Source organism: Sphingobium sp. TomTYG75 (genome assembly GCF_054771635.1).
The window spans coordinates 941,545-999,215 of record NZ_BSRE01000002.1; the positions used below are offsets into that span (position 1 = coordinate 941,545).

Here is a 57,671-nt window from a genome sequence, read left to right on the forward strand (position 1 = left end):
CGCCCGCCACAGTGTCTGTTCCGCATCGCGGAAAGGCGGGTATCTCTTGCCTGTCATCCTCCTTAGCGACGGTCGAACGGCTAACAGCGGGGGGCGAGTGGCGATACCACCGAAATTCCGCATGATTTAGAACAGAGCGTGATTGGAAATGGGCAAGGACGGCGCCATGATCTGGGCACAAAATTACGACCCTTTCGGCAATGGCTTGCTGTCGGCTCTGGTCGCGGCCGTCCCCGTCGTCGTGCTGTTGGGGGCGATCGGCCTTTTTCATGTGCGGGCGCATATCGCCGCCCTGATGGGGTTGGGGGCGGGCCTTGCAGTCGCGGTGCTGGCATTCGGCATGCCTCCGGGCCTGGCGGTGCGCGCAGCCGGTTTCGGGGCGGCCTACGGACTGCTGCCGATCGGCTGGATCGTGCTCAACATCATCTTCCTATACCAGCTGACGGAAACGACCGGGCAGTTCCACATCCTGCGCGGCGCGATCACGTCGATCACCGCGGACAGCCGGTTGCAGCTGCTGCTGATCGCCTTCTGCTTCGGTGCCTTCTTCGAAGGAGCTGCGGGGTTCGGGACGCCGGTCGCGGTCACGGGCGCGATGCTGATCGGCCTTGGCTTTACACGGTTGCAGGCGTCCGGCCTGTCGCTGATCGCCAACACCGCGCCCGTCGCCTTCGGCGCACTCGGTACGCCGCTAGTCACGCTGTCGGGAGTGACCGGACTGCCGCTGCTCGAGCTTTCGGCGATGGTGGGGCGGCAGATGACGCCGTTCGCCATCATCGTGCCCTTTTGGCTGCTGGTCGCCTATTGCGGGTGGCGGCGGACGATGGAGGTGCTGCCCGCCGTGTTGGTCGCAGGCGTCAGTTTCGCGCTGGTGCAGCTTCTCATCTCCAACCTTCATGGCCCTTGGCTGACCTCCATCGGTGCGGCGCTCGCGTCGATCGCCGCGCTCATCGCTTTTCTGCGGATATGGCAGCCCGCGCGGATCATGCATGTCAACGAGGCGAAGCTTGCGCCGGGTGACGAGCGGGACATGGCCGCGACCGTTGATGCCGCCCATGCACAGCCCCTGCATGATCCCGCTGCCGTCCGGCGTGCCTGGATGCCGTGGATCATCCTGACGGCGTGTGTCTTCCTGTGGGGCCTTCCCTTCATGAAGCAGGGGCTGGACGCCATCTTCGCGCTGCGCCTGCCCTTTGCCGGTCTGGATGGGGTGATCCAACGCCTGCCTCCTGTCGTCACCGCGCCGGAGTTTGAAAAGGCGGTCTATAATCTCAACCTGCTGTCGGCGACGGGTACGGCGATATTGGTGGCCGCCCTTGCCTCCGCGCTGCTGTTGCGGGTCCCTCTGCGCACGGTCGGTCTCGTCTATCTGCGCACGTGGAAGCTGGTACTGCCATCGCTGCTCACCATCGCGGCGATGTTGGGGCTTGGCTATCTCACCCGTTATGGCGGCATAGACGCGTCCATGGGCCTAGCCTTCGCGGCGACGGGGGTACTCTATCCTTTCTTCGGCACCATGCTGGGGTGGCTGGGCGTTGCCGTCACCGGATCGGATACGGCCTCCAATGTCCTGTTCGGCGGATTGCAGAAGATCACCGCCGAACAGTTGAACCTGTCGCCCGTGCTGATGGCGAGTGCGAACAGCGCGGGCGGGGTCATGGGCAAGATGATCGACGCGCAGAGCATCGTCGTCGCCTCCACCGCGACGCAGTGGTTCGGTCAGGAAGGCCGCATATTGCGCCATGTCTTCGTTCACAGCCTGGTGCTGGGTTCCCTGATTGGCCTGTTCGTGATGTTGCAAGCTTATGTCTATCCCTTCACCCTTCTGGTTCCCTGAGGTGGCGTCTATTATGCAGACGGCCGCCGCCCGCGCTCTGCTGGAAAGCATCTATCTTGAGGCGCTGCAGTCGGTGCGCGGCGAGAGGCTGGTCGCATCGCTTGGCGTTCCAGAGGGTGACCATTGGTCCATATGCCACCAGGGCAAAACCATAGACTGGCCACTGGCTTCAGATGGTCGCATCGTCGTGATCGGTGCGGGAAAGGCCGTGGGCTCGCTCGCGAAGGGGCTAGAAACGCTGCTGGGAGAACGGATTTCGGACGGCTGCATCATCGTCAAGCACGGTCATGATGAGCTGCTCACGCGCATCCGGCAGCTTCAGGCGGGGCATCCGATTCCTGACGCGCAGGGGATGGAAGCCACCGCCGAAATGCTACGCACGGTCGAAGGGCTGACCGAGCGTGACAGCGTGATCGTGTTGCTGACCGGCGGCGCGTCCGCGTTGATGGTTGCTCCGGTTGATGGCGTTACGCTAGAGGAGAAGGCGGCGACAACGGAAATGCTGCTGCGTTCGGGAGCATCGATCGAGGAGATCAACGCCGTGCGCAAGCGCCTGTCGCGGGTGAAGGGCGGCGGGCTTCTGGACCATATCGGCCCCGCATCGGTGCTGACCTTGCTGATATCCGACGTGCCGAGCGGCGACCTCTGCATGATCGGATCGGGGCCGACTCTTGCGGGCGGGGAAGGACAGGAGGACCCGGTCGCTATTCTCGCGCGATATGGGCTGCAAGATACTGTGCCCGCATCGATCCGGCGTGCGCTTGCCAAGGGCGTGCATCCCGTACCCCAAACGGTGGGACGGCGCGAGACACTGCTGCTGGCCGACAGCGCCACGCTGGTGGATGCTGTGCATCGCATTGCGGCGCGGGAGGGGGTGGCCGTGCGAGATATGGATACGGCGATGGCGGGCAACACTCATGACGCGGCGCTGGCGATGGCCGCTGCCCTGCGCGTAGTACCGTCGCAGGATCGCCCCATGCTGTTGGTGTCGGCTGGGGAAACCACACTTCAGGTGACGGGCGACGGGCTGGGCGGACGTAACCAGGAATTTGCCCTGGTCGCGGCCATGGCGCTGGCTGGGCAGGACAATGCCGTCCTGCTTGCCGCTGGCACCGATGGCACCGACGGGCCAACCGATGCGGCGGGGGCTTTTGCCGATGGCGCGCTTCACGAGCGTGCGCGGGCGGTGGGGATCGACCCGGCGGAGATGCTGGCGCGCAATGACAGCTACCGATTGTTGGACGCGACGGGTGACCTGTTCCGCACCGGACCCACCGGCACCAATGTCATGGACCTGGTGCTGGGCCTCGCCTTCTGACCGGGCGCGAATTGAAAAGAGAGGAAGAGACATGGTCAAGCTGGCCGCCAATCTGTCGATGATGTTCCAGGACCTGCCCTTTCTCGACCGCTTCGATGCGGCGGCGGAGGCCGGCTTTTCCGGCGTCGAGTTCATGTTTCCCTATGATCATGGCGCGGGAGAGGTGGCTGAACGGGCGCGGCGATGCCGGCTGGAGGTCGTGCTGTTCAACCTGCCCGCTGGCGATTGGGCTGGCGGAGAGCGCGGCATCGCGGCGCTGTCCGATCGCGTGGAGGAGTTTCGCGCGGGCGTCGCTAAAGGGCTGGACTATGCCAAAGCGCTGGGCTGCCCGCGCCTTCACCTGATGGCAGGGAAGGCACCCGCGAGCGCGGAGTGCCGGACTGCATTGGTGGACAATATCGCTTACACAGCCGATCTGGCGGCGGCCGATGGCATCGAGATATTGATCGAACCGATCAACACGCGCGTCGATATACCCGGCTATTTCTATGGCACGACAGACGCGGCGCTGTCAGTGATCGACGAGGCGGGTCGCACAAATGTCCGCCTACAATATGACATCTATCATATGCAGATCATGGAAGGCGACCTTGCCCGCACGATCGAACGGCTGTTGCCCCGCATCGGCCATATGCAGCTGGCCGACAATCCGGGCCGTGCCGAACCCGGCACCGGCGAGATCAATTATCCCTGGCTGCTGAGCCACATCGACGCGCTGGGCTATGGCGGGTGGATCGGATGCGAATACCGCCCTGCGGGTGACACGAAGGCGGGCCTTGGCTGGGCGCGCGATTATCTGAAATCCGGGAGAGCGTGACATGAAGATTGGTTTCATTGGCCTCGGCATCATGGGCCGTCCCATGGCCGGGCATCTACAGGCGGCGGGCCATGCGATCTACAGTTACGCCAACCGCACGCCGATGCCGAATGAGTTGCGCGAAGGCGGTGCAGTTGCCTGCGCCACGCCTGCGGATGTGGCGGCAGAGGCCGAATGCCTGATCCTGATGCTGCCCGACACGCCGGACGTCGAACGCGTGCTGTTCGGCGCGGACGGCGTGGCGCAGCGGTTGAAGCCCGGCACGACCGTCATCGACATGAGTTCCATCGACCCGATCGCGACCCGTGACTTTGCGGAGCGGATCGATGCGCTGGGCTGCGCCTATGTCGACGCGCCGGTTTCCGGCGGTGAGGTGGGGGCGAAGAATGCGGCGCTTACCATCATGTGCGGGGGCAAGGCGGATGTGTTCGAAAAGGTCCGGCCGCTGCTGGAACTGATGGGCAAGAGCATCACGCTGGTGGGTGACGTTGGCGCGGGGCAGGTGACCAAGGTCGCCAACCAGATCATCGTCGCGCTGAATATCGAAGCCGTTTCCGAAGCGCTAGTCTTCGCATCGAAGGCGGGCGCGGACCCCGCGCGGGTGCGCGAAGCGTTGATGGGCGGTTTTGCCGCGTCGCGCGTTCTGGAGGTGCATGGCCAGCGGATGATCGACCGAACCTTCGACCCCGGCTTTCGCATCCGCCTCCACCAGAAGGATTTGAATCTGGCGCTTTCAGGTGCGCGTTCACTGGGAGTTGTGCTGCCCGCAACGGCAAATGCGCAGCAACTTTTCAACAGTTGCGTAGCGCACGGCGATGCGGAAAAGGATCACAGCGCTATGGTGACGGCGCTCGAACGAGCTGCTAACCACATGGTGAGTGGTTACTCAATTAACGACGTTTCCGACGCCAACAGCTTTTCTGAAGGATGCTCATGACCAACAATCGTCTCAAAGACCGCCGTATCATCGTGTTCGGCAGCGCGACCGGCATCGGCGCTGCCACTGTGAAGCGCCTGGCCGAGGAGGGCGCGCGTGTCTGCGCCGCCGACATCAACATTGAGGGCGCGACGCAGGTGGCGCAGGAAGCGGGCGGCGAAACCTTTGCGGTCCATGTCGATATTTCCGACGAGGCATCGGTGCAGAAGGCGACAGAGGAGGCGGTGAACCGCTTTGGCGGCCTCGACGGGGCGCATATCAATGCGGCAGACCTGCGCGTTATCATGGAGGATAGCGACGCGCTGGCCATCGACCTTTCCACATTTGACCGCACGATCGCGGTGAACCTGCGCGGCCACCTGCTGTGCACCCGCGCGGTCGTGCCGCACCTCGTTAAGAGCGGTAAGGGCGCGATTGTCTACACCAGCTCCGGCTCGGCGCATGGTGGTGAACCGACGCGGCCCTGCTATGCCATGGCGAAGGCGGGCGTGAATGCGCTGGCGCGCCACGTCGGTGCGCGCTGGGGCAAGGAAGGCATCACCGCCAATGTGCTCGCGCCCGGTTTCACCGTGACCGGCGAGATGAAGGCGGCGATGGAAGCGAACGCCGAGGAAGCCACCAAGTGGGCCGACTATTTCATGGCGCGCACCCCGCACACCCGGCTGGGCCAATCCGAAGACCATGCTGGCGTCGTCGCAATGCTGTTGTCTGAGGATGGCCGTTGGATCAACGGTGCAATCTATGACGTCAATGGCGGATCGATGATGCGCGCTTGACGACACTGATTGTGGCGCTCGCTTCTGCACCGGCGGGCGCCGCAGCGCTTGTTCAAAAGAGCGCGATCACGCGCGCGGGCATGCCGGTGGCGTTTTCCAGCGGCGCGACGCCTGCGAACAGCAACCCGCCCGCAGCAGGTGCGCGGTCGAGATTGGCCAGCCCCTCCAACGCCCAGCGTCCGCTGCGCAGCCATGCCTGATGAACGGGGAAGGCGGGCATCGCCTCACCCGCATCGATCGACATGGTATCGACGCCGATGCCGCGCACGTCCCGCTTCATCAGAATGTCCATAACAGCACCATCGAAGCCGGGGCTTTTGCGCCGTTCGGCGGGGGTGAGGCTTGCATAGCTTGAAAAGGCGTTCAGCGGATCCCAGCCCGACAGCATGGCAACGCAGGAACCGGACGGTATGCGGCCGTGGCGGCGTTCCCATGCGATGACATCCCGCGATTCCACCCAAGCGTCGCGATCAGTTTTGACCTTGTCCCTTATGTCGATCACGACGAGCGGAACGATCAACTGGCTGACGGGTATGTCGCCGACCGATGCTCCATCAGGCGCGAAATGGCGGGGGGCGTCGAGATGCGTGCCGGTATGTTCGACGATCGAGATGCGGTTAAGCGCCATTCCCGCCTTCGTTCCCGATCCTTCCACCGCCTCCATGGTCAGGCGGCCGGGGGTGAAGGCGAAGGCCCGCGTCAGCCTGTGCGTGAGGTCGAGGATGTGCAGTTCGCGTCCGTGCAGGGAAAGGCTGGTCTGATCGGGGGTTATGGCAGCAGCATCAGCGTTGGAGGCTGCGCCCAAGACAAGAGCCCCCATCGCGCTCAGGGCGAGCATGTCGCGGCGGTCGATCATGGCAGCTTATTCCTTTTCTTGGTCGAAAGCGACCTGAGTTACATGGGACCATGCCAACGGGACTCAGGTTCTCAGGAAGTCACGACCCTAGGCGAAATCAATCGCTACGACTTCGTGGAAGTCTATGTACGGCACATCGACTTCCACCCAGCCGTTCGTCGTCCCGTGTGGCATAGCCATCCCTGCCGTCAGCAGCCGGGCCTGCGCAGCGCGTTTGCCTCGTGGCAGGTGCATGCGGACCCGGTAGGGACCGGTCCTGATTGCCTCGCGATAGCTGCCCCGCATTGTCATGGGGTTGTTGAGATTGACCAGATGCGCGGTCATCGATTTGTCCTGGCGCCAGCAAGCGATGTCCAGCAGGCCGGGGCCTTCGATCTGTAGCGGATGCGCCTCCTGATGGGTCCAGTCGAGCATTGTGCGTAGCAGTGTCAGGTGATCGCCATGACCAAGCTCTGCAAAGGTGCGATCGATGTCCATGGGCAGATAGGCGACGCGGCCACGGCCGACTTGACGGCAGATCGCCATCGGCAGGTTGGTCTCCGTCTTGTCGGTGAACACCCGCTCCATCGGAAGGTCGGGATAGCTGGGCACCAATGTCAATGCGACGTCTGCTTGATCGCGCGCAGTGACAGGCTGGCGGTAAAGTGGGCCGATGGTGCGGTTAATGTCGCTTAGCCCCGCTATGGCCGGGTGGGCATGACGCAAGGTGAGATAAGCATTCTTGAGCGGTCCTTCGGCCTTTCCGGCGGCGGAGCAACCAAACAGGTCCGCAAGGCCGAAGTCCGCCCGCTGCCGTCCGTCCCCATCATAGAGTGAGGTCTGATAGGTGGCGATCACGTTGCCACCCCGCTTCACAAACGCGCGTATCTGATCGCATTGCGCGTCCGACAGCACCGCGGCATTGGCGAGAATGATGGTGCGGAAGCGCGAAAGGCTGGCTTCGTCCAGAAAATCCTCGTCGATCAGGTCGAAGGGCACGCGCGATTCAAGCGCAGCCTGGTAAAAGCCGCGCGAATGACCCTCCAGCTGCCCGCGCTGATTCCAGCCGCCCAGATAGGCAGTCGTCCTGGGCGAATGAACGATCGCGACGCGCGCCAGATTGCCGCTGTTGCGCAGATAGGCCTCGTTGGCATGGTGCCACCCATAAATTTGCCGGACCACCTCCATCCAGCGGCGGTCTAGCGGCTTGGCATTGAACTTAGTGATCCACGGCCGCGCGCCTTGGGCGATCGCGCCTGCTGCCCAGATGCGGATTTCGGCCGGGCTCTGTACCGAATCCTTCCAGCGATAGGTTTCTTCCACTCCCACGGAGATGATGTGGCCGACCGGCTTGTCCTTCATGAAGGCGCGCAGTTCGCGGGTGTAGCGGCCCGCACCCCAGACCTCGGGACCCGTGCCCCAGCTCGAATCGTCGGACGAGCGTGCTTGGCGATCGCAAAAGGCGAGCGGAAGTCGCTTCGACAGGGCGGGGCCGTTCAGATCGACCAGTCCCCGGCGGTCACCGCCTGGGATAAAGAAGGCCTGGGGCCGGTGCTTGCGCGCAGCCGCGTTCCAAAGGTCCATGAGGACGAAGAGCCGATCTTCAACCCAGGCCGCATATCGCCGCCCTTCTGGTTTGGAAGGGTCGGGATCGGCCGGAATTTCCTGCCCCGATGCGACGCGGTAGAGCGTCCGGCAGCTTTGGCAATAGCAAGTGCCGCTGCCGTTCCAGCGGTTGCCGAAGAAGCCATCGACCGGATAGCGCTGGGCGACTTCCTCGATCACCTTGGGCATCAGCTCGAAATTATAGGGGCCATAGGCGCAGGTCAGGGTCAGATCCGGGGCGCTGCCGTGCCGTTTGATCTGGCCGTCCGGGCCGGTCAACGCCCATTCGGGATGGGCAGCGGCGGCGGCCGCGTTCATTGCGTGCGGATCGATACGGGCGAGCACGCGCATGCCCAGCTTCTTGCACGCAGCGACCATGTCGCCGAACGGGTTCACGCCCTTGCCGATGCCCTGCGCCATGCCATGATAGGGAATGGCCGTTGGGTAGAAGGCGATGCCTCCCCCAGCGCTCAGGCAGACGCCATCGGCGTGAATCTGCTGGAAATATTCGATCCAGAAGGCCTGATCGTAACGGCCCGGATCATCTTCGGTAAAGGCAAGCTGGAACCAACGCATAGGTTCGCTCGCCCAGTCCGGCGCGCCGCTTTGTCCGATTTTGCGGGCAAAGGCGGGCTCAATACTGGACAGCAGCGCACCGGCCCCCAACGTCAATGCCGTGCGGCGATCGAGCGGCAAGATGTCGGGCATGATCCTCTCCTTTGCTTGGCCCAATCCTTAGCCCAAGGCCGTCGATCCACAATCGATCATCCCATGATGTGGGACGGCGATGCCGACCTGATGTTTCCCGGATGCGAATGATGGATAAGGGCCGATAGAAGCCCGACGCAAAGCATATCGACAAAGGCGAGCAAACAGGTCATACCAGTTTCTCTAAGGCTGGCGTTCGCGCGACGACAGCTCAGCAGGGCGAGGAACAGGTTGTGACCGATAGTCAGCAAGAGCCGGAGGACGGTCTGCTTGGGCGAGTCCAGTCGCTGGTGCGGGCATTCGGCATTCTCGATGAATTGGCCAAGAGCGACCATATGACGCTCAGCGAACTGTCCCGTGTCGTGGGATTGCCGCGATCTACTACCCATCGCCTGCTGACGACCATGGAAGCGTTGCGCTATGTCGCTTTCGACCGGCGGAAAAATGGCTGGTCGGTCGGTGTCCAGGCCTTCACCGTGGGTGCGGTTTTCGCTCAGACGCGGGACTTGGGCCAGTTGGGCCACACGATCATGCGGTCACTGATGTCAGAAGTGCAGCATTGCGTGAACATCGCCGTGCCCGAGGGGGCGGGTGTCTGTTATGTCGGGCAGGCCGCGACCAACGGTTTTCGCCAGACTGCGGCGCGGCCGGGTGCTGTGCTGCCGCTGCATAGCACGGCGTCGGGCAAGGTGCTGATGGCGCAATGGTCCCGGCCGGAGTTCGATCGCTATCTGGACAGCACGCCGCTCAAGGCCCGCACAGCGCGTAGCATCATCGACGGGGACCGTCTGCGCAGCGAGTTGGCGCAGATCAGGGCGCGCGGATATGCGCTGGACGACGAAGAGCATAGCGACGGGCTGCGCTGCGTTGCGGCGGTGGTCAAGGACCGCTACGGGCTGCCCAAGGGGTCACTGTCGATTTCGGACCGGTCTTCTCATCTGACCCGCGCCCGGCTGGACGAGTTGGGGCCTGCGCTGATCAGCGCTGCGCAGCGGATGAGCGTGGAAATCGCGACGCAGAGTTTCTGATCAGCCTGATCTGTCTAAAGCCAGCCTTACCAGACATTTCGGATCACTTCTGCCGCTTCGGTGAACAGTAACGCCGTGGCGCACGCCTGCGCGGCTGCATGATAACGGACGAAGAAACACCGGCGTAACAGCGCGGGCGGCAGGAGAGGGTGATGAAGGATATGAGATCCCATGTGCGCGACAGGCGGGTCGCGGCGGGATTGCTGGTAGTGAGCAGCATGATGGCGATTGGCGCGTCCGCGCAGCAGCAGCAGAGCTTTTCCTTCGCGCTGACCAACATCTATGTCGCGGCTTACGAAGATGAAAAGGCGTGTCGCGCGCTGTCGCTCAGTTCGTCCGACCTGTTTCTGAAAAGCCTGCCGCGCGCCGAGCGCGCGGAATATGAGGCGCCCGACAAGGTGCAAGAGTTGCACAAACTGATGGGCCAGCGGCTGGGCTTCAAAATGGTGCCTACCGGCAAGCCTTCCGGTTCCAATGGCAGCATGGCTCAACTGAGCGAAGCGGAACAGGAAGCCTTGCGCCAGAAATATCATATACCCAAGGGGAAGGGCACAGCTGCCTTCCTGGGCACCCGTTTCGCCTATGACAGCTGCACCAATCCGGAAGACTTCCCCTTCATGGAAAAGGGGAATGAGGATTATCGGGGGCCAATCGTCTACGGCATCGATCTGGACGGCCGCGCGAGCAAGGACGATTATGTCAGCCCTGATAAGAAGCCGGGCGTCGATAACCAGCTGATCCGGGCGGTGGGATGCACTTTTTCCACGCGCGATTTCGGCACGCCCAAGGTAGCGGACGAGGTGATCACATCGATGTCGTCGCCCACGCTGGTCGAGGTCAGCGGCGTCGATGATCCGGTCAACGACGATGATGTGACGGTGCGCCTTTATGCCAGCGCCAATCCTTTGGAATTGTCGGGTGCGGGGAAGCCGCTGGCATGGGCCAGTCTGGATGTTGATCCGAATCGCCGCTTCATGGCGCAGGCCAAAGGAAAAATCCGCAACGGCGAACTGCTAACTGAACCGTTCGACTTACGGTTGCGGTTGCGTGAGCAGATCATCGACAGCTATCGCGAGGTCCGGCAGGCGCGCATTCAGGCGAAGATCAAGCCGGGCGAAGCCATAGAGGGTGGCATTTACGGCTATCACACTTTGGCGAGCATCGAGGACAATTATCATCAATCGACCCAGGTGGGCGCCAATCTGACGCGCATGTCGTGCCCCGCGCTGATCAAGGCGGTGCGGCGCTATGCCGATGCCTTCCCTGACCCGAAAACGGGGCGCAACACGGCCATTTCATCGGCATTGCGGTTCAAGGGCGTGCCCGTCTTCCTGATCAAACCGCAGCAAGTGGCGCAAGGAGTGCAGCGGTGAGCGGGCCGGTGATCTCATCCCGCGTCCTTCGCGCGCTGTCCGCAGTCACGGCGCTCTGTTCCATCGGCGCAATTCTGATGGCCGCCAGCGCCGGACAGGCGGATGCGCCAGCCCGGCAGCAGGCGCAGCAACCTCAGGTGCCCAAGTTCCGGCGGCTGACCGAGGCACAATATCGCGCGACTATCGCCGATATATTCGGGCCTGACATCAAGGTGAGCGGTCGGTTCGAACCGGACATGCGGGTCGGCGGTTTGCTGGCGGCGGGCACCAGCGCGGTGTCGCTGACCCCCGCGGGGGCGGAGCAATATGAGCAGATCGCGCGCGGCATCGCCGAACAGGTAGTCGATGCGAAACATCGTGACCGGCTGGTCGGGTGCGCGCCGTCAGCATCCGATCCGCAAGGCGCGGCCTGCGCGGCGGATTTCTTCAAACGGGTGGGCCTCAGGATTTACCGTCGGCCGCTGACTGACGGGGAGGTGAAGCTCGCCGTCGCCCAGACGCTGGCGGCGTCAGCCACGCTCAAGGATTTCCACGGCGGGCTGGCGATCATGCTGACGGCGATGCTGTCGGACCTGCCCTTCCTGTTCCAGACCGACCAGGAGGTGGCCGACCCCAGTGCGCCGGGCGGGCAGACGATCGATGCCTGGTCGCGCGCCAGCAAGCTCAGCTACTTCCTGTGGAACAGCACGCCAGACGAACAGCTGCTGCAGGCGGCGGCCGACGGTAGCCTGATGACGAAGGCGGGGCTTATCCGACAGGTCGATCGGCTGATGGCCTCTCCCCGGTTTGAAACCGGCGTGCGGTCCTTCTTCGACGATTTCCTCCAGTTGGAAGGGATGATGTCGCTGTCCAAGGACGGGATCATCTACCCGGCCTTCCGTTCTTTCGCCGCGCCCGCCGCGCGGGAACAGACGCTGCGCACCATCACGACACTGCTGGTGGAGGAAAATAGCGATTATCGCGACCTGTTCACCACCCGCCGGGTGGCGATGAACCGGCAGTTGAGCCCGCTCTATCGCATACCCTATGGCCCGCGCGACTGGTCGATGATCACCTTGCCGGATCAGGATCCGCGCGTCGGGCTGCTGACGCAGATCAGCTTTCTGGCGCTCCATTCCCATGAGGGGCGGTCCTCGCCCACGTTGCGCGGCAAAGCGCTGCGCGAAGTGCTGATGTGCGAACATGTGCCGACCCCGCCCGCCAATGTGAACTTCACAATCGTTCAGGACACGAGCAATCCCGCCTTCCGCACTACGCGCGAGCGATTGAAGGCGCATCTCGACGATGAGGAATGCGCGAGCTGCCATAAGCTGACTGACCCGATGGGCCTGACGCTCGACAGTTTCGACGGCGCTGGACAGTTTCGGCCTACGGAAAATGGCGTGCCGATCGACACGACGGGCATGCTGGACAAGGTGACGTTCACCGACAGCGCGGGTCTGGGCAAGGCGTTGCATGACAATCCAAAGGTGACGCAGTGCGTGGCGCAATCGGCGTGGCGTTACGCGGCGGGGCGGTCGCTGCTTCCGTCCGAAGAGCCTTTGACGACGCGCCTGCATGACGATTTTGCCCAGGCTGGATTTCGCATCCGGCCACTGTTCCGGCGGATCGTCATCGATCCCCAATTCTTTGCCGTCCGGGCGCCAGTGGCATCCCGGATCGCGGGCAAGCCATCGTCAGGAAGGAAAGGTTGATGACGCAGTTCGACAGGCGCGGCTTTTTGCTGCGTGGGATGCTCAGCGGCGGCGCGGTGGCCGTGGGCCTGCCGTTCCTCGACTATTTCCTGGACAATAATGGCGCGGCGGTGGCCGCGACCTATGGAGGCGGCCGCTTACCGGTGCGCTTTGGCACATGGTTCTGGGGCTGTGGGATGATCCCCGATCGCTGGAACCCCAAGACGGCTGGCGCCAATTACGACCTCCCGCCCGAACTCGCGCCGATCAAGCCGGTGCAGGACAAGGTTTCCGTGCTTTCAGGCTTCGGTGTCACCTTGGGCGGCAAGAGTAACCAGCCGCATATCTCGGGCAATGTGGGCCTTCGAACCGGGACGCCCAGCGACACATGGCAGCAGCTCGTTGGCCCGACATTCGACGTCAGCATTGCGGACGCGATCGGCGCGGGTACGCTGTTCCGCAGCCTGGAACTGAGTGCCGATGGCAATGCGCGCACCAGCTTTTCCTATCGCAGCGGGACGGAAATGAACCCCAGCGTCGCATCGCCCATGGAACTGTACCGCCGCATCTTCGGCGCTGATTTCCGCGATCCCAACGCGGCGGAATTTACCCCCGACCCCAAGGTGATGGCGCGTCGCAGCGTGTTGTCCGCTGTGACCGACGAGCGCCGCAGGATGCTGGGCAAGCTGGGAGCGGAGGACAAGGCGCGGGTCGATAGCTATTTCACCTCCATCCGTGAAGTCGAGAACAAGCTGGCGCTGCAACTGGAAAAGCCGCCCCGGGCCGAGGCGTGCATCGTGCCAGCGCAGCCTGCCGACCTGCCCGCCAGCACGGACGTCACCGCCCGCCAGCAGTCGCACAAGCTGATGGCGGAACTGCTGGCGATGGCCGTCGCGTGCAACCAGACAAAGGTATTCAACATGGTCTTTTCCACCGCCACTGCCGACCTGCGGCAGGCTGGATCGCCCACCGCCTATCATCAGGCTACGCATGAGGAACAGGTGGACCGCACGAAGGGCTACCAGCCAACGGTCGATGCCTTTTCCACGCAGAGCATGCAGGGATGGGCCGACTTCGTAACGGCAATGTCGGCGGTGAAGGAAGGGGACGGCACCTTGCTCGACAATATGCTGGTCGTCGCTCATTCCGAGGTCAGCTACGCGAAGAACCACGATGTGAACGGCATTCCCGTGATGCTGGCTGGACGGGCAGGCGGGAAGGTCAAGAGCGGCATCCATATCGCGGGCCAGGGCGACCCGATTTCGCGCGTCGGCCTCACCATGCAGCAGTTGATGGGGGTTCCCGTCGATGCCTGGGGCACGGAAGCCATGCGAACGTCGCGCAGCTTGTCGGAGATCATGGCATGAAGCGCGCCGCGATGATTGCGCTCTCCGCGCTGTTGGCAACAGTGCCCGCTTACGCGCAGACGCAAGGTCAGCCTACGATGTCAGGGTTCAGTTTCCTGTCGCTGGAGGTGGCCGACATGGCCCGCGCCCGATCCTTCTATGTCGACGCGCTCGGCATGAAGCCGGTCTTTACGATCAGCAAGCCGGCTGATCCTGCCGAAAAGATCGCATTCAATTTTTCCGGTGATCCCCGGTCCAGCGAACCGCTCTTGATCCTCATTCACTATGAAAAGCCAAACGCCACCCAGAACCGTTCGACGGGGGCCAAGGTGGGCATTCGGGTCAGTGACAGTCGGGCCGCCGCGCTGCGCGTGCAGAAGGCGGGTTTTCCTATCGTCAGGATCGCTGCGGCCGACGAGAAGGGGCCGGTGATCAACAGCGTCGTGCGCGATGCCGATGACGTAATCGTGGAACTTGTGCAATTGCGGGGTCAATAGGGCGTGTCTGAAGGCGTGGCGAGCAGTGGCGAGCTGTGTTCCACCTCTTCAGGAACGACCTTCTCTCGCCTATTGTCAGCATTGCATGAGACATTTATGGCCGATTCGAACGGTCAGGTGGCGGACTGTGCGCAGACAAGTTCGCCCGATTCTGCTTAAAATGCGGATTTTTTGATCGATCGCCGTCGGGGAATCGCGCCAAAGCTATTCCCTGCCGTCCGCCGCGCGTGTAATGGCGCGCTCGCAAGATCGCACGGAATGGAATGTGAATGGCTTACCCAAGCAAGCAAGGTTTATATGATCCCGGTAATGAGCATGACGCATGCGGCGTCGGCTTCATCGCCAACATAAAGGGATTAAAAACCCACGATATTGTTCTTCGTGGCTTGGACATTCTGCGCAATATCGACCATCGTGGCGCAGTCGGCGCGGATCCTTTGGTGGGTGACGGCGCGGGCATTCTGATTCAGATTCCTGATTCGCTGTATCGCGATTGGGCCACCGGCGCGGGCATCGATCTGCCGCAGCCCGGCGATTATGGTGTTGCCATGTGCTTCCTGCCGCGTGACGGGGATGCCGAAGCCGCCGCCGTGCAGCAGCTTGAGCGCTTTATCCTGAAGGAAGGCCAGGTCCTCCTGGGTTGGCGCGACGTGCCGGTGACCCTCGACGGGCTGGGCCAGACGGTGCTGGACGAGATGCCGACCATCCGTCAGTGCTTCGTGGGCCGAGGCGCCGGAACGAAGGATCAGGACGCGTTCGAGCGCAAGCTGCTCGCCATCCGCAAGCAAACGCAGAATCCGCTGAAGGAATTGTCGCAGAAGCAGGGGTTGGAGGCGCTGGCCGATTTCTACGTACCGTCCTTCTCCACCCGCACCGTCGTCTACAAGGGTCTGCTCCTCTGCGATCAGGTCGGCAGCTTCTATGACGATCTGCGCAATCCGTTGACCCAGTCGGCATTGGCGCTCGTCCACCAGCGCTTTTCGACCAACACCTTCCCCTCGTGGAAGCTCGCGCACCCCTATCGCTTCATCGCCCATAATGGCGAGATCAACACGGTGCGCGGCAATGTGAACTGGATGAACGCGCGCCGCCGCACGCTCGAATCCCCGCTGCTGGGCGCGGACCTCGACAAGATGTGGCCGCTGATCCCGCATGGTCAGTCGGACACGGCTTGCCTCGACAATGCGCTCGAACTGCTGGTCGCCGGTGGCTATCCGCTGGCGCAGGCGGTGATGATGCTGATCCCGGAAGCATGGGCGGGCAATCCGCTGATGGACCCGAAGCGTAAGGCCTTCTACGAATATTTCGCGGCGCTGATGGAGCCGTGGGACGGCCCCGCCGCCATCGCTTTCACCGACGGCCGCCAGATTGGCGCGACGCTGGACCGCAACGGCCTGCGTCCGGCGCGCTTCATCGTGACAGATGACGATCATATCGTGCTGGCATCGGAAAGCGGTGTCCTGCCCTTCAAGGAAGAAAATATCGTCCGCAAGTGGCGGCTTCAGCCGGGCAAGATGCTGCTCATCGACCTGGAGCAAGGCCGCATCATCGAGGATGAGGAGATCAAGGCCCAACTCGCGGATGAACATCCCTATGAGGAGTGGCTGAAGGAAACGCAGTACAAGCTGGAAGAGCTGCCCGCGACCCTTGGCGAGGACCTGCTGCCATCGCGCGGCAACGACGCGGCGGCGTTCCTCGATCGCCAGCAGGCTTTCGGCTACACACAGGAAGACGTGCTGAAGTTCCTGGAGCCGATGGCGCGCAATGCGGAAGACCCCATCGGGTCCATGGGCATCGACACGCCCATCGCCGTGCTCAGCCAAAAATCGCGGCTGCTCTACGACTATTTCAAGCAGAATTTCGCCCAGGTCACCAACCCGCCGATCGACCCGATCCGCGAGGAACTGGTGATGAGCCTGGTGTCGATGATCGGCCCGCGTCCGAACCTGCTTGGCCATCATGCTGGCACGCACAAGCGGCTGGAAACTCTTCAGCCGGTGCTGACCGACGAAGACCTTGCCAAGATTCGCGGCATCCATGATGCGCTGGACGGTGCGTTCCGCACGCAGACGATCGACATCAGCTGGCCGACGACGGAAGGAGCCGCCGGTCTGGAGCGCGCGCTCGATCGCATCTGTAACGAAGCGACTGAAGCGGTGCTCGCGGACCAGAACATCCTGATCCTGTCCGACCGCAACGTTTCAGCCGAGCGCATCGGCATCCCGGCCGCGTTGGCAACCGCAGCGGTCCACCATCACCTCATCCGCCAGGGCCTGCGCATGCAGACCGGCCTGGTTGTCGAAACCGGCGAAGCGCGCGAAGTGCATCATTTCTGCGTCCTTGCCGGTTATGGCGCGGAGGCGGTTAACCCCTATCTCGCGTTCGAGACGCTTGAGCAGATCCGCGTGAAGCAGAACCTGCCGCTGTCCGCCTACGAAGTTCAGAAAAACTATATCAAGGCGGTCGGCAAGGGCATCCTGAAGGTCATGTCCAAGATGGGCATTTCGACCTATCAGAGCTATTGCGGCGCGCAGATTTTCGACGCGGTCGGCCTCAATTCCGCCTTCCTGGAGCGCTATTTCACCGGCACCGCGACCACCATTGAGGGCATCGGCCTTGCCGAGATCGCGGAGGAAACAGTCAATCGCCATCGTGAGGCGTTCGGCGACAATCCGATCTACCGCAACATGCTGGATGTCGGCGGCGCCTATGCCTATCGCGTCCGTGGCGAGGAACATGCCTGGACGCCGCAGAGCGTCGCGTCGCTCCAGCATGCGGTGCGTGGCAACAATCCGAAGGAATATGAAGCCTTCGCCGCGTCCATCAATCAACAGAATGAGCGGCTGCTGACCATTCGCGGCCTCATGAAGTTCAGGTTCGCGGATCAGGCTATTCCGCTTGAAGAGGTCGAACCGGCCAGTGCTATCGTGAAGCGTTTCGCGACTGGCGCGATGAGCTATGGGTCGATCAGCTGGGAAGCCCACACCACCTTGGCCGTCGCCATGAACCGTATCGGCGGCAAGTCGAACACGGGCGAGGGCGGCGAGGATCCCAAGCGGTTCACCCCGTTGCCTAATGGTGATTCCATGCGCTCGGCGATCAAGCAGGTGGCCTCCGGCCGCTTCGGCGTGACGACCGAATATCTGGTCAATGCCGACGATGTGCAGATCAAGATGGCGCAGGGCGCAAAGCCGGGCGAAGGCGGGCAGCTGCCGGGTGACAAGGTCGACAAGACCATCGGCAAGACGCGGCACTCAACGCCGGGCGTCGGCCTCATCTCGCCGCCGCCGCACCATGACATCTATTCGATCGAGGATCTGGCGCAGCTGATCCACGACCTGAAGAACGTCAATCCGGTCGCCCGCATCTCCGTGAAGCTGGTGTCGGAAGTCGGCGTGGGCACGGTCGCGGCGGGCGTCAGCAAGGCGCGGGCGGACCATGTCACCATCTCTGGCTATGAAGGCGGCACCGGCGCGTCGCCGCTGACGTCGCTGACCCATGCGGGTAGCCCATGGGAAATCGGCCTTGCCGAAACCCAGCAGACGCTGCTGCTCAACGGCCTGCGCACCCGTATCGCCGTTCAGGTCGACGGCGGTCTTCGCACCGGTCGCGACGTGGCCATCGGCGCCTTGCTCGGCGCGGATGAGTTCGGCTTCGCCACCGCTCCGTTGATCGCGGCGGGCTGCATCATGATGCGCAAGTGCCACCTCAACACTTGCCCGGTCGGCGTCGCGACGCAGGACCCGGAACTGCGCAAGCGTTTCACTGGCCAGCCGGAACATGTGATCAACTATTTCTTCTTCGTGGCGGAAGAACTGCGCACGATCATGGCGCAGCTCGGCTTCCGCACGATCGAGGAGATGGTGGGCCGCGTCGATCGGCTCGACATGCGCGATGCCATTGATCACTGGAAGGCGAAGGGCGTGGACCTCAGCCGCTTACTCCATCAGGTCGCGCCCGAACAGAATCTGGTCCTGCGCAACACCGAAGGCCAGGATCATGGTCTGGACGCCGCGCTTGATCAGGAATTGATCAAGGCGTCGATGGACGCGCTGGAAAGGCGCGATCCGGTTCGCATCGAGCGGCCGATCCGCAACGTCAACCGCACCGTCGGCGCAATGCTGTCGGGTGAGGTCGCCCGTCGCTTTGGCCATGCCGGTCTGCCCGACAACAGCATCCTGGTGAAGCTGCAAGGCGTTGCGGGCCAGAGCTTCGGCGCGTTCCTGGCGCACGGCGTGACGCTAGACCTGACCGGCGATGCGAACGACTATGTAGGCAAGGGCTTGTCCGGCGGCCGCATCATCGTCCGTCCGCCGGAAGATACGAAGCGCGTTCCCGCCGACAATATCATCGTTGGCAACACCGTCCTCTATGGCGCGATCTCCGGCGAAGCCTTCTTCCGCGGCGTTGGTGGTGAACGTTTCGCTGTCCGCAACTCGGGCGCGATCGCCGTCGTCGAGGGCGTCGGCGATCATGGCTGCGAATATATGACCGGCGGCGTGGTCGTCGTGCTCGGGCAAACCGGCCGCAACTTCGCGGCGGGCATGTCGGGCGGTATAGCCTATGTCTATGATCCCGACGGCAGCTTCCGATCGAAGGTCAATCCCGCGATGGTCGATGTCGATCCGATCCCGGCAATGGCTTCGGACGACGATGGCCTTGGCCGTCCGCTGCAACGCGGCGTGGACGTGCATGATTGGGGTATGGGCGACATGCTTCGCCATGACGCCGACCGCCTGCGCATTTTGCTCGAACGGCATAAGCTGTACACGGGTTCGGAACGCGCCGAGGCGCTGCTGGCCGACTGGCAGGGCACGCTTGCGAACTTCGTCCGGGTCATGCCGAAAGATTATCGCAAGGCTCTGCAGAGCATGGAAGATGAACGCGTTGCCGTAGCCCCCGTGGCCGCCGAATAGGCTTCATGGGGCGAGGGCATTGCTCCCTCGCATGCGACAAGATTGAGAAGTTTGGAGAAAGAGTTTGGGCAAGCCCACCGGTTTCCTCGAGGTTGAGCGCAAAGATCGCAGCTACGCCGCGCCCGAAGAGCGTCTGAAGCACTGGAACGAGTTCATCGTCCCGCTGTCGAAGGAAGAGATCCGCGACCAGGCCGCGCGCTGCATGGCCTGCGGCATTCCCTTCTGTCACAATGGCTGTCCGGTGAACAACATCATCCCGGACTGGAACCACCTCGTCTATGAAGACGATTGGAAGACGGCGCTGGAAACGCTGCACAGCACCAATAACTTCCCGGAGTTCACCGGCCGCGTCTGTCCCGCGCCATGCGAGGCGAGCTGCACGCTGAACATCGTGGACTCGCCCGTCACCATCAAGTCGATCGAATGCGAAATCGTCGATCGCGGTTGGCGTGAAGGCTGGATCGAACCGCAGCTGCCAGCGCGCAAGACCGGCAAGCGTGTTGCCGTCGTCGGTTCCGGCCCCGCTGGCCTTGCCTGCGCGCAACAGCTTGCACGGGCTGGTCACACCGTGACCGTGTTCGAAAAGAATGACCGGGTCGGTGGATTGCTGCGTTACGGCATCCCCGACTTCAAGATGGAAAAGCACCTGATCAATCGCCGCGCCCAGCAGATGGAAGCGGAAGGTGTCGAATTCCGCACTTCGACGGAGATCGGCGTCGCCATCTCGATGGATGCGCTGCGTAGCAATTATGACGCCGTGGTTCTGTCCGGTGGCGCCGAACATCCGCGCACGCTGGATATTCCGGGCAGCGAGCTGGCTGGCGTGCGGCTGGCGATGGAATTCCTGACGCAGCAGAACAAGCGCAATGCGGGCGACGATGAGCTGCGCGCCGCGCCGCGCGGCACCTTGTCCGCGCAGGGCAAGCATGTCGTCGTCATCGGCGGTGGTGACACGGGTTCGGACTGTGTCGGCACATCCAACCGGCAGGGCGCAGCATCGGTCACCCAATTGGAGATCATGCCAAAGCCACCCGAGAGGGAGGAAAAGTCGCTCAGCTGGCCCAATTGGCCGCTCAAGTTGCGCACGTCTTCCTCTCATCAGGAAGGGTGCGATCGCGACTGGGCGGTCACCACCCGGCGGGCGATCGGCAAGAACGGCCAGATCGAGGCGCTCGAATGCGTGCGCGTCGAATGGGTTGACGGCAAGATGCAGGAAATCGCGGGCAGCGAATTCCAACTGAAGGCCGACCTCGTCCTCTTGGCGATGGGCTTCGTTGGCCCTCGCAAGGCAGGCATGGTTGAACAATCCGGTGCCGACCTCGATGCGCGCGGCAATGTGAAGGCCAACATGATCGACTATGCCACCAGCCAGACGTCGATGTTCGCCTGTGGCGACATGCGCCGCGGCCAATCGCTGGTCGTCTGGGCCATTCGCGAGGGCCGACAGTGCGCTCGCGCAGTCGATCTGCACCTGATGGGCGTCAGCGACCTTCCTCGTTAAGCGCTGAAGGCAATTGCGACGGTGAAAGGCTCCGAAGGACGGGCCAATCATCCGCATTACTCCGGCAAGGTCTCGACCCAATCGCCATACGTCGCTGCTAACTTGCTCTTGAGCGAGGGGGCAGCGGCGTTTGAATGGCGGCAGGGGCCGGGGCTTTGTGTTTAACCCCTGTGAGTTGGCGACGAACGGATAGCCGCCTCTATAATGAGGACCAGCGGCCTTCCGGAGTTCGCGTCGATGGTCTTCAGATGGTTCTACATCAGCGCCAGCAGGCTCGCCGAGGATGAGGCCGATGAGCTGGCCGCGGATATCGTCAGGGATTCCGTCCCGCGTAATCACCGCCTTCACGTGACGGGCGCGCTCCTGTTTACCGGCCGCAGTTTCGCGCAATATCTCGAAGGACCAGCAGACGCCGTGGAAGTGTTGCAGCGTCTCATCCTCGATGACTTGAGGCATGAAAATATCCGCACCATCGCCGAAGGCGTCTATCCCCACCGACGGTTCGTCACCTGGTCGCTGGCCTATGTCGTACCTGCTCAAGTGAATTATCCCGAAGTTGAGCAGTTATTGAGGGAAGCTGCCTATGATCCTGTAAACTGCGCAGAAGCACTCGCCCGGTTCATGTCCGAAACGGCCATGATGGGCCGGGGATAATGTGCGGCGGATTCCTCATCGGCGCTGCGTCGATCAACGCCATTTCCTGCCACACGGCATGCTCAGGCCCCTCCCATGACAAAGTTGTAATCTGCCGACCATGCGTCGGTTAGGCCATGCCCGCTATCCCGTGCAGCGGCTCACATGGTGGCCACGTAAGTGAGAGGCGGCGCTCACCCCTGTTGCGTCGCCTCTCCAGTCGGATGGGCGAACGATGCACAGGCCAGTTTTCTACGATGCCACCGGCCGCAGGCGCCGCTTGACGCTGCCGACTTTATTCTGCCTGATAATGGTCATTCTCACCGCCGGAATGGCCTTTGCCTATACCATCATCAATGTGCCCATCCCGCCTGCCGTTCCTTTGCAGATGGAGCGCCGCCGTCCGGAAGGCATCGGTCAGCGCCTGAACCATTTCCAGGCTTCGGTTCGCCATCGCCTGTCAGAATGGCTGCCGCATCGCGGCCCGGGCGCCGATGGTAAGGCTGTCAGCGTCGCCTTCTATGTACCATGGGACGACGCAAGCCGGGCGTCTTTACGCCAGCATATCGGCCAGATCGACTGGGTGGCCCCGACCTTGCTGTCGGTTACCGGCCCGCGCCATGATCTGCGCGTCACGAATGATCCGGTTTTCACGTCGCTCATCCGTACCTCGGCTCATCGCCCGCGTGTCATGCCGGTCGTGCAGAATGCCGATGATGGCGATTGGGATGGTGCCGGGACGTCGGCGCTGCTGCACGACCGCGCGGCGCGGAAGGCGCTGCTCCTGCGCCTGGCTCAGTCGCTGAAAGCGCTCAAAGCATCAGGAGTCATATTCGATCTGGAAGCGCTGCCGCCTAGCGCGCACGCCGATTATCTGTCGTTCCTCAAGGAAGCAGAACAACTGCTGCACAGTCAAAATCAGCAAGTGATGCTGACCGTGCCCGTGGATGATGCGCGTTGGAACCTGCATGCCTATGCGCGTGTGGCCGACCGCCTTTTCCTGATGGACTATGACCAGCATTTCATCGGCGATCAACCGGGTCCGATCGCAGCGCAGCCCTGGTTCGTGGGCCGCTTGCGCGCTGCACTGCGTGCCGTCCCAGCATCCAAGGCGATCGTGGCGATCGGCAACTATGCCTATGACTGGAAACAAGGCGGAGGCCCGGCTTCGATCCTGTCGATCGAAGATGCATGGCTGACGGCGCATGACTCGGGCGCTCCGATCCGCTTTGACGCCAGAAGCGGCAACGCGACCTTCGACTATTCCGAGGATGGCGTTGTCCATCATGTCTGGATGCTGGACGCGGCTAGCGCCTGGAATCAGGTTCGCGCCGCCCGGATCACTGGCGCAGGCGGGATCGCGCTGTGGCGCCTGGGGTCGGAGGACCCCGGCTTCTGGTCCGCACTCGCCGGAAAGAAGGGCAAGGTCGAAGGGCTTGGAAGGCTTACCAGCTTCAATTCCGTCGATGTCGAAGGCAATGGCGAAATCCTGCGGATCGACGATGTGCCCACCATCGGTCATCGAACGGTGCGCATGGGTTCAGGGCCGCTAAGCGGGCTGATCATCGACGAACATTATGCCAGTCTGCCCACCCCCTATGTCATCCGGCGGACGGGTTACCGCCCGCATATGGTGGCGTTGACCTTCGATGATGGGCCGGACGCGGTGTGGACGCCGCCGATCCTTGACACATTGAAGCGCGCGCACGTGCCCGCCACCTTCTTCGTCATCGGCGAAAATGCGATCATGCATCCTTCGCTGCTGCGCCAGATCATCGCGCAGGGCGGCGAAATCGGCAGCCACAGCTACACCCACCCCAATCTGGCCCAAGTCTCGCCACGCGGCGTCTCGCTGGAACTGAACAGCACGCAGCGGCTGGTGGAAGCCTATACCGGCCGGGCCATGCGCCTATTCCGCGCGCCTTATTTTGGGGACGCCGAACCCACCAGTGCGGACGAGATCGGTCCCGCGCTGGAGGCGCAGCGCGCCGGTTATCTGAATGTCGGCTTGCATGTCGATCCGGGCGATTGGACGCGGCCGGGCGTCGATGCAATCGTCGACCGCACGGTTCAGCAAGTTGAAGCCGGGGACGCTGACCGCTCAGCACAGGTTGTCCTGCTGCACGACAGCGGCGGGGACCGGGCGCAGACGGTCGCGGCGTTGCCCCGCATCATCAAGCGGCTGGAGGCGAAGGGCTATCGCTTCGTCACCATATCCACCCTCGCAGGGCTGACACCGGACAAGGTGATGCCACGGATCGGCGGCGCAGATTTGGTGGCGGTGCGGATCGACGTTGCGGTCTTCCTTGTGCTGGCCGCGATCGCGGCAACGCTTAAATGGCTGTTCTTCGCGGTCATCCTGTTCGGCATCGGCCGGGCGCTGATGCTGGCGGCGCTGGCGCTTGGCAGTCGTCTGCGTTCCAACCGGGTCGAACCACCAGTGATGCAGCCCAACACTTTTGTGTCGGTGATTATCCCTGCCTTCAATGAGGCCAAGGTGATCGAGGCGTCGGTGCGCCGCGTGCTCGCGAGCGAACAGGTGACGCTGGACGTTATTGTCGTGGACGATGGCTCCACCGACGGAACGAGCGCGATCGTCACACGCGCCTTCGCCGGGGACGATCGCGTCCGGCTGCTTACCCTCACCAATGGTGGCAAGGCTGCGGCACTCAACCGCGCGCTGGAGCTGGCGCGCGCGCCGATCATCGTAGCGCTTGACGCAGACACGCAGTTCGAACCCCTGACCATCGCCCGGCTCGCCCGTTGGTTCGCAGATGAGGATGTGGGCGCGGTGGCGGGCAATGCGATGGTCGGCAACCGCGTGAACCTCGTCACCCGCTGGCAGGCGGTGGAGTATGTGACGGCGCAGAATCTGGAGCGGCGGGCGCTGGCGCGGTTCGGCGCGATTACGGTCGTGCCGGGTGCGGTCGGCGCATGGCGACGGGCGGCGCTGGACGAGGTGGGCGGTTATCCGCTCGACACGCTGGCGGAGGATCAGGACCTTACGATCGCAGTCCAGCGTGCGGGCTGGCTGGTCGCCTATGATACCGAAGCCGTCGCGTGGACCGAGGCCCCTGAAAGTTTCCGCGCGCTTGCCAAGCAGCGGTTCCGCTGGGCCTATGGCACGTTGCAGTGCCTGTGGAAGCATCGCGGCATCTGGCGCGATGGCAAGCCAGCGGGTTTGAGCTGGGTCGGATTGCCGCAGGCCTGGCTGTTCCAGATCGGCTTTGCATTGGTGTCGCCGATCATCGACCTCGCCCTGATCGTCAGCAGCATCGATACGGCGGTGCGCATCCATCAGCATGGCTGGGCGCAGACGCAAACCGATGTGCTGCGCATGGGTCTCTATTGGCTTGCCTTCTGCGCCATCGACGTGCTGTGCGGCGCTGTCGCCTACAGGCTCGAACCGCGCGAGCGGCGCTACCCTGCCTTGTTGTTGGTGGCACAGCGCTTTGTCTATCGCCAGATCATGTACGGCGTCGTGATCCGTGCCACCGCGACCGCCATATTAGGGCCATGGGTCGGATGGGGTAAGTTGGAGCGGAGCGGCCGGGTGCAGGCATCGGGCGGCGCGGCGGAGGATATGGCGGCATGGAACAAGGCGGCGTGAAATCGCTGGCGCGCACATTGCTGCTGTTGTGCGGCGCCATTGTCCTGTCTTTCTGGTATCTGGGATATGTGGGCGGGCATCTGTTCGACGTCATGCCTGCCAAGGCCGGGCAGAAGGCGGATCGGCATGCGGTCGCGCTTTACCTATCCGGTGACATGGGCTTCCATGCGGGACTTGGTCCGGCGATTGCCGATCGCCTGACGGATCATGGTATCCCCGTGGTCGCCGAGAACAGCCTGCACTTCTTCCGCGTCCGCCGTACGCCCGAGCAGACCGGCGCAATGATAGCCGACGGGTTGCGGCGCGCGATCGCGATCGATCCTCAGGCCCGGCTGCTGCTGCTAGGCCAATCCTTCGGGGCCGATGTCATCGCGCCATCCCTGCCCTATGTGCCGAACGAACTGCGCCGCCGGATCGCCTTTGTCGGCCTGATCGTCCCGGGTGGGACACGCGAGTGGCGCGCGTCGCCCTCGGAGATATTCTCGATCGGGGAGCCGGAAGAAGATGCCTCTCTCGCGGGCCGCAAATTGAGTTGGGTGCCGCTGCTTTGCATCCATGGCGCGGAGGAACGGTCGAGTCTTTGCCCTTCGCTACGCCAGCCTAACGCGACGACCGTCCGCCTGCCCGGCGGACATGAGCTGCACCATGATGCGGACAGGGCGAGCGTGATATTGTTGCGGGCGATAGACCGGACGTTGGCCTCGCCCGTCCATCCGGCATAGCGCCATGATCGCGGCGCTCTCCTCTGCCAGACATCGGCGCGCCCTTTCCGTCGCGCTCCTCCTGATGATGATGGGTTTAGGGTTGGCGATGGTGTTCCACCTCCTGTCCGAGGTGCATGGCCATGACCTGCGCGGCGCGATCCGGGCCATCACGCCGGGCGCGCTCGCTGGCGCATTGGCGCTGACGATCCTCAGCTATCTTTCGCTGACGCTGTATGACCATATGGCGCTGCGCATCATCGGCAAGCGGATCGCCTGGCGCACCGCGGCGCTCGCATCCTTTTGCAGCTACACGCTTAGCCACAATCTGGGGCTTTCGCTGCTGACCGGCGGATCTGCGCGCATGCGCATCTATGGCGCGGCGGGATTGGGACCGGGCGATGTCGCCCGAGTGATCGCTTCGGCCAGCCTGTCCTTCTGGGGTGGGGTGATGACGATGGCGGCGCTGTTCCTGGCGGTCGATCCGATGCCGATCGCCATCAAGGCTTTTCCCATTGATGCCTCGGCTCTCCAACTGCTTGGCTTTTGCATGCTCGCGGGAGTCGCGGTGGCCTTGGCTGCGCTAAGGCGCACGCCGCATCCCGTCCGGCTATTCGGATGGACGCTCATGTTGCCATCGCGCGGACAGGCGGCGGCACAGATAGGCATTGCCTGTGTTGACCTCACGCTGTCGAGCGCGGCGCTGTTTGTGCTGCTGCCTCATATCGCCATCACGCTCTTTCCGGCCTTCTTCCTGGCCTATACGCTGGGGATCATCATCGCCTTGATCAGCCATGTGCCGGGCGGCGTCGGGCTGTTCGAGGCCGTGGTCCTCGCTACCGTCCCGCAGGTCGCGCGGCCTTCGCTGTTCGCGGCGCTGCTCGCCTATCGCCTGGTCTATTATCTGCTGCCCTTGGCGGCAGCGGCATTCCTTATAGTTTTGCATGAACGACACGCATGGCAAAGCCCGATTCGGCGCGTGCTTAATGGAGCGGAAAGTCTGGGTCGGGAGATCGCCCCTGCGGTTCTGGCCATGCTGGCGGCGGCCGGTGGCATCGTCCTGCTGGTGTCCGGATCGCTGCCCGCCATACCGGCCCGGTTCAGGGCCGTGAGCAGCATCCTTCCCATGCCCTTTGTCGAGGCGTCCCACCTCGCCGCCAGCATGATCGGGGCGATGCTGGTGCTGCTCGCTTCGGGCCTCTACCGACGGCAGGATGGCGCATTCTGGCTGACCCGGCTGCTGTTGCTGGCGGGGGCTGGCTTCTCCCTGATGAAGGGGCTGGATTATGAGGAAGCGGCCGTCCTGATCGTCATTACCGGCCTGTTGCAATGGAGCCGTCCCGCCTTTTACCGCAAGACCAGCCTGACCTCTGCCATGCTTGCGCCGGGCTGGATCATTGCGCTGGCGGTGGCGATCGTCATTTCGGTCTGGATCGGCTTCTTCGCCTTCAAGCATGTCGATTATCAGAATGACCTATGGTGGCAGTTCGGTCGGCATCATGACGCATCCCGCTTCCTGCGCGCAGCCCTTGCGACCGGCGTCCTGCTGATTTGGGCGGCCTTGTGGCAGTTGCTTCGTCCCGCATCGCCCTTCGCCGGGCCGATCATCTCGACCAGCCCCAGTCATGAAGCGCTGGCCTCCGCCCGAAAAACCGACGCGTTCCTGTCGCTGACCGGTGATAAGCTGTTCCTGACGTCCCCATCGGGCAGGGCGTTCCTGATGTATCAGATTCAGGGTCATAGCTGGATTGTCATGAGCGACCCGGTCGGGGACCCGAGCGAATGGGGCAGCCTGCTTTGGGAATTGCGTGAGCGAGCGGACGCAGCGCAGGGGCGGCTCTTGCTTTATCAGCTTAGCCTTGATGGTCTGCCCCTTGCCATCGATCTTGGCCTGTCGCTCGTCAAATATGGGGAGGAGGCGCGCGTCGACCTGTCTCGCTTCACGATCGACGGACCCAAGGGCAAGCCATTCCGCCACGCGTTACGCCGAGCCGAAGGGGAAGGCGTGACCTTCGAGATCGTGCCCGCCGCTGACGTCGCCCTGCTGATAGATGAGCTGGAAGCGGTGTCGCGCCGCTGGCTAAAAGCCAAGGGGGGTGCCGAAAAAGCGTTCAGCGTCGGCCGATTCGACCCGGCCTATTTGCAGCGTTTCGATTGCGCGGTCGTGCGACGGGAGGGCAGGATCATCGCCTTTGCGAACATATGGGCCACCGCCGATTATGGGGAATTGTCCGTGGACCTGATGCGGCATGATGCAGACATGCCCGCGGGCATGATGGATTTCCTCTTTTGCCGCCTCATGCTTTGGGGAAAGGCGCAAGGCTACCGCTGGTTCACGCTCGGCATGGCGCCGCTGTCGGGACTGGAGGCGCGGCGGCTCTCGCCCATCTGGGTGAAGGCGGGAGCGCTTATTTTCAAGCATGGCGGCAGCCTCTACGGCTTCAAGGGCCTCCGCGCCTATAAGGCGAAGTTCACACCGTCCTGGGAGCCGCGCTTCATCGCCGGGCCGCAGGGGTTGTCGATGCTGCGGGCCATGCTGGACCTTCAGCGCCTTATCGAAGGCGGGCCAAGGAGCGCCGTCAGCCGAATGCGGAATGCTGGACGGAGGGCTTTGGATGTCCGATAGGGCGACCATGAGTTACAAAGTGCTGCTCGTCGAGGATGATGCCACGACGGCCGACTATATCGCAAAGGGCCTTGCCGAAGAGGGCTTCACCATCGACCGCGCCGAGGACGGGCGGGAGGGGCTGTTCATGGCGACAGAGGCAAGCCATGACGCCATCATCCTCGACCGGATGCTGCCGGGCATGGATGGCATGGCCGTGCTCGCGGCGTTACGAGCGGCGGGCATCGAGACGCCGGTCATGATCCTGTCCGCGCTCGCGACGGCTGACGAACGGGTCAAGGGATTGACCAGCGGATCGGATGATTATCTCGCCAAGCCGTTTGCCTTCGCCGAATTGCTGGCGCGGCTGCGGATCATGTTGCGGCGGGGGAAGGCAGGGCAGGCCGAAACCCGGCTGACATGCGGCGATCTGGAGGTGGATCTGCTTTCAAGGAAGGCCATGCGCGGGAGCCGGTCGGTCGACCTGCAACCGCGCGAGTTCCGCCTGCTCGAATATATGATGCGCCACAGGGGCGAGGTCGTGACGCGGACCATGTTGCTGGAGGGCGTGTGGGATTATCATTTCGATCCCGGCACCAATGTCATCGACGTCCATATCAGCCGTTTGCGGCGCAAGATCGATGAAGATGGCGAGCGGCCGTTGATCCACACGGTGCGCGGCGCGGGCTATCGCCTGAGCGAGAATGGCTGATGCGCATCATGCGCTGGCGCTATTCGGTCATCTGGCGCTTTGCTCTGCTGATCTTCCTGATGCAGATCGCCTGCGTGCTGGTGTCGCTTTGGGCAGTCCATCGCTTCACTAGCCAGTCAGTCAACCATGCCAGCCGCGAGATCGCGGTCGGCCTGCGCGACGACATATCGGCCACCTACGCCGCTGCCGGATTAGCCGCCGCCGGGGCGACGGTGCGCAGCCGCATTGCCGCCGATCCGGTTGGCGACTCCATCCTGCTGCTCATGGGACCCGACGGTCGCCGCATCGCGGGGAATCTCGATAAATGGCCCGATCATGTCGGCACGGCTGAATCCTGGCGTTTGGTGAATCTGCTGCACGCTCCCCGCCAGCATGGCGATCCGCAGGTCATGGGCATCGTCAGTACCCGCTTTCCCGATGGCACGCGCTTGCTGACCGGACATGTGGTGGAAAGCGACCTGCGTTTCGGCGGCTATCTGGAAGCCGCGCTGTTGAGCGCTGTCCTGATCGCGGTTCCCCTTGCGGCGGGGGCCGCCTGGCTTTCGGCCTCCATCATGCGGAGGCGACTGCACGCCGTGGCCGATACGGCAAGCGCGGTGAAAACAGGCGACATGGAACGCCGCATCGCCCTGACCGGCAGCGGAGACATGTTCGATACGCTGGGCCAGGCGATCAACGCCATGTTGGACCGGATTACCGGGCTGGTCGATGAACTGCGTCTGGTGACTGACGGCCTTGCCCATGACCTGCGTTCGCCGCTCACTCGCTTGCGTGCCGTGCTGGACGGAGCGGTCAAGCAAAGTCATGATGAGGCCAGCGTCAGCGCACTTGAACGCGCGGTTGAGGAAAGCGACACGCTGCTGCGCATGCTGGACACCGCCCTGCTCATCAGCCGGGCCGAAGCCGGAATAGGCCGGGACAGCTTCATGCCGGTCGATATAGCTGCGCTGCTCCATGATTTTCAGGACATGTACGGCGCCTTGGCGGAAGACCGGGATGTTACCATTTCCGTTGAGGCTGAACCAGGCCTGTTCCTGTTTTCCAATCGAGAGATGCTGGGGCAGGCGCTTTCGAACCTGATCGATAATGCGCTGAAATATGGTGGCGATCGCATTGGGCTTTCCGCGCGCCTTGAAGCCGGATCGATGTTGATCCAGGTGTCCGACAATGGTCCCGGCGTTCCAGAGGAGCATCGCGAGCGTGCGCTCAGCCGCTTTGCCCGGTTGGACCTGTCCCGCCACATCGCGGGCGCGGGTCTTGGCCTTTCGCTCGCCGCCGCTGTCGCGCGGCTCCACGGCGGCGCGCTCGTGCTGGGTGACGCGGAACCCGGATTGCTTGTCACGCTGTCGTTCCCCTATTCGCCGAGTGACGGTGAGGCTGCGCAAGCGGCGTCGGCGATTTAGCATTTTCCCCATCTTTGGGATTGCGAAAAGCGATAAGAGCGGGGCGGCATCCTGGTTCTGAATGGCTCCCGGAGGTGCTCCGCTTTTCCACGAAATCAGTCTATTGACGGCGCGCCATATCGCATTTAGCCCGCGCGGGGCTGGACAACTCACGGAATGAACCGCGACGCGATCTGGACTTCGATGGCCCAGCCGGATGTGGCGATCGGCCGCTGCAAAGGACTGGACTATGCTGCTGCCGGGCATCGCCGCGGGAATGTTGATGATGGGCGCACAGGCGGCAACGGTCGACGCGCCGCCACCCGAGGCGTCGCCGACGGTGGATGTTGCAAGCGCTGCGGCCGCGCTGAACATATCCTTGGCTCCCAAATCGGAAAACGGCGCGGAGGAACAGCCCACCGACATCGTGGTGACCGGCGCAGATCGAGCCCCACCGGGCGACCCGCTTGAGCATCTCAATGCAAAAAGCTTTGAAGCGGTTCAGTCGGTTGACAAGGCCGTGGTCGAGCCAGTGGCGAAGGCCTATAATAAGGGACTGCCCAAGCCCGTTCGGAAGGGCTTCCGTAACTTCTTCGCCAATTTGCAGGAGCCGGTGGTGTTCGCCGCTTATATGCTCCAGCTGAAGCCCGGCAAGGCGGTGGAAACGGTGGGGCGCTTCACCATCAACACGACGCTGGGGGTCGCGGGCCTGTTCGACGTCGCCAAGCGCAAGCCCTTTTTCCTGCCCTATCGGCCCAACGGTCTCGCCAACGTGCTTGGCTATTATGGCGTACGTCCGGGGCCATATATGTATCTGCCCATCGTCGGGCCGACCACGTTACGCGATATCATCGGCGATACGGTGGACAAGATGGCGGTGCCTTTCCTGATCGGAAAGCCCTTCACAAAGCCTGCATATGTCATTCCGGCGACGATCCTCAACCAGCTTGGCGAGCGCGCTGCCTTTGACGATACCGTCCAGAAAATCCGCAAGGAGGATGATCCTTATGCGGCGTATCGCGAGCTGTATCTGAAGCAGCGTGAGGCGGAGATTGAGGCGCTGCACGGTCGTGCGAGCGATGACGTGGTGCCGGTTTATGGGCGACAGATGGGAGAAGGTGGGGCGGCGTCGCAATAACAGGCGCTCTGCTGATCTTCGATGCCGCTCAACCTGGATCGTGTCACAAATTGAGCGGCGCCGGGGGCAGTGTGCGTGAAGAGACGCACCGCGAATGTCGCGAGAATATAGAAGATACGGCGCAGCGCCTTCTGCGTTCAGAAGGCGCTGTTTACGCCCGTGCAGATCAACTTCAATTCAACATAGTCATCGATGCCCCAGTGGGAGCCTTCGCGCCCAAGACCTGATTCCTTGACGCCGCCGAAGGGCGCGACCTCCGTAGAGATCAGTCCGCTGTTAAGGCCGACCATTCCATATTCCAGCGCTTCCGAAACGCGGATGCTTCGATCCAGATCTCGCGTGTAGACGTAGCTGGCAAGGCCAGCCGGAGTGTCGTTGGCCATCGCGATCGCCTCCGCCTCGCTTTGGAACCGTACCAGACCGGCGACCGGGCCGAAAGTTTCCTCCTTACAAAGCAGCGCGTCTGCGGAAACATTCGCCAATACCGTGGGAAGGAAAAAATTGCCTTCGCCCTCGATCGCGTGACCGCCGGTCAGAATATGCGCCCCACGCGTCACTGCGTCATCGACATGAGCGGAGGCCTTAGCCACTGCCCGCCCGTCAATCAGGGGGCCTTGGTCTGTGGGTCCGCTCATGCCCGCGCCCACCACAAATTGGCTGACGCGTTCGGCGAGGCGCTCTGCAAAGGCTTCGAAAATGCCATCCTGGACCAGAAAGCGGTTTGCGCAGACGCAGGTTTGGCCGGTGTTGCGAAATTTCGAGATAAGAGCGCCTTCAACCGCGCTTTCGACATCGGCGTCATCGAAGACGATGAAGGGCGCGTTGCCGCCTAGTTCCAGGGAAACACGCTTCACTGTCGACATGCAACGTGCCGCCAGCATTTTGCCCACGCCCGTCGAACCCGTAAACGTGAATTTTCGCACTCGCGGGTCCGTGGTCAGGATTTCCCCGATCGGCGCTGCATCGCCGGTCACGACGTTGAAAATCCCGGCGGGCACCCCCGCTTCTTCCGCCAACACGGCGAGCGCCAGTGCCGAAAAGGGTGTGAGCTCGGAGGGCTTGAGCACCATCGAGCAACCGGCGGCCAAAGCGGGGCCTGCCTTGCGCGTGATCATGGCGAGGGGAAAGTTCCAGGGCGTGACAGCGGCGACGACGCCAACCGGCTCCTTACGTACGGCCAGACGGCGATCGGATGCGTGCGGCTGGATCAGTTCGCCATTGATCCGGCGTGCTTCCTCCGCGAACCATTCCAGAAAAGACGCTGCATAGGCGACCTCGCCTTTGGCCTCGGCAAAAGGCTTGCCCTGCTCCAGCGTCAAAATTGTGGCCAGATCGTCTTGGTGCGTGAGCATCAGTTCGCCCCAGCGCCGCAATATGGCGCCGCGCGCCTTTGCAGCCAGCTTGCGCCAATCGACTTGCGCCCGCCAGGCGGAAGCAACCGCCTGTTTTGTTTCGTCCGCGCCCAAATTGGGCACAGTCCCCAATTCAGAGCCGTCCGCGGGATTGGTGACGGCGATCTTCGCCGCTCCCTCGACCCACTGCCCGTCGATGAAAGCCGCTTCCTTGAGCAGGCCGGGCCGAGAGAGAGTGTGAGGGAAGGTCACGCCACCTCCCTCGCGGGAACTGTCAGCGCCTTCTCCAGAATATTCAGGCCTTGCTCCAATGTTTCGTCCTCAACAGTTAGCGGCACCAATATCCTTATAGCCTGACCGGACTGGCCGCAGCTTAGCAATATCAGCCCTTGTTCGAGCGCGCGAGAGCAGACGCGCTTTGCCTCAACGCCGTCGGGCTGGCCATGTTCATCGACGATGTCGAAGGCAATCATCGCCCCGGGGCCGCGCAGGCCGGTGATCTTCACCAGATTCTTGTTCTCAGCGAACTGCGTAATGCGTTCGCGAATTCTGTGGCCGATGACATTGGCACGGTCGAGGAGACGTTCATCCTCGATAACATCCAGCACGGCCAAGGCTGCAGCCAGCCCGACGGGAGAGCCGCCATAGGTGCCCCCCAGACCGCCCGGGCCGATGACGTCCATCACATCAGCGCGCCCTATGACCCCGGAAATCGGAAAGCCGCCGCCTAGCGATTTCGCCACGGTAAGGAGGTCGGGCTTGATCGGCATATGTTCGATGCCGAACATCTTGCCGGTTCGCCCGAAGCCGGTCTGAACCTCGTCCGCGATCACCAATATGCCATGACGACGACGGATATCATCGAGCGCCTGAAAAAATTCAGGCGGCGGGCTGTGAAAGCCGCCTTCGCCCTGAACCGGCTCGATGATGAAGGCCGCGATGCGTTCTGGCTCGATATCGGCCGCAAACAGGAAGTTGAGAGCCTTGAGCGTTTCCTCAACGCTGACCCCTGTGGTCCGGCTGGGATAGGGGAGATGGTAGATTTCCCCAGGAAAGGGTCCAAGGCCCTTCTTGTAGGGCGAAACCTTGCCGGTCATGGCAGACGTCAGCAGGGTCCGGCCATGGAAGCCGCCCGCAAAGGCGATGATGCCGGGGCGCCCGGTGGCTGCGCGTGCGATCTTGACCGCATTCTCGGTCGCTTCCGCGCCGGTCGTGAAAAAGATGGTCTTGGCATCGCCATCGACGGGCGCCAAAGCGTTCAGCCGCTCAGCCAATTCGATATAAGGCGGATAGGCAACCACCTGAAATGCCGTGTGCGTGTATTTATCGATCTGGTCGCGAACCGCCGTGATCACCTTGGGATGACGATGGCCCACGTTGAGAACCGCGATCCCGCCCGCAAAATCGATATAGGCATTGCCTTCGACATCCCAGATGGTGGCGTTCTCGGCCCTGTCGGCGATAATATTGGTGGCGGTGGCGACGCCCTGCGGAATGGCTTCCTTGCGACGGGCGTTATATTCGGCGTTCCGCATCTGACGACCTTCATGATGGTTTCTGGAATCTGTCTTGATGCTGACACATTAGGGGATTCTGCCTTCCGGAAGCAGTTGCTTTCGGCGGCCGCTTTGGTAACCTGAGGTCACCATCTACTCCTATGGCTGAACGCGATGAATTCACCATTGCCTCCTTTCTCCGCTCTCAAAGCCTTTGAGGCAGTGGGCCGATTGGGTGGTATCCGGCGAGCAGCGAAGGCCCTTGGCGTAAGCCATGCCATTGTCAGCCGTCATGTAAGAGGGCTGGAAGAGCGCCTGGGCGTTACCTTGCTTGACCGGGAAAGCGGGCAGCTCACAGCGGTCGGCGTTGATTATCATGGCCGTTTGGTGAAGGTTTTCAATGAATTGAGGGAAGCAACGGATGCCGTTCAGGGCAGGACCGATGGCAAGCTCGTAATATCCTGCGTCGGGGGGTTGGCATTGCATTGGTTGGCTACGCGGCTCGCAATGTCTTCGGGTCGAAACGGAATGCCGCCGGTCGATCTTCGCTCGGAAGAAGGTCTCCTTGACCTTTCGAACAACGCCGTTGATGGCGATATTCGATATATAGGCGATAGCCAGACGCTGGACCGGAAGCGTGGGGTGAGAACGCTTGAACTGGCGAGGCCACATGTTTTTCCGTTGGCCTCACCGATGTTCGTCTCTCGCTGGGGCGACAAGATCCGTTCGGCGGAAGACCTGGCTACATTGCCGCTGATCGAGGAACGTAGCGATGTGGAATGGCGCATGTGGATGAAGGCGCAATCTATCGATCTTCCCCCGAACACCCCGACCGGCAGATACGGTCATGCTCATCTGGCGCTGGCCGCCGCGCGGGCGGGCCAAGGGATCGCGCTTGGCAATCACTATCTCATTGCCGAAGATCTTGCGGCGGGTAGACTGGTGAAGGTGGTGCCTCGTGAAAAGGAATTCGTGCCTGTGACACTGGGAGCTTATGTTTTCAGGGGTCCCGCCAATCGGTGGTCGGACCCATCAATCGTCCGTTTCAGACGCTGGCTCGCGGCGCAATTCAGTGCGGACCCGGCATATTGACGCGTCTTCAACAGGCTTACGGGGACGCGTTTGCCTGAACATGTTTCGTTTTGAAGTCAGGGCAGGGGAGAATGTCTGAATTGTTGTCACTGGAATATCTGGCTTCCCCTGAGTGGAATGGCAAGATCGCCCAGCTTATCGCTTTGGAAGGTAAGGCGAGAGCAGAGGCGCTGTTTGACATGTTCTCGGCCGCGCTCCGATCAGACGAGATGATGCTGTTTCATTTTCGCGAAAATGTTGGGCCAGAGGTCGTCGAACATCGTACATCGAAATCTGTCAGGCAGCAGCAGATCAATGACTATAAAAATGGATTTTACCTTACCGATCCATTCTATCTCGCCATTGAGCGGTCCATCGAAAATCAGGCGATCAGTCTTAAGGACGTGGTAGATCAGGATGATTTTCAAACCAGCGATTTCTTCGTTCGGCACTATGTTGACACCGATCTTGTCGACGAGATGTGCTATTGCATGTCGGACGGGCAGGGTGGGCACATATTGCTTTCCTTCGCGCGTTCCCGTGATGCGGGGCGTTATTCGGATGAGGAATTGGAACTGGCCAAGGCGATTGCTCCGATTGTCTTCGGTACGCTTTCTTCGAGCTGGCGACATTTTGCCGATCCGAAACTATTTGTTCCTCCTTCGCCCGAAGAAGTGAAGCTGCACGACGATCTGAAAAGAGCTCGCGATAATTTTGGCCGTTCCTTGTTGACCGATCGCGAGTTCGAAGTCGTTCAGATGATGCTTAGGGGATATCCGATAGATGTGATCGCCAAACGGCTGAAAATGGCCGAGGGCACGGCGAAGGTGCATCGGAGGAATATTTACGCCAAGCTGGATATCAGTTCGATGGCGGAGCTGTTTTCGCTGTTCATCGACGTGGTTGGGGAAGTGAATGTCGGCCTGGATGCCGATCCGTTGCTTCAATATGGGCAGGTGCCCCGCAGCAACTGACTTGCCCTGACTGCTCGTGCTCTATTTGTCTTTTGTTTTCCGCATTTTCCGAGCCAGAAGATGATGCCATCTGCTTCGAAAATGCCTCAGGGGGCCGATTCATTATGTCGCAACCATATGCGGATGGAAGCGAGTTGGACTGAGGCGAGGAAGTTGTCGTCGCGCTTGTCGTATCGGGTGGCACCGGGCGGAACTGCTTGAGTTTGCTGAAGAAGCGTTCGACGAGATTGCGGTATTGCCCGTCGGACGTTCTATCGCGGGTATGATCGCTTCGTCGAAGGCGGGCCGGAAGCGCTGGAAGATCGGCCATCGGCGTCAAGCCGGGTGTGGAACCGCATCGGCGACGATATCCAGCATCAGATCGTCGAGATGGCGCTGGATTACAGCGAGTTGTCACCACGCGAACTGGCGGTACGCTTCACCGACGAGAAACGCTACTTCGTGTCGGAAGCCTTGGTTTACCGCCTTTTGAAGGCCCATGACGTGATCACCAGCCCGGCTTATGTCGCGATCAAGGCCGCTGATCAGTTCCATACCAAGACCACGTGGCCGAATGAGATGTGGCAAACCGACTTCACCTACTTCAAGATCATCGGGTGGGGCTGGATGTATCGGCGCTTGCAACACCGCAAGCTCGCCGCCTGACATCAAAACCCAGACGGATCCGCACTCCGCTAATTACGACGAGACGTGTGCCGAATGTTCTGACGACGGACAATGCCGATCAACTGCGCCGCGCGCGTGAACGACCCTGTGGACGCCACAGCCAGAAATTCGTCGAACCCGTCCCAGGACGACATAACTATCCCTCCCACGCAATAGTGTATTGAGGAAAAACCCTATTACCGCCTTATTGGCCTAGTGCTAAGAGGCGCAATGTCATTTCGGATCGAGGAAATCGAATGAAAACCCGCGCCGCCGTCGCTTTCGAAGCCAAAAACCCCCTTGAGATAGTGGAGTTGGACCTGGAGGGACCAAAGGCTGGTGAGGTCCTGGTGGAAATCATGGCGACGGGGATCTGCCACACGGATGCCTACACGCTCGATGGTTTCGACAGCGAAGGCATCTTCCCCTCGATCCTGGGCCATGAGGGGGCAGGGATAGTTCGGGAGGTCGGTTCAGGCGTGACCTCCGTCAAGCCCGGCGATCACGTCATTCCGCTTTACACGCCCGAATGCCGCCAGTGCAAAAGCTGTCTTTCGGGCAAGACCAACCTGTGCACCGCGATCCGCGCCACCCAGGGCAAGGGGCTCATGCCCGATGGCACTACCCGCTTTTCCTACAAGGGGCAGCCGATCTTCCACTATATGGGCTGCTCGACCTTCTCCAATTTCACCGTTCTGCCGGAAATCGCCGTGGCGAAGATCAGGGAGGACGCGCCGTTCCAGTCGAGCTGTTATATTGGCTGCGGCGTCACCACCGGGGTCGGCGCGGTCGTCAACACCGCAAAGGTGAAGGCCGGCGAGAATGTGGTCGTCTTCGGCCTTGGCGGCATCGGCCTTAATGTGATCCAGGGCGCCAAAATGGTGGGCGCGGGCAAGATCATCGGCATCGACATCAACGCCGGCCGAGAGGAATGGGGCCGCAAGTTCGGCATGACTCATTTCATCAACAGCAAGGGACTGTCGCGCGACGAAACCGTGGCGAAGATCCTTGAGGTCACGGATGGCGGGGCCGACTATAGCTTCGACGCCACCGGCAACACCGAAGTCATGCGCACGGCGTTGGAATGCTGCCATCGCGGCTGGGGTGAAAGCATCATCATCGGCGTGGCTGAGGCCGGGAAGGAAATCAGCACCCGCCCGTTCCAACTCGTGACCGGCCGGGTGTGGAAGGGTACGGCTTTCGGCGGCGCGAAAGGCCGGACCGATGTTCCCAAGATCGTCGACTGGTACATGAACGGGCATATTCAGATCGACCCGATGATCACCCATCTTCTGACGCTGGATGAAATCAACAAAGGCTTTGACCTCATGCACGCGGGCGAAAGCATCAGGTCGGTGGTCCTTTTCTGAAAACACAGCGTCAACGGGAGCGGAATATCCAGATGGCAGTAATCTCCGAGGATGGCGGCACCGCCCCCTTTTCGCTATCCGGCGGGCACTGACCAATGAGCATAGAGCAGGTCAGCGCGAGCCGTTCGTTCGAATGCGTGCAAGGGGTGTACAAGCACGCGTCGAGCGCGACCGGAACGGAGATGACCTTTTCGGTCTTCGTTCCACCACAGGCGGAGGGGCGGAAGCTCCCCATTGTCTGGTATCTGTCCGGGCTGACCTGCACCCACGCAAATGTGACGGAAAAGGGCGAGTTTCGCCGCGCATGCGCCGATCTTGGGCTGATCTTCATAGCGCCCGATACATCGCCGCGCGGCGATGATGTACCGGACGATCCGGCGGGCGCTTATGATTTCGGCCTTGGCGCGGGCTTCTACGTCGATGCGACCGAAGCGCCCTACAACCGCCATTATAAGATGTGGTCCTATCTTACAGACGAACTGCCACAAGTGATCGCGGACAATTTCCCCGCCGATATGACCCGGCAGTCGATCATGGGCCACTCCATGGGCGGTCATGGCGCCCTGACCATCGGACTGCGCCACCCGGATCGATATGCGGCAGTTTCTGCCTTCGCCCCCATCGTTGCCCCAAGTCAGGTTCCCTGGGGGCATAAGGCTTTGTCAGGATATCTCGGCAACGACCGCAACGCCTGGCGAAAGCATGATGCGGTAGCCTTGATTGAGGACGGCGCGAGGGTCAGCGCGCTGTTGGTAGACCAAGGCGGGGCAGACATGTTTCTGGATCAGGAACTGCGCCCCCATCTGCTGAAGGACGCCTGCGCCGCAGCGAATATCGATCTCACCCTCAACATGCGCGAGGGCTATGATCACAGCTATTATTTCATTTCCACCTTTATGGCGGATCATCTCCGCTGGCACGCGTCACGTTTGGCTATCCACAAATGAACAGCAGATGGTTCATCCGATATTCGAGGTGGAATAAGCGCTCCGCTTCGGCATAGTCCCGCTTGCCGCTGTAGCGATGAGCGTTATGTCACCGCCGACGCAAAAGCTCCTTCGTTCTGCATGGTCGATCAGTACGGCGGTTTCGGTATCATCGACCCGTCAGCCATGCGCGATATAAGTATCGTACCGTAGCGCGCCCCCGACGCGACCGTCCTACTTCAAGCATTCAAAGCCCCGCCTTGGCTTATTGACGTCAACATGCTGTCGAGAAGCGGGACGTAGATCAGACGAGGAATTGAGATGGACCATGCCCGTCACGATCATCACGCCTCCGTAGTGGAGCAGGACGTGCACGATCCCGTCTGCGATATGTTGGTCGATCCGCATGGTACGGCGCATCGCGCCGAGCATGGCGGCAAGACTTTCTATTTTTGCAGCAGTAAGTGCCAGGCAAAGTTCGCGGCCGATCCCCTACGCTATATTGGCGGAACGCCGCCCATCCCGAACGCAAACCCTGATGGCACGATCTGGACCTGCCCAATGCACCCGGAAGTGCGACAGGATCATCCCGGCGCCTGTCCGATCTGCGGCATGGCTCTCGAACCGGAAATGGCGCGTGCGGAGAGCGGTCCCAGTCCGGAACTGGCCGACATGACACGTCGCTTCTGGATTGGCCTCATCCTCGCCTTTCCCGTGCTCGTGCTTGAAATGGGCGGGCATCTGTTTCCCGCTCTTCATCATTTCGTGCCTATGCCGGTTTCAACGGGGATTCAGCTAGTGCTGGCGACGCCCGTCGTGCTTTGGGCCGGATGGCCGTTTTTTACGCGGGGCTGGGCCTCTCTCAAGACCCGCAACCTGAACATGTTCACCCTGATTGCCATGGGCACGGGTGTCGCATGGGCTTATAGCATGGTCGCCGCACTGGCCCCCGAGCTGTTCCCTCCAGCCTTCCGCAACGCCGATGGCATGGTGGCTGTGTATTTCGAGGCTGCGGCGGTGATCACTGTCCTCGTCCTGCTTGGCCAGCTTCTCGAACTGCGCGCGCGCGAGCGAACGTCAGGTGCGATCAAGGCACTCCTCCGCCTTGCCCCCAAGACGGCCCGCCGTTTGCTCGCAAATGGCGAGGATGAGGAGATCAGTCTCGATCTCGTCGGCGTTGGCGACCGTCTTCGGGTGCGACCGGGCGAAAAGGTGCCCGTAGATGGGACTGTCGAGGACGGACGTTCATCACTGGACGAGTCCATGGTGACGGGAGAATCCATGCCGGTCACCAAGGCCAAGGGCGACAGCGTCATCGGCGGTACACTCAACCAGACCGGCGCCCTTGTCGTCGTGGCCACCAAGGTCGGCCGCGACACGATGCTGGCCCGCATCGTGCAGATGGTCGCCGAGGCGCAGCGGTCGCGCGCGCCGATCCAGCGCATGGCCGATCAGGTTTCGGGCTGGTTCGTGCCGGTCGTCATCGCCGTCGCTGTCCTTGCTTTCGCCGGTTGGGGTATCTGGGGGCCGGAGCCTCGCTTCGCCTACGGTCTCGTCTCGGCTGTCGCGGTACTCATTATCGCCTGCCCCTGTGCGCTGGGCCTGGCAACCCCGATGTCTATCATGGTGGGCGTGGGCCGGGGCGCGGGCCTTGGCGTTCTCATCAAGAATGCCGAAGCGCTGGAGCATATGGAGAAGGTCGACACACTGGTCGTCGACAAGACCGGCACGCTTACGGAAGGGCGTCCCGCCGTGACCGCCATTGTGCCGACTGAAGGCCAGATGGAGGCCGAGTTACTACGCTTCGCCGCCTCGGTCGAACGGGCCTCGGAGCATCCGCTTGCTCTTGCCATTGTCGAAGCCGCCCGGGGCCGGTCGATGGTCTTGCCCGAGGTTGGCAAGTTCGATTCTCCGACCGGACGCGGAGCGACCGGCATCGTCGAAGGCCGCAGGATCGTCCTTGGCAATGCGTCATTTCTTGATGATCAGGGCGTCGATACCAGTGCGCTCGCCGCTGCCGCTGACGATCTGCGGAGGGACGGCGCAACTGCGATCTTCGTTGGTATCGACGGCGAAGCGGCAGGTATTATTGCCATCGCAGATCCCGTTAAGCAGACCACCCCGGAAGCGCTCGCCGCACTGCGTAAGGAGGGAATCCGCGTCGTGATGCTGACCGGCGACAACAAGACAACGGCGCAAGCGGTGGCGGCACGGCTGGGCATCGACGAGGTCGAGGCGGACGTGCTGCCCGATCAAAAGAGCGCGGTCATCGCCAAGCTCAAGAGTGAGGGCCGGGTGGTCGCCATGGCCGGTGATGGCGTGAACGACGCTCCAGCCCTTGCCGCCGCCGATGTCGGCATTGCCATGGGCTCTGGAACGGATGTCGCCATCGAGAGCGCAGGCGTGACCTTGCTCAAGGGCGACCTCAACGGCATCGTGCGTGCCCGCCTCCTTAGCCGTGCGACCATGTCGAACATTCGGCAAAACCTGGTCTTCGCCTTCATCTACAATGCTGCGGGCGTGCCGATCGCGGCGGGCCTGCTCTACCCGCTATTCGGCATCCTGCTTTCACCCATGATTGCAGCGGCGGCGATGGCGCTTTCATCCGTCAGCGTCGTCACCAATGCTCTGAGGCTGAACAGGCAAACTCTATGAACATGGACGGACGGTTTCCCAAATCCTCTGTCAGCATATTTCGGAAAGGAGCCTACGCGATCCCGGATCGTCCATTCTAATCAGAAAGAAGCGGATTGCCCAGATTGGGCGGGGTTTGGGCGCGCGCTCCGTGCCAACCTTGTGTCCCACGTTTCACGAAACTCGCTCACGGGGATGTCGGTCGAACCAGAAGTCGCGCGCCTGAAATAGTCAGCTATCCGTTCAGAGCGCGTAGTCGATCTGAGCCCAGAATTTCTTCGTGTCAGCGTCACCAGTGAAGCTGGCGATCCCCTTGCGATCATAATCGGCATATTTGACGAGCGCGTTCAGATGCTTGTTAATCTTCAGCGTGACCTGCGCATTATACTCGTCGCCATAATGGATCGACAGCCGGTCGCTGCTGAAATGATGATAGGTGAAGGACGCGACGAGCGGTCCCGCCTTGCCGATCTTGGGCACGGTATAGCCGACGCCGGCATAATAATCCTGAATGCCCGTCCCCGGCGTCGTCAGGAACTTGTCGGCCCAGCCGTTGAACTTGTGCAGCGTCGCGAAGGGCGTCTGGAAGGCGAAGCCGCCCGCAATCCCCGTCGCGCCCGCATCGGAGCCGAGCAGTTCATATCCGCCGGTCAGCTTGAACGCAGCGACATCCAGCCCCAGTTCCGCTGCGGCGTAATCCGCCGAATAATCGACAGGATTGCCCCTATAGTCGCTTTGATGCGCATAGCTGGCGAGGTAGCTGAGCTTCACCTTCTTCGACAGCGGCATCGCGCCCGCGAACCGCGCACCATAGGTCTGGCTGCTGTTCCGGAGCAGCGCCGCCACAGCTTCATCCTCATCGACGAGATAGGCAAAGCCGGTCAGCGTGCCGTACTTGGTCTTGTACAAAACATTGGCGAAGATATCGTCGCCGTCGATTTGGGTCGGCCGGTTGGTCGCGCCGAACTTGCCGCCGTCGATACCCCAGATGGTCCGGGCCGAAATCGCGTAGGTCACGTCGACCTTCAGATTTTTGAAGCCCATATATTCGACGCGCACGGCATCGAACGTCTGTTCATTCTGGCGCCAGGCGACCGATCCGACGAAACGCTGATCGTCCAGATTGATCCGCTGACGCCCGACCGTCACCACTAGCGGCTTGGTGCGATACTGGAGCTGGAGGCGGTTCAGCTCGACATTTTCCGGGTCTGGCACCACCGGATAGAGCGTCTTGCCATTGACGCCGCTGTTATAATCCTCGTCGATCGCCAGCGTGCCTTCCCCCTCGGCCAGGAAGGCGAACGGCCCCTTGGAAATCTCGCCACCCGCGCGCAGACGCACAGTCACCGCATCGGCATCGCGGCTGCTGGTGAGCGGCGCAGGACCATCCTGGTCCACCGTCTCATACCGCAGACGCGCCTCGATGATCGGCTTGAACACAATGTCCTGCGCCAGCGCCGGTCCTGCGATGGCAGTCAAGGCCGTTGCCGACAACAGAAATGAAATTCTACCCATAAATCCCCCTTAAAATTGCTCCCGATGGCTTTTTTCGGCCTTTTCAGAGCATCCTCTCCAAGCTGGACTATTGTTGGTGAAATCTCAGGCGGCGAGCGTTGCTGGATTGCGGTAGCGCTCGTGCAGGAAGTGGATGACGGCCGATCGCGCCTCGGCATATTCGGGCGTATCGATGGCTTCGAGCCGGTTGCGCGGCCTGGCGAGCGCGATGGTGCGATCCTCACCGATGCGCGCCGCCGGGCCGTTGGTCATCATCACCACCCGGTCCGCCAACAGCACGGCTTCATCCACGTCATGGGTGATCATCAACACGGTGTTGTTGAGCCGCGCCTGCAAATCCATGACCACATCCTGCAACGCGGCTCGCGTCAGCGCGTCGAGCGCGCCGAACGGTTCGTCCATCAACAGCACGCGGGGGTTCATGGCGATAGCACGGGCAATGCCGACGCGCTGTTTCATGCCGCCCGAAAGCTCGCCCGGCCGCTTGGCGGGGGCATGCGCCATCTGGACCAGTTCCAGATTATGCATGACCCAATCCTTGCGTTCGGCCTTGCTCTTGCCCTGCGCCGTCTTGTCGACCGCCAGCCGCACATTTTCCTCGACCGTCAACCAGGGCAGCAGCGAATGGTCCTGAAAGACCACCGCCCGATCCGGTCCCGGCGCATCCACCACTTCCCCATCTAGGAAGATGGCGCCGCGCGTCGGCTTGACCAGGCCCGCCACGGCATTGAGCAGGGTCGACTTGCCGCAGCCCGAATGGCCGATCAGCGCCACGAACTGCCCCTTTTCAACTTCCAGATCGATTCCGTCGAGCGCGCAGAAGCGTCCCGCCTTGGTCGGAAACTCGACCGTGATACCCTCTAGCGCCAGATAGCTGCGTTGTTTCATGAACGCCTCCCTTGTTCAGCCTGCGCGGCCGATGATGCGGCCCGCAAAGGCGACGATGCGGTCCAGCGCGAAGCCCACCAGCCCGATCCAGATCAGCGCCACGATGGTGTCGGTCAGCAGCGAACTGTTGTAACTGTCCCAGATGAAGAAGCCGACACCGGTGCCGCCCTGCACCATTTCAGCCGCTACAATGGCGAGCCAGCTCATGCCGACGCCGATGCGCAGGCCGGTGAACATGTGTGGCACCGTGGCGGGCAACATGATGCGGGTAAAATATTCGATTGGATTGAGCGCCAGCACCTTGGCGACATTGCGATAGGCCACCGGAATGGTTTGCACGCCCGCGGCGGTATTCAGGATCACCGGCCAGATTGCGGTGATGAAGATCAGGAAGATCGCCGAGGGCTGCGCCTGCTGAAAAATGGCGAGGCTGATCGGCAGCCATGCCAGCGGCGGCACCGTCCGTAGCACCTGGAACAGCGGATCGAGCGCCCGGAAGGCAAATATGCTCTGCCCGATCAAAATGCCCAGCGCCACGCCGACGATCGAGGCCAGGCTGTAACCGATCAGCACACGGCTGAGGCTGGTCAGCACATGCCCGGCAATGCCGACATCGCCGCCATCCTGAATGCTGAAATGGGTCAACCCAATGTCCACGCCCTTGAACGGATGGACGATCACCTCATGACTTTCCTGCCAGACCTTGATCGGGCTGGGAAAGGTCGCGTCGGGCGAACCGCACAGCAGCTGCCAGAAGGCAAGCAACCCGACCAGCATCACCAGAGTCGGCAGAACATTCGCGGCCACGGCCCGCGCCGCTTTCGCCAGCGGATGGACCGGCGCCGCGACCGGTTCGAAACTGCGGCGCGCAATCGCTTCTTCGGGATAGGGCACAATGACCCCCAATTCGGTTGCGGCTGTAGCGGCACCGGCGGCCGAAGCCGACGGTACGCTTTTGCCGTTGGATGATGGCGAAGCCATGGCTTTCTCCCTCAATCAGACGCGCTTGATCGCCAGGCTGGCCAGATAGGCCTTGGGATTGGCGGGATCGAATGTCTTGCCGTCGAAGAATTTCTCGACGCCGCGGCTGTCACTGGCCGGACCCTTGCCCCCCAGCATCGCGGCTGCCTTGCGCCAGATGTCGGATCGGTTGACCTTTGCAATCGTGCCCTTGGTGTCGAGTGCCATGGGCAGCTTACCCCAGCGCTGCTCCTCGGTCAGGAACCACAGGTCATGGCTCTTGTAAGGGAAGCTGGCATAGCCGTTCCAGAACTTCATCTTGAACGGTGCGTTCGGATATTTCCGCCCGTCGCCCATGGCGAAATTGCCCTGCAACCGGTCGGCAATGTCGGTGATCGGACATTTCAGATAATCGCGACCCGCGATAGCCCCGGCGAGGCGCGTGACATTGTTCGGATTGTCGGCCCAGCGCTGCGCCTCCAGCACTGCCGCCGTGATCGCGACGGCCGCGCGCGGATATTTGGCGACCCAGTCGGAGCGCATGGCAAAGCTTTTTTCGGGATGGTTCATCCACATCTGGCCAGTCGATACGGCGGTATAGCCCAGTTGTTGCGCGACCAACTGGTCGTTCCACGGCTCACCCACGCAGAAGGCGTCCATCGTGTCCGCCTTCATGTTCGCGACCATCTGCGCCGGCGGAATGGTGATCAATTCCACATCCTTGTCGGGATCGATGCCGCCCGCCGCCAGCCAATAGCGGATCCACAGGTCATGCGTCCCGCCGGGGAAGGTCATGGCCATGGTGATCTTCTTGCCCGCGCCCTTGCGCTGCGCGATCACGCCCTTCATCTTGGCGGCGTTGATATCGGCCTTGGCACCCAGATATTCCTTGGACACCGAAATGCCCTGGCCGTTGACGTTGAGGCGGGCAAGAATGCTCATTGGCGTTGCCTTGCCGATCCGGCCCAGCGTCAAAAGATAGGGCATGGGGGTCAGTATATGCGCGCCATCAATGCCGCCAGCCGCGCCGCCCAACACCAGATTGTCCCGCGTCGCGCCCCAACTCGCCTGCTTCGTGACCTGCACATCAGGCATGCCATATTTGGCGAAAAGACCCAGTTCCTTGGCAATGATCAGCGGCGCCGCGTCCGTCAGCGCAATGAAGCCGAGCTTGGCGCCGGTGACTTCCGGCCCAGCGCTAGCAGCAAAGGCGCCGGACGGAAAAGCCTGTTGCACTGCGGCGAAAAGCGCCGCAGTTCCAGTCGTCTTGAGCAGCCCGCGCCGACTGACGCCATTCGGATTGTCCACCTCTGCCATTCCCCAAATTCCTTCCCTGTTGTGCGCTTCGGCTGCACAAAGGCGCAGCCAGCCGTCGCCGGAAATGCGTTCCGGCGTTTGAAGATGATGTTGAGAGCCGCGCGGCAGCATCCAGGCCGCCAGCGGAAAACCAATAAAAAAGCCGCCAGGATAAAGGTCGATCGACCTATCCGGGCGGCGTCATTGCCGTGCAGATCCGTTTTAAGGATCGACGTTGAACCCTGCCGTCATCGGCGCGGTTCAACTTATGGATCGAAGCGCCCCTGCTTCGATCAAAAGCAAGCTGTCATCGATTCATTGGAGTCGCAAGCATTTTTTTGCGCTGCACAAATTTAATTCGACCATTGTCTTCCGCTCAGACGAGGAGGACATAAGCCGCCCCCAACCCGACGCACGTAAACAGGACCGGGATCATGCCGACTTTGAAGCGGAAGACGGCGATCGCTGCGCCCACTGCCAAAACAAGCGCCGGAAGGTTCAGCGACGCCAGAACGGGCATATCGAAACTGCTGCCCAGGAAATGGACCGGCCGTACTTCGCGGAACAGGGTATGGATCGCAAACCACAGCGCCAGGTTCAGGATAACCCCGACCACGGCGGCAGTGATTGCGCCAAGAGACGCCGAAAGTGCCCGGTTCCCTCTCAGCCCTTCGACAAAGGGCGCGCCCGCGAAAATCCAAAGGAAGCAAGGCACGAACGTAACCCAGGTGGTGAGGATTGCCCCCAGCGTTGCCGCCACGAGCGGGTTCAACCCGGTCGCTTCGCGAAATGCCGCGAGGAAGCCGACGAACTGCGTCACCATGATGAGCGGACCGGGCGTCGTTTCCGCCAGCCCCAGACCATCCAGCATCTCGCCGGGGCGCAACCAGCCGAAGGTGCCCACCGCCTCTTGCGCCACATAGGCCAACACCGCGTAGGCTCCGCCGAAGGTCACGACCGCCATCTGGCTGAAGAAGGCCGCGATTTTGGTGAAGACATCATTGGGTCCCGCGAAAACAAACAGCAGGACCACGGGTGCGAGCCAGAGGAACAGCAAGGTTGTCGAAATCTTGAGCGACCAGGAAAGGTTGGGCCGGGCGTGATCCGGCAGGCCTTCGCCAAGTGCGGTGTCGCGATCATGGACAATGTTGCCGCCGCCCGATCCGTGGCTGCCGCCGCCCCTGAACGCGGGAAGACCCGCCCGGCCGCCGATATAGCCGCCCAGTGCGGCCGCCAATATGATGACGGGGAAGGGCGCGCCCAGGAAGAAGATCGCTGCGAAAGCTGCGACCGCCATGCCCCGCATCACGTTGTTCTTGAGCGCGCGGGAGCCGACGCGAACAACTGCCTGAACGACGACCGCCAAAACAGCGGCTTTGAGGCCGAAGAAAAGGCCTTCGATCAGAGGCGCATGACCGAGCAGCACATAGATGTAGCTCAGCGCCAGGATCGCCAGGAAGCCGGGGAGGACAAACAGGGCTCCGGCGACCAACCCGCCCTTGGTTTGGTGCAACAGCCAGCCAATATAGGCCGCCAGTTGCTGCGCCTCTGGACCAGGCAGTAACATGCAATAGTTGAGTGCGTGCAGGAAGCGTTCCTCACCGATCCAGCGTTTCTCATCGACAAGGATGCGGTGCATGACGGCGATCTGACCTGCGGGTCCGCCGAAACTCAGCGCGGCGATCCGCGCCCAGACGCGCACGGCCTCACCAAAGGCGATTCCATGATCTCCGGGCGTAACAGCGACGCCTTCGTCAAGATCGGTGATGGTGGCGCTCATCGGTCGGACTTTCTTGTGCTGAAATAGGCGTGGAACTGGTTGAGCGCCTCGCTGGCGGTGGCGATGCGCTGGAAATCGTCGTCAGTCGACGTGCAGACACCCGACAGAATGGCGCCGACGCCCGCCGTTTCGGGCCGGGCGAACTTGCCGTCGCCAATGTCCAGCTCATGGATGATCTCACTCATGGCGACGAGCGCATGATCATTCATCAGGTCAGCGTGCACGAGCAGCGTCTCGAAGCTGCAACGGTCGCCTTCATGCGTGAATTCGGCATCGACCATGTCGAAGCGGAACTCGCCCTCGACGGGATTATAATGGCGGCTCTCGACGAATTTGAACCGGGCATCCGGGTCGATAAAGCGCCGGATCAACCAGGCGCAGGCGATGCGATCGACATGGACGCCGCTGCGCGTGACCCAGGTGCGGCCGATAAGGTCGATCGGCTGTGGTGTATCTGCCGGTTCGGCTCGGCTCACATCGGGATGCTGATAACGTTGGCGGTCCAGCTCCGCCAGCGCGGCCTCGGCGTCCTGACGACCATGAGCGCCAAAGAAGTCCAATCGGCTGGCCTCTTCCATCCGCTTTTGCAGGCGCGCAATATCGGCACTGCTGGTCGGCCCCGTTTCCAGCAGCCGGCGAGCGGCCTGCGCGATCTCGTCATAGTCCGCATCTCGCGCGGTATCGAACAACGCGCGCACGTCCAGGTCGGTCTGGCCAACCAACAGACGGGCCTCGATGAGGGTCGCTTCGCCGCCATTTTCCGTGATCTCGGTCAGAAGCTCCCGGAACGCCGCCTCACCCTCGGCCGAGCGCGGCAGGACATGGACGGCATTTTTGAGAGGAACGGCGCCAATCGCCTGCAATCGCCGCCAGATTTTTACCCGGAGATAGGGCGGCTTCGCAGGAAGCTGATGCAGGAGGGCAAGCCAAAGGCTGGTATCGGTCGGAAGCATGATGCATATGTATCATATAAAAGATTCATGAGTAATAGGAATATCAATTTCAGATATCTTGTTCCAGCGATGGCCGCCATCCTGCGTGATTGGGAGGATTTCAGGATTGTCGTGGATCAACTGCCGAAGCAACGCCTCCTTGAACCCGTCCGCTGATCCAGTTCGACGCTCCAGTTTTTGGGTCTTTCATCCGCCGCTATCAGGAAAGGCGCGCCGAGCGCTTGACGGGCGGGCAGGGGGCTCATCTGGGTCGCAGGCTGAAGGCAGCGTCCCTCCGCGGCGAGGCGAGGCGCAATAAGGCCTGTGGGGATTTAAGATTCCCATTTTGGCGAAGATGTGATTCACGCTTTGGATGGATCGCTTCGTATTGACCGACGCCCAATGGGCGAAGATGGAACCGCATTGTCTGGGTAAGCCGACTGACCGAGGGCGGAGCGGGAGAAACAACCGGCTATTTATGGAGGCCGTGCTGTGGATTATCCGGACAGGCAGTCCATGGCGCGACCTTCCTGCGGTGTTCGGTAACTGGAGCACGGTGTTCCGACGATTCCGCGACTGGCGCAAAGCCGATGTTTTCAAACCCACGTCGAAGCAAGCCCATCCCGCTCGGTAGCGAGATGTACAAGTGGCGGCATTTGATCGAAAACTTTTTCTGCAAACTCAAAGAGTTCAAGCGCATCGCCATGCGCGCCTGCAAAACAGATCAAAGCTTCGAGGCCATGATCTGCCTCCCCGCCGCCGTCATCAACTCGCGATGAATCCCCACAGGCCTTAGGTTGCAGACCCACAATCGCCATAGTCCGGTGTAGATGTAGCTAAGCGAAACTCTTGTATTTGCTGCCACGCTAATCGTGCAAGCTCCGGAAATGCTTCGGCCCGCTCCGCTGCTTGCACGGATGACGCCGTGCCGCGGATGACGCGGCCTTTGATGCCGTGAAAGATGGCCGCCAACCGAAAGAAATTGAACGCAATATAGAAATGGTAATTGGGAATAGAGGCTCTGCCTGTCCGCTTACAATAAGCTGCGACATATTCGTCCTCAGTTGGAATATTGAATGCGGCAAGGTCGACGCCGCCCAACCCCGCCACGATGTGGGGCGGCATACGGTACATCATCGCGTTATAGGCGAAGTCCGCGAGCGGATTACCGAGCGTCGACAGTTCCCAGTCGAGAACGGCCACAACCCGCGGTTCCGTTGGGTGGAAGATCATATTGTCAACGCGGAAGTCGCCATGCACGATCGATGACTCGTCGTCGGGCGGAATATTAGCGGGCAGCCATTCGATCAGTCGATCCATGTTCGGATCGCGTCCGGCCTCGACATCTCCAAGGTACTGCCGCGACCAGCGGTCGATCTGGCGTGCGAAGTAATTGCCAGGCCGGCCATATTCACCCAGCCCTACGGCGTGGTAATCAACTCCGTGAAGCTGGGCCATGGCAGCGTTCATCGCATCGAAATAGGCCGGGCGGTCGGCAACATTAACCTCTGGCAGCGTAGCATCCCAGAAGATGCGCCCTTCCACCAATTCCATGACATAGAACCATCGGCCGATCACGCTATCGTCAGTGCACAGGCCATAGACATGCGCCACCGGGAAGCCGGCTTTTTCAAGGCCGGTCAATACCTGCGCCTCGCGTTCGATCGCATGCGCCCCGGCCAGTAACTGCCCCACAGGCTTACAGCGCAGAACATAAGCCCGGCCAGGCGTCATAAGCCGGTAAGTCGGGTTGGATTGCCCGCCCTTGAACTGGTCAACACTCAACGGACCGGTGAAACCCGCGACATTCGACTTCATCCAGCGGGCCATCGCCTGCTCATCGAAGCCCTGACCCGCGCGTACCGGGGTCGTGCCCACATTGGACTGCGGATCGGTGCTCATTCAATATTCGCAATCGCGAAGGTGCGCTTGATTTTTTTGGCCAGCGACCATTTATGAACTTCTGTCGGACCGTCATAAATGCGAAAAGCCCGGACTTCGCGAAAGACCTGCTCGACGACCGTATCGCGCGATACCCCCGTGCCGCCCAATATCTGTACGCAACGGTCAGCCACGCGGTAGAGCGCCTCCGACACCGCAACCTTTGTCATAGAGCTTTCAGTCACAGCTTTGTCTCCGCGGTCGAGTGCATCGGCGCACCAGTCGATGATCAATTCACTCTGTTTGAGGTCGATCAAATTTTCCGCCAGCATAAAGCCGACGCCTTCGTGATCGATCAGCAACTGGCCGAAGGCCTTGCGTTTGAGCGCATAGGCTGTCGCAATTTCGTTGGCACGCATAGCGCTCCCCAACCAGCGCATACAATGTGTCAGCCGGGCCGGGCTGAGGCGTATCTGTGCGTAGGCGAACCCTTCGTGCGGCGCACCGAGGATGGCGCTCGTCGGCAGGCGCAAATCCTTGATCGTGACGACCGCGTGGCCGCCCGGCATCGAACTGTCGATCGTCTCGATCAGCCGATCGAACTTGATCGCCGGATGCGGAAGATCGACCAGAAACATGGTCGCGGTATCCTTGCCGTCGCGCACCGTCTTTGCCATCAGGATCGCGAAGGCCGCGCCTTCGAAGCCCGTCGCGAACGCCTTGCGCCCGTTCACGATCCAGTAGTCGCCGTCCTGCCGCGCCATCGTCATCATCATCGAGGGATCGGACCCGGCGCCGCCCTCTTCCGCTGGTTCCGTCATCAGGAAGCAGGAGCGGCCGTGCCCCGCGATCAGCGGATCAAGGAAACGCGCTTTCTGCTCTGTCGTTGCGACGTGGCCCAGAAGGTAGATATTGCCCTCATCCGGCGCAGATGTGTTCAAAGCGACGGGGCCGAGCGGTGACAGGCCCGAAGCGCGCAGGATCAGTGCGGTCCCGCGGTGGGTGAAGTGAGAGCCATCTGGCCGAACATGCGGTGTCAGCAGTCCCGAAGCGATGGCCTTGGCCCGCATCTCCTGGACCAACGCATCGGATGGCCCATGACCTCCCTGGTGATAATCCGCCTCAAAAGGGATGACGACATTCCTGACGAAAGCTTCCACCTTGCCAGCGATGATTTGCGCTTCGCCGAGATCATTTTCCATCAACTTGTGTTCCTGCACATGGCTGGACGGAGGGACTGCCTATTGCCCTGTTGGACCTCACAGCGCCTCGATCCCGGCCCTCAGTGCATTGAGGAAAGCGATGACGGGGCCTCCGTCGATCGCGCGGTGGTCGAAGGTCAGTGAAAAACAGACCATCGGCTTCACCGCCACAGTCCATTCACCGTCTACCATCGCTGCGCGAGGCGAGTGAACGATGCCGCCCACGCCCAGCAGCGCAACTTGCGGAACATTCAGCAAGGCTTCGGCGCGCATGACAGGTCCGACAGAGCCGGGATTGGAGATCGTAAACGTTCCACCTTCCAGATCCGTTTGCCTGACCGATCCGGTACGGACGCTCTCCGCCAATGCGGCGATTGCCTGAGTGAGTGCCATCGGGTCTTGCTGTTCCGCGTTACGGATCACCGGCACTATCAGGCCATCTTCCGCATCGACCGCGATCCCCAGATTGACCGTTGGCCAAAGCGACAGTTCCTGCTCGCCCCAAGTCGCATTTAACTTTGGATGTTTGAGAATGGTTGTCGCAGTGACATGGGCGATATAGCCCAGAATGGAAGGCGTGGGTTGCCCAGCCTCTTTCAGGGCGGCGCGCCTTGCGAATAGCGCCGAAAGATCGATTTCCATATCCGCCGTCAACGAAGGCACTGCCGCCGCTTTCGTCAGCGTTTGGGCAATGGCCTTTCGCCGCATCGAGTGCGGCGCGAGCGTCGGCCGATTGCCGCCGCCTGCGGCAAGAACGTCGTCCTGCGTGACTTTGCCGCCGGGTCCGGTTCCGGTCACGGCCGACAGGTCAACGCCATGATCCTTTGCAAGTTTGCGAACCAGCGGACTTATCCGTCCCGCAATGCTTTTCGTGTCAGTCGGGTCGGCCGTTGCGGTCGAGGGCGCAATGGCCTGTTCCGCAACTGTGGCCGGGCCATCCTCATCAATTGCCGCCAGCGCCTCCGCGATCGCGGTCGGTGACGTGCCGGGCGGAACCCAGAGGCCGACCTTGTCGCCAATCTTCATCTCGTCGTCTGCCCGACCGATCTGTCGGGCGAGTATCCCGGCCTCGACCGCTTCGACTTCCGTTGCGGTCTTGTCCGTCTCCACCTCGTAGAGGATATCGCCTTCTTTGAAACTGTCGCCTTCCGAAATTCGCCATTCAAGGATCTTGGCATTCTCTACCGAGCCCATTTGCGGAATGTTGAGGGTGTGTAGAATGGACATTGGCATTTCCTCAAAGGCTCATCAGGTCCCGTGCCATCTGTGCGATGGCATCGATGGACGGGATCGAAAGGGCTTCCAGATCACTGTGCTGGGGCAACGGAAAATCCTTCGCGCCAAGGCGCAGGATTGGTGCTTCCAGATCGAAAAATGCGGTTTCCTGTATCTGCGCCGCGATTTCCGCGCCGGGGCCAGCGGTCTTGGCCGCTTCATGGACGACCATTGCACGATGCGTCTTGCGCACCGATCCGAGCACGCAGTCCCAGTCCAATGGCACAAGGCTGCGAAGATCGATCACCTCGACATCGATGCCGTCGGCGGCGAGCTGATCGGCCGCAGCAAGTGAGCGAGATACCATCGACCCATAGGTTATCAGCGTCATGCTGTCGCCTTGGCGGCGGATCGCGGCCTTGCCGATCGGAACGACGAATTCAGGGTCGAGAGGGACAGATCCCTTGCTCCACCCCAGGCTCTGGACACTGTGAAACAATACGGGGTTGGGTTCGCGCAGCGCCGCTTTCATAAGCCCCTTTGCATCTTCCGGCGTCGAGGGAACGACCACCTTCAGTCCCGGAAAATGCATCCCTAAGACTTCGGTGCAGCTTGAGTGTTCCGGTCCAGCGCCGCCCATCGCTCCGATCGGGAAAATGATGACGGCAGTCATCGGCACATTCAGGCCGTGCATATAGCGCCATTTCGCCAGCTTATGATAAATTTCATCGCCAGCGATCAGAGCGAAATCGCCAAAGCCCATATTGATGACGGGCTTCATCCCCGCAATCGCCGCCCCGGTGGCGAGGCCCGCCTCGAACGCTTCGGAAATATTGCTGTCCAAAACCCGGTCGACGCCGAACTCGTCGATCAGCCCCTTTTCCGTGCCGAACCATCCGCCCGTGGCGACACCTTGCCCCAGCACGAATATGCTGTCGTCGGCGCGCATTTCTTCAACCAGGGCAAGGCCCATCGCCGCATTATAGCCCATCGTTTCAGTCGACATAATAAAGATCCCGTTCGATAACCGACATGTCGGGGTCCGGCGCGGCCTTTGCCTCCCGATAGGCTGCATCCACGATGGCTTCCGCCTCCTCGATCAGCCGTGCAGCGGCATTTCCCGAAAGCCGCGCGGCCAGAACATCCAGCGGATCGCGATAATCGTCGAATTCGCTGTCGCTGCGATAATTTTGGGGATCGCCCGCATAATGCCCGCGACGGCGCGTGACCTTGGCTTCGATCAGCGTCGGCCCGTCGCCCCGGCGCGCGCGATCGACCGCTTCACAGGTCGCCGCATAGACTTCGATCGCATCCTGGCCGTCGACGATGACACTGGGAATATGATAGCCCGCCGCGTAGTCAGCGATGTCCGTCGTCGGGTTGACCGATCCCAGACGCGTACCAACCAGCAGGCCATTATTCTCGCAGAAATAGATCAGCGGCAATTTCCATGCAGCAGCGTGGACCATGGTTTCGTGAAACGTGCCCCTTGCGGACGTGCCGTCGCCGAAATTTGCCAGCGAGACCCGCCCGTCCTTTCGGATCTTGGACGCAAGCGCTGACCCGCCAGCCAAAGGATAGACGCTGCCCAGCGTCGCGCCTTCGCCCATTACGCCGATCGAATAGTCGGCCCAATGAGGAACACCGCCACCTTTGCCGCGTGTCGCGCCCGACATCTTGCCGAGCAGGTCGCCAAGGATGGGGCCGGGCGCCATCCCCTTGCCAATCGCCCAGGCAGCGCCGCGTCCCTGATACCAAAGATAATCCGATGTCGCGAGAGCGGCGGACGCGCCGATGGGCGCAGCCTCCTGTCCTTCGCCCGGATGCCACCAGCCGGAGAATTTATGATCGCGCGTGTGGCGCAGCATTAACCGTTCGATCGCGCGCGATACCGCCATGCGCGAGAACATCGTCTCGACGAGTTCTGAATTTGGCTCCGACATTGGCCCTCTTCCCATTTGATTGTTTGCGGCAAGACGCGCGTGCATTATCCCGCCGTCTGCGCCCCATCGACGGGCATGGCGATACCGCTGACGCTCTGCGCGTCGTCAGATCCCAGAAAGGCGATGGCAGCGGCGACTTCTTCGGCGTCGATCATGTCGCCCATCTTCGATGCATTGCGCGTCAGCAGGCTGACATCGACATCATCTGGCCAGACGAGTTCCCCGGTCATCGCCGTTTTCACGCCGGTCGGACAGATGGCATTGACGCGAACGCCAGTGCTTGCGAATTCGACTGCCAACGACTTGGTGATGCCGATCACGCCATGCTTGGTGGCGCAGTAGGCCGTGGTGTAGGCGATGCCGACGAGGCCCGCCGCCGAACTGATGTTGACGATATTGCCCTTCGCGGCGACCAGGTGCGGCATCGCCGCCTGGCAGAGGTAAAATATGCTGCTCAGATTGACGCGTACCATCCGCTCCCAGCGGCTGTCGTCGAAACGGGCGAGCGGCGCCCAGTCCATGATGCCCGCGATGTTGCACAGCATGTCAATGCGGCCCGCCGCCTTTGCTGCGTCAGCGATGAAGGCGCGGCAGGAATCGGGATCGCCCGCATCGAACCCGATCACCACTGGCGTGGTCAGGGTATCGAGCGTGTCAGCGACGGCCTTTGCGCCCGCTTCGTTGAGATCACCAAGCACAAGTATCGCGCCTTCTGATGCCATCCGCCGGGCGGTGGCACGGCCGATGCCCGATGCGGCACCGGTTACGATGACGACCTTGTCTTTATATCGCATGAGCTCCGCTCCTGTTCAGTTCGCTCGCGTGGGCGTTATCGCGCGCAGATCGCGTCCATGATCGGTCAGCGTGCCGATGAGATCATTGCCCATATGGCGTTCGATGAAGCGCCACTGGCCATCGACCTTTGCCACGGTGTCGCGGTAATCTCCGCCGATGACGGGCTGGAGCGGCAGCGTGTCGGTTTGCTGGAAGACCATCACATAGGATGAGACGACGGCTGTGCCCTCGTCCTTCGGCCGAATGATGACATTGCTTATGAAATGGCGCGTCCGCGGCGTTCCGTCCGAATAGGTAATGACCCAGTCGCGGAACGAGGCTGCCATCGCGGCAGGATCGCGGTCGGCCATCAGCATCCCCGCGCTGTAAACGACAGCATGTTCAAAAAGGCGCCCGACCGCGTCGAAATCGCCCCCGTCGAGCAGCATGGGGTAGGTGAAAATGAGATTCTGTATCTCGAAATAGTCCTCGCCGGTCATTTTAATTCCTTTTGCGGTCTTTTGCCGCGCCATCGAGATTACTGGTGGCTCTGGCGATCATCCACCTTCATTTGGGGTAAGTCGCCCAAACTGGTGGACTGCGCGCGCGATTACGCCAGTTCGAAATCCTCCATCCGTGGTGCGGCCATCGATTGGGCGAAATGGTCGTAGCTCCATGGCCATGTCTGGGGCACGCCCTGCGCGTCTAGATACCAGCTCGTGCACCCCGAGCCGAAAATCGTCCGCTTCGCGGCCGCGATACGGCGCTCCTCATAATCAGCCATGGCTTCGGGCTTTGCAGCGATCGCGGAACAGGTTCCGTCGCGCAAAAGATCGAGGAGTTGGTCGATATAGTCCCATTGCCGCTCA

The 57,671-nt window shown here is 61.7% G+C and carries 42 protein-coding genes and 3 pseudogenes (1 of these 45 running past the window's edge); 26 read left to right on the forward strand and 19 right to left on the reverse strand.

Going from position 1 to position 57,671, the window contains the following annotated elements:
• The first annotated feature begins 166 nt into the window (after positions 1 to 166).
• Genes ACYU81_RS17905 through ACYU81_RS17925 form a run of 5 tightly spaced genes read left to right on the forward strand, consistent with a single transcriptional unit; the run spans position 167 to position 5,685 of the window.
• Positions 167 to 1,837, forward strand: a complete 1,671-nt coding sequence (locus tag ACYU81_RS17905) for an L-lactate permease (RefSeq protein WP_460989049.1) — start codon at positions 167 to 169, stop codon at positions 1,835 to 1,837.
• A gap of 13 nt (positions 1,838 to 1,850) precedes the next feature.
• Positions 1,851 to 3,155 (forward strand): glycerate kinase type-2 family protein, encoded by a 1,305-nt coding sequence (locus tag ACYU81_RS17910; RefSeq protein ID WP_460989050.1) that lies wholly within the window; start codon positions 1,851 to 1,853, stop codon positions 3,153 to 3,155.
• Between the two features lie 31 nt (positions 3,156 to 3,186).
• Positions 3,187 to 3,972, forward strand: a complete 786-nt coding sequence (gene otnI, locus ACYU81_RS17915; RefSeq protein ID WP_460989051.1) for a 2-oxo-tetronate isomerase — start codon at positions 3,187 to 3,189, stop codon at positions 3,970 to 3,972.
• Position 3,973: 1 nt separating this feature from the next.
• Positions 3,974 to 4,909 (forward strand): 2-hydroxy-3-oxopropionate reductase, encoded by a 936-nt coding sequence (locus ACYU81_RS17920; RefSeq protein ID WP_460989052.1) that lies wholly within the window; start codon positions 3,974 to 3,976, stop codon positions 4,907 to 4,909.
• Positions 4,906 to 5,685 (forward strand): SDR family NAD(P)-dependent oxidoreductase, encoded by a 780-nt coding sequence (locus ACYU81_RS17925; protein WP_460989053.1) that lies wholly within the window; start codon positions 4,906 to 4,908, stop codon positions 5,683 to 5,685. Before ACYU81_RS17920 ends, ACYU81_RS17925 begins: the two co-directional genes overlap by 4 nt.
• A gap of 52 nt (positions 5,686 to 5,737) precedes the next feature.
• On the opposite strand, the gene ACYU81_RS17930 is transcribed toward ACYU81_RS17925, so the two are convergent.
• Together ACYU81_RS17930 and ACYU81_RS17935 are read right to left on the reverse strand one after the other, a co-directional pair.
• Positions 5,738 to 6,541, reverse strand: coding sequence for a cyclase family protein (locus tag ACYU81_RS17930; protein WP_460989054.1), 804 nt, complete (start codon positions 6,539 to 6,541; stop codon positions 5,738 to 5,740).
• Positions 6,542 to 6,628: 87 nt separating this feature from the next.
• Positions 6,629 to 8,833, reverse strand: coding sequence for a ThuA domain-containing protein (locus ACYU81_RS17935; RefSeq protein WP_460989055.1), 2,205 nt, complete (start codon positions 8,831 to 8,833; stop codon positions 6,629 to 6,631).
• Between the two features lie 233 nt (positions 8,834 to 9,066).
• Between ACYU81_RS17935 and ACYU81_RS17940 the strand changes: the two genes are divergently transcribed.
• The 14 genes from ACYU81_RS17940 to ACYU81_RS18005 all read left to right on the forward strand — a co-directional run bounded on the left by ACYU81_RS17940 (position 9,067) and on the right by ACYU81_RS18005 (position 31,948).
• Positions 9,067 to 9,861, forward strand: a complete 795-nt coding sequence (locus tag ACYU81_RS17940) for an IclR family transcriptional regulator (protein WP_460989056.1) — start codon at positions 9,067 to 9,069, stop codon at positions 9,859 to 9,861.
• 152 nt (positions 9,862 to 10,013) lie between these two features.
• Entirely contained in the window at positions 10,014 to 11,234 is a 1,221-nt protein-coding gene (locus ACYU81_RS17945; RefSeq protein WP_460989057.1) for a hypothetical protein, read from the forward strand.
• Positions 11,231 to 12,928 carry a DUF1592 domain-containing protein gene (locus ACYU81_RS17950; protein ID WP_460989058.1) on the forward strand — a complete coding sequence of 566 codons (1,698 nt, stop codon included), beginning with the start codon at positions 11,231 to 11,233 and terminating at the stop codon, positions 12,926 to 12,928. The genes ACYU81_RS17945 and ACYU81_RS17950 overlap by 4 nt, the downstream gene beginning before the upstream one ends.
• Positions 12,928 to 14,274 (forward strand): DUF1552 domain-containing protein, encoded by a 1,347-nt coding sequence (locus ACYU81_RS17955; protein WP_449469333.1) that lies wholly within the window; start codon positions 12,928 to 12,930, stop codon positions 14,272 to 14,274. Before ACYU81_RS17950 ends, ACYU81_RS17955 begins: the two co-directional genes overlap by 1 nt.
• A complete protein-coding gene (locus ACYU81_RS17960) occupies positions 14,271 to 14,750 on the forward strand; it encodes a VOC family protein (RefSeq protein ID WP_460989059.1) in 480 nt (159 codons plus the stop codon). Before ACYU81_RS17955 ends, ACYU81_RS17960 begins: the two co-directional genes overlap by 4 nt.
• Before the next feature lie 269 nt (positions 14,751 to 15,019).
• Positions 15,020 to 19,666 (forward strand): glutamate synthase large subunit, encoded by a 4,647-nt coding sequence (gene gltB / locus ACYU81_RS17965; protein WP_460989060.1) that lies wholly within the window; start codon positions 15,020 to 15,022, stop codon positions 19,664 to 19,666.
• 64 nt (positions 19,667 to 19,730) lie between these two features.
• Positions 19,731 to 21,167: a glutamate synthase subunit beta gene (locus tag ACYU81_RS17970; protein WP_460989061.1), complete on the forward strand. Its 1,437-nt coding sequence runs from the start codon at positions 19,731 to 19,733 to the stop codon at positions 21,165 to 21,167.
• Positions 21,168 to 21,404: 237 nt separating this feature from the next.
• Positions 21,405 to 21,821: a BLUF domain-containing protein gene (locus ACYU81_RS17975; RefSeq protein WP_460989062.1), complete on the forward strand. Its 417-nt coding sequence runs from the start codon at positions 21,405 to 21,407 to the stop codon at positions 21,819 to 21,821.
• 214 nt (positions 21,822 to 22,035) lie between these two features.
• Positions 22,036 to 25,410 carry a glycosyltransferase gene (locus ACYU81_RS17980; protein WP_460989063.1) on the forward strand — a complete coding sequence of 1,125 codons (3,375 nt, stop codon included), beginning with the start codon at positions 22,036 to 22,038 and terminating at the stop codon, positions 25,408 to 25,410.
• On the forward strand, positions 25,392 to 26,132 hold the full coding sequence (locus ACYU81_RS17985) for an AcvB/VirJ family lysyl-phosphatidylglycerol hydrolase (protein ID WP_460989064.1): 741 nt from the start codon (positions 25,392 to 25,394) through the stop codon (positions 26,130 to 26,132). Before ACYU81_RS17980 ends, ACYU81_RS17985 begins: the two co-directional genes overlap by 19 nt.
• Positions 26,133 to 26,136: 4 nt before the next feature.
• The gene (mprF, locus tag ACYU81_RS17990; RefSeq protein ID WP_460989065.1) at positions 26,137 to 28,737 is read left to right on the forward strand and encodes a bifunctional lysylphosphatidylglycerol flippase/synthetase MprF; all 2,601 of its coding nucleotides are present in this window, start codon (positions 26,137 to 26,139) and stop codon (positions 28,735 to 28,737) included.
• A 7-nt stretch (positions 28,738 to 28,744) separates the two neighbouring features.
• Entirely contained in the window at positions 28,745 to 29,428 is a 684-nt protein-coding gene (locus tag ACYU81_RS17995; RefSeq protein WP_460989066.1) for a winged helix-turn-helix domain-containing protein, read from the forward strand.
• Positions 29,428 to 30,831, forward strand: a complete 1,404-nt coding sequence (locus ACYU81_RS18000; RefSeq protein WP_460989067.1) for a sensor histidine kinase — start codon at positions 29,428 to 29,430, stop codon at positions 30,829 to 30,831. The genes ACYU81_RS17995 and ACYU81_RS18000 overlap by 1 nt, the downstream gene beginning before the upstream one ends.
• A gap of 229 nt (positions 30,832 to 31,060) precedes the next feature.
• Entirely contained in the window at positions 31,061 to 31,948 is an 888-nt protein-coding gene (locus ACYU81_RS18005; protein ID WP_460989068.1) for an MlaA family lipoprotein, read from the forward strand.
• A 137-nt stretch (positions 31,949 to 32,085) separates the two neighbouring features.
• On the opposite strand, the gene ACYU81_RS18010 is transcribed toward ACYU81_RS18005, so the two are convergent.
• Together ACYU81_RS18010 and gabT are read right to left on the reverse strand one after the other, a co-directional pair.
• A complete protein-coding gene (locus tag ACYU81_RS18010; protein WP_460989069.1) occupies positions 32,086 to 33,552 on the reverse strand; it encodes an NAD-dependent succinate-semialdehyde dehydrogenase in 1,467 nt (488 codons plus the stop codon).
• Positions 33,549 to 34,835, reverse strand: coding sequence for a 4-aminobutyrate--2-oxoglutarate transaminase (gene gabT / locus ACYU81_RS18015; protein ID WP_460989070.1), 1,287 nt, complete (start codon positions 34,833 to 34,835; stop codon positions 33,549 to 33,551). Before gabT ends, ACYU81_RS18010 begins: the two co-directional genes overlap by 4 nt.
• Before the next feature lie 135 nt (positions 34,836 to 34,970).
• Here gabT and ACYU81_RS18020 point away from each other — a divergent pair, with 135 nt between their 5' ends.
• Both ACYU81_RS18020 and ACYU81_RS18025 read left to right on the forward strand, forming a co-directional pair.
• A complete protein-coding gene (locus ACYU81_RS18020; RefSeq protein WP_460989071.1) occupies positions 34,971 to 35,888 on the forward strand; it encodes a LysR family transcriptional regulator in 918 nt (305 codons plus the stop codon).
• 71 nt (positions 35,889 to 35,959) lie between these two features.
• Positions 35,960 to 36,841, forward strand: a complete 882-nt coding sequence (locus tag ACYU81_RS18025) for a helix-turn-helix transcriptional regulator (protein WP_460989072.1) — start codon at positions 35,960 to 35,962, stop codon at positions 36,839 to 36,841.
• 86 nt (positions 36,842 to 36,927) lie between these two features.
• Here ACYU81_RS18025 and ACYU81_RS18030 read toward each other — a convergent pair.
• A pseudogene (locus ACYU81_RS18030) lies at positions 36,928 to 37,073 on the reverse strand (IS5/IS1182 family transposase); the annotation flags it as partial.
• Between ACYU81_RS18030 and ACYU81_RS18035 the strand changes: the two are divergent.
• The 4 genes and pseudogenes from ACYU81_RS18035 to ACYU81_RS18050 all read left to right on the forward strand — a co-directional run.
• Positions 37,073 to 37,453 (forward strand): annotated as a pseudogene (locus tag ACYU81_RS18035) (helix-turn-helix domain-containing protein); the annotation flags it as partial. The pseudogenes ACYU81_RS18030 and ACYU81_RS18035 sit on opposite strands and share 1 nt — an antisense overlap.
• Positions 37,454 to 37,743: 290 nt before the next feature.
• The gene (locus tag ACYU81_RS18040; RefSeq protein WP_460989073.1) at positions 37,744 to 38,856 is read left to right on the forward strand and encodes an S-(hydroxymethyl)glutathione dehydrogenase/class III alcohol dehydrogenase; all 1,113 of its coding nucleotides are present in this window, start codon (positions 37,744 to 37,746) and stop codon (positions 38,854 to 38,856) included.
• Between the two features lie 95 nt (positions 38,857 to 38,951).
• Entirely contained in the window at positions 38,952 to 39,803 is an 852-nt protein-coding gene (gene fghA, locus ACYU81_RS18045; protein WP_460989074.1) for an S-formylglutathione hydrolase, read from the forward strand.
• A 300-nt stretch (positions 39,804 to 40,103) separates the two neighbouring features.
• Positions 40,104 to 42,437, forward strand: a complete 2,334-nt coding sequence (locus ACYU81_RS18050; protein WP_460989075.1) for a heavy metal translocating P-type ATPase — start codon at positions 40,104 to 40,106, stop codon at positions 42,435 to 42,437.
• 222 nt (positions 42,438 to 42,659) lie between these two features.
• Here ACYU81_RS18050 and ACYU81_RS18055 read toward each other — a convergent pair whose 3' ends face one another.
• The 6 genes from ACYU81_RS18055 to ACYU81_RS18080 form a co-directional block, all read right to left on the reverse strand.
• Complete coding sequence (locus ACYU81_RS18055) at positions 42,660 to 43,931, reverse strand: alginate export family protein (protein ID WP_460989076.1); 1,272 nt, start codon at positions 43,929 to 43,931, stop codon at positions 42,660 to 42,662.
• Between the two features lie 84 nt (positions 43,932 to 44,015).
• The gene (locus ACYU81_RS18060) at positions 44,016 to 44,819 is read right to left on the reverse strand and encodes an ABC transporter ATP-binding protein (RefSeq protein WP_460989077.1); all 804 of its coding nucleotides are present in this window, start codon (positions 44,817 to 44,819) and stop codon (positions 44,016 to 44,018) included.
• Positions 44,820 to 44,834: 15 nt separating this feature from the next.
• Positions 44,835 to 45,800, reverse strand: coding sequence for a nitrate ABC transporter permease (gene ntrB / locus ACYU81_RS18065; RefSeq protein ID WP_460989078.1), 966 nt, complete (start codon positions 45,798 to 45,800; stop codon positions 44,835 to 44,837).
• A gap of 15 nt (positions 45,801 to 45,815) precedes the next feature.
• On the reverse strand, positions 45,816 to 47,096 hold the full coding sequence (locus tag ACYU81_RS18070) for a CmpA/NrtA family ABC transporter substrate-binding protein (protein ID WP_460989079.1): 1,281 nt from the start codon (positions 47,094 to 47,096) through the stop codon (positions 45,816 to 45,818).
• Positions 47,097 to 47,451: 355 nt separating this feature from the next.
• Positions 47,452 to 48,855 carry a chromate efflux transporter gene (gene chrA / locus ACYU81_RS18075; RefSeq protein WP_460989080.1) on the reverse strand — a complete coding sequence of 468 codons (1,404 nt, stop codon included), beginning with the start codon at positions 48,853 to 48,855 and terminating at the stop codon, positions 47,452 to 47,454.
• Positions 48,852 to 49,808, reverse strand: coding sequence for a chromate resistance protein ChrB domain-containing protein (locus ACYU81_RS18080; protein ID WP_460989081.1), 957 nt, complete (start codon positions 49,806 to 49,808; stop codon positions 48,852 to 48,854). The genes chrA and ACYU81_RS18080 overlap by 4 nt, the downstream gene beginning before the upstream one ends.
• A 352-nt stretch (positions 49,809 to 50,160) precedes the next feature.
• Here ACYU81_RS18080 and ACYU81_RS18085 point away from each other — a divergent pair.
• Positions 50,161 to 50,566, forward strand: a pseudogene (locus tag ACYU81_RS18085) (transposase).
• A gap of 13 nt (positions 50,567 to 50,579) precedes the next feature.
• On the opposite strand, the gene ACYU81_RS18090 reads toward ACYU81_RS18085, so the two are convergent.
• From ACYU81_RS18090 to ACYU81_RS18125, 8 genes are all read right to left on the reverse strand, one after another.
• On the reverse strand, positions 50,580 to 51,689 hold the full coding sequence (locus tag ACYU81_RS18090; protein ID WP_460989082.1) for a phosphotransferase: 1,110 nt from the start codon (positions 51,687 to 51,689) through the stop codon (positions 50,580 to 50,582).
• Positions 51,686 to 52,870: an acyl-CoA dehydrogenase family protein gene (locus tag ACYU81_RS18095; RefSeq protein WP_460989083.1), complete on the reverse strand. Its 1,185-nt coding sequence runs from the start codon at positions 52,868 to 52,870 to the stop codon at positions 51,686 to 51,688. Before ACYU81_RS18095 ends, ACYU81_RS18090 begins: the two co-directional genes overlap by 4 nt.
• Positions 52,871 to 52,927: 57 nt before the next feature.
• Entirely contained in the window at positions 52,928 to 54,097 is a 1,170-nt protein-coding gene (locus ACYU81_RS18100; RefSeq protein WP_460989084.1) for a dihydrolipoamide acetyltransferase family protein, read from the reverse strand.
• A 10-nt stretch (positions 54,098 to 54,107) separates the two neighbouring features.
• Positions 54,108 to 55,091, reverse strand: coding sequence for an alpha-ketoacid dehydrogenase subunit beta (locus tag ACYU81_RS18105; protein WP_460989085.1), 984 nt, complete (start codon positions 55,089 to 55,091; stop codon positions 54,108 to 54,110).
• Positions 55,081 to 56,028 carry a thiamine pyrophosphate-dependent dehydrogenase E1 component subunit alpha gene (locus tag ACYU81_RS18110; protein ID WP_460989086.1) on the reverse strand — a complete coding sequence of 316 codons (948 nt, stop codon included), beginning with the start codon at positions 56,026 to 56,028 and terminating at the stop codon, positions 55,081 to 55,083. Before ACYU81_RS18110 ends, ACYU81_RS18105 begins: the two co-directional genes overlap by 11 nt.
• Before the next feature lie 44 nt (positions 56,029 to 56,072).
• Positions 56,073 to 56,822 (reverse strand): SDR family NAD(P)-dependent oxidoreductase, encoded by a 750-nt coding sequence (locus tag ACYU81_RS18115; RefSeq protein ID WP_460989087.1) that lies wholly within the window; start codon positions 56,820 to 56,822, stop codon positions 56,073 to 56,075.
• A 15-nt stretch (positions 56,823 to 56,837) separates the two neighbouring features.
• On the reverse strand, positions 56,838 to 57,302 hold the full coding sequence (locus ACYU81_RS18120; RefSeq protein WP_449469292.1) for a nuclear transport factor 2 family protein: 465 nt from the start codon (positions 57,300 to 57,302) through the stop codon (positions 56,838 to 56,840).
• Positions 57,303 to 57,412: 110 nt separating this feature from the next.
• Positions 57,413 to 57,671, reverse strand: the 3' end of a protein-coding gene (locus ACYU81_RS18125; RefSeq protein ID WP_460989088.1) for a flavin-containing monooxygenase. 1,220 nt of this gene lie beyond the right edge of the window; only the last 259 of its 1,479 coding nucleotides appear in the window; the start codon falls outside the window, past its right edge — the gene reads right to left on this strand; it ends in the stop codon at positions 57,413 to 57,415.

Excerpts from the sequence above, each read along its gene's own strand:
- ACYU81_RS17905 (WP_460989049.1), top strand. The coding sequence starts at position 167 with ATGATCTGGGCACAAAATTACGACCCTTTCGGCAATGGCTTGCTGTCG.
- ACYU81_RS17910 (WP_460989050.1), top strand. The coding sequence starts at position 1,851 with ATGCAGACGGCCGCCGCCCGCGCTCTGCTGGAAAGCATCTATCTTGAG.
- otnI (WP_460989051.1), top strand. The coding sequence starts at position 3,187 with ATGGTCAAGCTGGCCGCCAATCTGTCGATGATGTTCCAGGACCTGCCC.
- ACYU81_RS17920 (WP_460989052.1), top strand. The coding sequence starts at position 3,974 with ATGAAGATTGGTTTCATTGGCCTCGGCATCATGGGCCGTCCCATGGCC.
- ACYU81_RS17925 (WP_460989053.1), top strand. The coding sequence starts at position 4,906 with ATGACCAACAATCGTCTCAAAGACCGCCGTATCATCGTGTTCGGCAGC.
- ACYU81_RS17930 (WP_460989054.1), bottom strand. The coding sequence starts at position 6,541 with ATGATCGACCGCCGCGACATGCTCGCCCTGAGCGCGATGGGGGCTCTT.
- ACYU81_RS17935 (WP_460989055.1), bottom strand. The coding sequence starts at position 8,833 with ATGCCCGACATCTTGCCGCTCGATCGCCGCACGGCATTGACGTTGGGG.
- ACYU81_RS17945 (WP_460989057.1), top strand. The coding sequence starts at position 10,014 with ATGAAGGATATGAGATCCCATGTGCGCGACAGGCGGGTCGCGGCGGGA.
- ACYU81_RS17955 (WP_449469333.1), top strand. The coding sequence starts at position 12,928 with ATGACGCAGTTCGACAGGCGCGGCTTTTTGCTGCGTGGGATGCTCAGC.
- ACYU81_RS17960 (WP_460989059.1), top strand. The coding sequence starts at position 14,271 with ATGAAGCGCGCCGCGATGATTGCGCTCTCCGCGCTGTTGGCAACAGTG.
- gltB (WP_460989060.1), top strand. The coding sequence starts at position 15,020 with ATGGCTTACCCAAGCAAGCAAGGTTTATATGATCCCGGTAATGAGCAT.
- ACYU81_RS17975 (WP_460989062.1), top strand. The coding sequence starts at position 21,405 with ATGGTCTTCAGATGGTTCTACATCAGCGCCAGCAGGCTCGCCGAGGAT.
- ACYU81_RS17980 (WP_460989063.1), top strand. The coding sequence starts at position 22,036 with ATGCACAGGCCAGTTTTCTACGATGCCACCGGCCGCAGGCGCCGCTTG.
- ACYU81_RS17985 (WP_460989064.1), top strand. The coding sequence starts at position 25,392 with ATGGAACAAGGCGGCGTGAAATCGCTGGCGCGCACATTGCTGCTGTTG.
- mprF (WP_460989065.1), top strand. The coding sequence starts at position 26,137 with ATGATCGCGGCGCTCTCCTCTGCCAGACATCGGCGCGCCCTTTCCGTC.
- ACYU81_RS17995 (WP_460989066.1), top strand. The coding sequence starts at position 28,745 with ATGAGTTACAAAGTGCTGCTCGTCGAGGATGATGCCACGACGGCCGAC.
- ACYU81_RS18000 (WP_460989067.1), top strand. The coding sequence starts at position 29,428 with ATGCGCATCATGCGCTGGCGCTATTCGGTCATCTGGCGCTTTGCTCTG.
- ACYU81_RS18005 (WP_460989068.1), top strand. The coding sequence starts at position 31,061 with ATGCTGCTGCCGGGCATCGCCGCGGGAATGTTGATGATGGGCGCACAG.
- gabT (WP_460989070.1), bottom strand. The coding sequence starts at position 34,835 with ATGCGGAACGCCGAATATAACGCCCGTCGCAAGGAAGCCATTCCGCAG.
- ACYU81_RS18020 (WP_460989071.1), top strand. The coding sequence starts at position 34,971 with ATGAATTCACCATTGCCTCCTTTCTCCGCTCTCAAAGCCTTTGAGGCA.
- ACYU81_RS18025 (WP_460989072.1), top strand. The coding sequence starts at position 35,960 with ATGTCTGAATTGTTGTCACTGGAATATCTGGCTTCCCCTGAGTGGAAT.
- ACYU81_RS18040 (WP_460989073.1), top strand. The coding sequence starts at position 37,744 with ATGAAAACCCGCGCCGCCGTCGCTTTCGAAGCCAAAAACCCCCTTGAG.
- fghA (WP_460989074.1), top strand. The coding sequence starts at position 38,952 with ATGAGCATAGAGCAGGTCAGCGCGAGCCGTTCGTTCGAATGCGTGCAA.
- ACYU81_RS18050 (WP_460989075.1), top strand. The coding sequence starts at position 40,104 with ATGGACCATGCCCGTCACGATCATCACGCCTCCGTAGTGGAGCAGGAC.
- ACYU81_RS18055 (WP_460989076.1), bottom strand. The coding sequence starts at position 43,931 with ATGGGTAGAATTTCATTTCTGTTGTCGGCAACGGCCTTGACTGCCATC.
- ACYU81_RS18060 (WP_460989077.1), bottom strand. The coding sequence starts at position 44,819 with ATGAAACAACGCAGCTATCTGGCGCTAGAGGGTATCACGGTCGAGTTT.
- ntrB (WP_460989078.1), bottom strand. The coding sequence starts at position 45,800 with ATGGCTTCGCCATCATCCAACGGCAAAAGCGTACCGTCGGCTTCGGCC.
- ACYU81_RS18070 (WP_460989079.1), bottom strand. The coding sequence starts at position 47,096 with ATGGCAGAGGTGGACAATCCGAATGGCGTCAGTCGGCGCGGGCTGCTC.
- chrA (WP_460989080.1), bottom strand. The coding sequence starts at position 48,855 with ATGAGCGCCACCATCACCGATCTTGACGAAGGCGTCGCTGTTACGCCC.
- ACYU81_RS18080 (WP_460989081.1), bottom strand. The coding sequence starts at position 49,808 with ATGCTTCCGACCGATACCAGCCTTTGGCTTGCCCTCCTGCATCAGCTT.
- ACYU81_RS18090 (WP_460989082.1), bottom strand. The coding sequence starts at position 51,689 with ATGAGCACCGATCCGCAGTCCAATGTGGGCACGACCCCGGTACGCGCG.
- ACYU81_RS18095 (WP_460989083.1), bottom strand. The coding sequence starts at position 52,870 with ATGGAAAATGATCTCGGCGAAGCGCAAATCATCGCTGGCAAGGTGGAA.
- ACYU81_RS18100 (WP_460989084.1), bottom strand. The coding sequence starts at position 54,097 with ATGTCCATTCTACACACCCTCAACATTCCGCAAATGGGCTCGGTAGAG.
- ACYU81_RS18105 (WP_460989085.1), bottom strand. The coding sequence starts at position 55,091 with ATGTCGACTGAAACGATGGGCTATAATGCGGCGATGGGCCTTGCCCTG.
- ACYU81_RS18110 (WP_460989086.1), bottom strand. The coding sequence starts at position 56,028 with ATGTCGGAGCCAAATTCAGAACTCGTCGAGACGATGTTCTCGCGCATG.
- ACYU81_RS18115 (WP_460989087.1), bottom strand. The coding sequence starts at position 56,822 with ATGCGATATAAAGACAAGGTCGTCATCGTAACCGGTGCCGCATCGGGC.
- ACYU81_RS18120 (WP_449469292.1), bottom strand. The coding sequence starts at position 57,302 with ATGACCGGCGAGGACTATTTCGAGATACAGAATCTCATTTTCACCTAC.